We start from the raw sequence: 57,671 nt of genomic DNA on the forward strand, positions 1-57,671 counted from the left end.
CTTATGAGACATATTACTTAACAGAAAGGAAACTGTTCATCTAAAGATCGCTGATAATCAGATATCGTGAACCCACAAACTTTTTTGATCAAATGTATCAGACAAAACTCTTTAACTGGGCTTTATATCGGAATCAGGGTATCCAATTAAAGTGTCCTTATCCCTTGACAGGTGTGGGGGTTAAAATTAATTTCGCTGGCTTTGTATCAATTGCGATCAAAGCAGCAACGGAAGGAGCCTATGGCTAAAAAAGTTAAAAGGATCGGTGGAGACACAAATCGCAGCCTCAGTAAGTATCTTGAGGAAATTGGTCAATATGAACCGCTGGATCCAAAAGATGAGATTTCTCTGGCCCAGAGGGTCAAGCAGGGTGACCGTCTTGCACTAAAAAAATTAACTGAAGCGAACCTTCGTTTTGTGGTCTCTGTGGCCAAAGATTATCAGGGTCAGGGTTTGCCGCTGACTGACCTCATCAATGAGGGCAACCTTGGTTTGATCAAGGCTGCTGAGCGTTTTGATGAGACCCGTGGTTTTAAATTTATCTCCTATGCTGTCTGGTGGATTCGTCAATCCATTCTCCAGGCACTGGCAGAGCATTCACGTATTGTTCGTCTTCCCTTGAATCGTGTCGGTACCATTTCCAAGATTTCAAAAACTTCTGATCGTCTTGAGCAGAAACTGGAACGAACACCTACCGAGCGTGAAATTGCCAAGGAACTGGACATGGCCCCTGAAGAAGTGGCCGATGCCATTCGTATCTCCAAGCGCCACCATTCCCTGGATGCACCTTTCCAGGAAGAAGAAAAAAATTCACTCATGGATGTGATTGAGGATGAGCATCAGGATGCTCCTGATTTCGATCTCATGTCTGATTCATTAAAAAAAGAAATTCGATCTGCCCTGGACACTCTGAAAGATAGAGAGCGGGAAGTTATCCGCATGTACTTCGGCATTGATCGTGAATATGCATTAACCCTCAATGAAATTGGGGAAGAATTTAATCTGACACGGGAACGTGTACGTCAGATCAAGGAGAAGGCCATCAAGCGTCTCCAGCACAAATCCCGTAGTCGTAAACTGCAGACCTATCTAGGTTAATTTGAGAGGAGGTGAATTCGCACTATGTCAGTAATGGTAACTGTTAAACGAGATGAGCCGTTTGAAAAGGCACTGAGACGTTTTAAGAAAAAGTACGAGAAAGCTGGTATTCTGAAAGATGTTAAGAAGAACTCCTTCTACCTCAAGCCAACCGAAGAGCGACGTCTACGTCGCGCCAAGGCAGCCAAGCGTAGCCGTCAGACTCCTCGCTACTAAACTTTAGCGTGGATTAGAATTAGAACCCCGGGAAATTCCTGGGGTTTTTTTATTATAAAAGGATTCGTGCCTACACCGCTCATTTATTTTTTTAGTTTTCTCTAGAGTACTTCCACCCTGGTTTAGCATGTATATCCCATGTAGATTATTAGATCAACTAGAGCTAGTAGAAAAACCATATGACAGGTGTTGATATGTCCAAATCCCTTTATTTGCTCGGTGTAATTCTGGCGCTTTTCGTAGGGCTCGGAGCCTACACTTTTAACTATGGTGAAGGGTTGTCCTACTTTAGTAAGAATCCAGAAGCCTGTATGAATTGCCACATCATGCGAGCCCAATTTGACTCCTGGCAGAAGGCCAGTCATCATACTGCTGCAACCTGCGTCGATTGTCATTTACCTCATGCTTTTATTGGAAAATATATAGCCAAGGCTGAAAATGGCTACAACCATTCAAAAGCTTTTACACTCCAAAATTTTCATGAACCAATCATGATTACCTCCAAGAACAGCCAGATTCTTCAAGAGAATTGCGTCCAATGTCATGCTGCGATGGTGGCTGAAATCGCTGATGATCAACATTATAAAAATGAGAACATACAATGTGTGCACTGTCACTCCTCTGTGGGTCACGGTGATAGAGTGGGTCTTGGCGGACCCTTACTCAATAACGAATATGGGGAGCGAGAAGAATGAACAGGCTTGCAAAGTCCAAACCGACCCTGGCCATCTTGATTGTCGTGGTCATCGCAATGACTGCAACGATCACGGCCTTATTGGTGAACATGGTAGAGCGAAAAACAGAGGCCACTAAGAACTATGAGCGCCTGGTTGAGGTTGGCGAGAATGACACCGACCCTGAGACCTGGAAAGCGAACTGGCCACGCCAATATGATGGCTACATGAAAACCGCATTATCAACCAGAACCCGTTTTGGTGGTCATGGAGGCAGTGAAGCCCTGCCTGAACAAAAGATTGAAAGGGACCCCTGGTTGAAACGCATGTTTAAGGGCTATGCATTTTCCATTGATTACAGGGATCGCAGGGGACATGCCTATATGCTTCAAGATCAAGCGGAGACAGAGCGGCAGACCAAGCCACAATCTGGCTCCTGCCTGCATTGTCATGCCTCGCTCATGCCGCTTTATCGGGAGTTGGGTGATGGAGATGCCATGAAAGGATTTGAAGGAACAAACAAATACTCCTATCAGGAACTATACCAATTATTGGAGGAGAACGGCAACGCTCACCCTGTTTCCTGTGTGGATTGTCATTCACCCAAGACCATGGAAATCAGGGTAACCAGACCTGGATTTATCCTGGGCATACAAGCCTTGGCTGAGTCTGATGTTCCCGTTCCACACCTCCAATCCATTGAGCGGTGGCGTGCTGGGTCAAAAAACAAACCTTACGATCCAAATCTGGATGCCAGTCGAGGTGAATTGCGGTCCTATGTTTGCGGACAGTGTCATGTCGAGTATTATTGTGGTAGTAATATGACCCTTACTTTTCCCTGGGGAGAAGGTTTGAAGGTTGAACAGGTTGAAAGTTTTTGGGATAATCTGACCTTCCCAAATGGCGATCAGTTTTATGATTATACCCATGCTGAATCCGGTGCAAAAATCCTGAAAGCCCAGCACCCTGAATTTGAGCTTTGGAGTCAGGGTCTACATGCCAGAAGTGGGGTTGCCTGTGCTGATTGTCATATGCCCTATATGCGGGATGGTGCCAGTAAAATTTCTGATCACTGGGTTCGCAGTCCCCTCCTCAATGTAAATCGTGCCTGCCAGACCTGTCATCGCTTCTCTGAGGCCGAGTTACTGGAACGGGTGGACCATATTCAGGAACGAAACTTTGAACTTCTTCAAAGGGCTGGCGCTGCGCTCATGGGGCAGCTGGATGCCATTGCTGATGCCAAATCAAGAGGTGCAACAGAATCAGATCTTCAGCCAAGTTTAGATCTGCAAAGAAAGGCTCAGTGGCGTTTAGATTTTATCGCGGCTGAAAACTCCATGGGGTTTCATGCCCCACAGGAAGCAGCACGAATTCTCGGTGAAGCCATAGATTATGCCCACCGGGGAAGTCAGATAGCTACAGCCTGGTCCGAGTAATAATTTTCAGCAAATGAAACAAAAAACCCGGGGGCTTCTCCGGGTTTTTATTTTCCACAAAGACCAGTTGATTAAGAGTCAAATGGCTATGTTTCGTATGTCGCTATGGGTCAGTTAGTTACAGTTTAGTGAAACAGGCGGTATCCGATTGTGCATTTAGATCATCGCAAATACACCATCTTGATGGTCTTGCTATATGATCCTGTCTGCAATCGACAGAAATACACACCCGTACTTACTGGGTTAGCTGCCTGATCCACCCCGCCCCACTGAACTTCGTAGCCCCCTGGAGGTTTGTCAGCTTGGTCAAGAATGATTACTTCACGCCCGGTAATGTCAAAGATTGTCAGCGCTATTTCTGATTTTTCAGGCAAATCATAGCTGATGGTTGTGACAGGGTTGAAGGGGTTGGGAAAATTCTGTTTTAAATCATAGGCGATCGGAATTTGTTGGTCGTTTTCATCAATTCCAACATAGCCCAGCAAAACACCTGTGTCTTCCCAGAAGGGGACCCCTCCAGATTTTATGAGAACATTAAAATAAATAGGCGTCCCGTCCATTATATCCGCGGCAGTGCGCACACCGAGATAGGATAATGTCTGCCCCACACCTCCTGGGGGAATTTCCTCTACCATTGAAGTTGAATAGCCACCATTTATCACAGCATTTGTGTCAGCATCTTCTATCTCAACAGTTATATCTTCTGCTGTGGTCGATCCTAGATTCTGGACACTCAGATTAAAGTAGATACTGCTGTTTGCTGGGATAGCTCCATTTGCTGGATGGAGTTGCTCCGTGGATTCGAAAGACAAGGGTCCAATGTTCGTAAAATGGACAAGATCCTGAAAATTAAAATCCTGTTCAGTCTCCATATTTCTGATCTCAATACCTATTCTATATTTATCAATTGGCGCAGGCATCTCCACATAGTTCCCCCAAATACCATCTTGAGCTAGACTGTCACCATGTTGACCGTCATCATATAGCATGAAATCATCGATATGGTCAAAGCCCCAGTTCTCAACTCTTACGGTATGCTCAAATGAAAACTCGTGTGGGTTTATAATTGTAGAAATGAAGTGAAGTGAATCTTCATTTATATAGCTGACATAGCTTTCTGTGGGGTAGACTAATCTGCGAGATTGCTTTTTTAGCCATTCAAACAAGAAATAATTATCATAAGCATGTTTGACTATGATGTGATCCGCCCCAGCAAATTCTGAATAAATAACTCTCGCATTGTTGTTGATTGCATCAAGGAGTTGTGTGTTGGTTGAGTCTTCAGCATAAACCGTGGTTAGCCCAGTGCTCTCATAAAAAGCAATGCGGCCTAACGAATAACTAACGCCAGAATCTTCAGACCCATGAAACATCCAGGCAGGAACGTGTTTGGTCCCAGATTGATACCCGCTGACAGTACTCACAGTTACAGCCGCAGCAAAAAGATCCGGGGTATGGTTCAGCATCCGCCAGGTTCCGCCACCCCCCATTGACCATCCAGTGACCACAATACGTGTCGTGTCAACCGGGTATTCATCGATGACACTTCTGATGATTTCATGGACTGTGGCTATGTTATTCTCTCCCCAATCCTGAGTGGGAGCCTGAGGTACGATTGTGAATTCATTATATCCGTAGTGTTCGGCGTTTGCTCGCCATGGCAATCCCTCATACAGCTGCCATTCATTGTCTGAGCCCCACTGACCAGATCCATGCAAAACAACACTTAGTGGATAAAGCGAGTCACTATCAAAATCCAGGGGGAGGGCAAAGCGATAGTGCATATCTCCATGTACTTCATACTGAAAATTTTCTAGAATTAAATAGTCCTCTATGTCTACTTGCACGGTATCATTCCCACCATAAGCTCCCATATCGGCATTTAGGGTACCCATAGCTGGCCACAACGGTTGAGTCGGGTTGGCGGGGTCAAAACAATCATTATATCCAGGACCCGGATTACCAGCGTCAATGGCTGGACTTGCACTGCTCAGATGGAATATTTCATTTTCAAACAGTGGGTCAGTTTGGAGGTTTCCATCACCTGGAAATGTTTCCTGAGTAATGGAATAGCTGATATTGAGATTACCTCTGATATAGATACCCAGATCTGTAAGTGCCGTATTACCCCAAACTATATTGTTAACTGCCGTACAGTGCCCGTTGGTTAAAAATAGGCCACCACCCTTTCTGCTTGCGTGATTATTGGCAATGGTACTATTAATTAATCGGAAATTAAAGCCTACATGATTACCCCAAGCGGCTATTCCGCCACCATGGGGCGCTGCATTTTCAGTTATGAGATTATTGTATAAGATCGGACTGTTCGCGAAAATAAAGATGCCGCCACCGCCAGAAATACGATCTATATCATTAACTGCATTCACCGTATTTGAATTTATAGTATTGCCACTCAGGACTACATTCCGGGTAACAAATATAGAGATACCACCTCCGACTACTGTTGAATGTCCAATCACCGAGTTATGTGAAATCAGATTATTGCTTATCCTTATACTTCCCTCTCCCGAGAGAGAAACACCAGCCCCAAAAAGGAGTGATTCACCCACAAGACTATTGTTCGCAATTAGGTTATTGTTTACGACAACAGTTCCAATGTCCCACGTGGCCGATGATCCTGAATGAATAAAAATACCTGCACCATCTATCTCGCTACTGCGCAGTATGTGATTATCGATAATGTGGTTATTTGTGATTTTTGCTCCACCTAATACAAAGACACCTCCGCCCAATACAGGCGGACCGGCACCTGCAAGACCGGCCCAGCTTGAGACGTAGTTTCCACTCCCCCCAGTAATAGTAAAACCATTGAGGACGGCGGCTGTATCTGTGCGTGATGTGATGGTGACCACAGATGCGTTGGCTGAGCTTCCATCGATGATAGTACCACTAATATGTGATGTATCCTGATCCAGGGCAAAGTGACTTGAAAGAAATACTGCCTTCCCGTCAAAATTTATGTTCTCGAGATATTCTCCAGGTGCTACCAAAACCGTATCACCATCAGTGGCGTTATCAATACCCGACTGAATACTGGGTGAATCGGCCGGAACATTGATGATGGTTGCTAGAAGCCCTGAAGTAATCACCAGGTTTAAAAGTAATGCATTTTTCATAATATTCCCCTCTAACTAAGATTTCAATCAGCTCAACGAATCAGAAGGAATACATACAGATGGTGGATCAGCTTGGCATGCACAGAATATAATGGACTCATTGCTAACCAGCAAATTTTCCCAGGATTCTGCTCTAGTTTAAGGATTTTTCATGGGCTGGACTTGCACAGAGGGTGCAAATCCTATCACAAATGGAACATTTGGAGGGAATTTAGTGTTTTTAGAAAATCCGGTGGTAGAGCCACTGTGGCCTAACCCTTTACAGACTACTCTTTAACTTCGTCTTCCCAGGATAGTCCCAACCACTTCTCAAAAACCAGCTTTTGGGTATCACTGGGTTCCTCGATCTGTTTGAGTTCTGAGATTTCTGTCGGTTTAAAACCCACTGTGAGATGAATATCCACCAGAATGCCATTGCGGCTCACGGTGCAGATGATCCTGTCACCTGGGACCTTTTCTTTAAAGTAGTCTGGAGTTGCGCTTTTCACCCTGAAACCATCGATGGCCACCAGCTCATCATGGACATTGAGACCGGCATCCCAGGCGGGAGAATTTTCGACAACAGAGGTGATCATGATGCCACCGCTTCTGTCGCGCAGGGTTGCTCCATGATAGGAACTCTTTTCTGTGGTGGAATCCAAATCTAATCCCGCCAGAGCAAAAACCTCGTCATAGGGCAGGGGCTCTACACCAAATATAAAATCATCGAAAAAGGTGGTCAAATTCAACCCACTGACAGCCTCGCAGACTTTGCGAACATCATCACTGGTGTAGCCCTTCTGCTGCTGGGCAAAATCGCGATTCAACCTGAACATGACATCATCCAGGCTGGACTTACCCTCCATAGCAGCAATGATCTTGATATCCAGCAGCAGCCCCAGCAGATGACCCTTGTTATAATAGGATATGGTTGAATTGCTGGAGTGCTCGTTTGATCGATAATATTTTATCCAGGCATCAAAACTGGACTCAGCCACGGACTGGTGATGTTTCCCGGGCCGGGATTCCAGGGTGTTAATCTCATCTTTCAATACGTCCAGATAGGCTGCTTTGTCCACATGTCCAATGCGTTGCAAAATGAGTTCATCATAATAGCTGGTGAAGCCCTCAGCCATCCAGAGCTCATCCAGATAATTTTCCTGGTCATAGTCAAAACTGGCGACACCCTGGGGGGCGAGACGTTTTACGTTCCAGGTGTGGAAAAATTCGTGGGCCACCAGTGACAGAAAACTTTTATAGCGTTCATCATCATTGAAGGACCAGCGTCGGATAAAATTAACGGAGGAGTTGGCGTGTTCCAGACCCCCGCGACCTTCTTCTACATGAAAAATGAAGCTGTAATGATCATAAGGTAGACCACCGAATATTTTAGCCTCTGCTTCAATGATCTTTGTAAAATCACTGACCAAAACTGAATCAGCATAATTGCTGGCACCGTACAATGCCATGACATGGGGTTTTCCCAAAACCTCAAAGTTTACGATATGCTGGTTTCCCAACTCCAGGGGAGAGTCAACCAACTCATCATAATCCTTCGCAATGAAATCCACATTCCCGGGTTGATTGAAAGGTTCCAGGGCCGTGGTGATCTCTGACCATCTTTCCGGCATATTGATATGCAGATGATGTTTCCGCTGCAGGTTCTTCTCCCAGTACATGAGGACGCTGGCTGGGACGACCAGTGCATGGTCGGCATTGAGAAAACTGGTTCGAACACTATGTTCAAAGGCGTAGACGCGATAGGTCACAATGATATCCTGACTACCCTTGCCCTTCACCTGCCAGTGATTCTTGTCAATCTTTTTGATCTTTAACATGGTATCATCTGCACTGCGGGCACTGATATCCTGGACATTCCTGGCATATTCTCGCACCAGATAAGAGCCGGGTGTCCAGACTGGGAGAGCCACCACCTCAGTGCCTTTAGCTCCTTCAAGCCGCATCTCAACTTCAAAGAGATGGGTGTGGGGTTCTGACATTGAAAGGGTGTATTGGACACTTTTCCCAAACAAGCCGGACCAAATCAGAATCAAACCAAGTATTATCTTTGCAGTAAAACGCATGCGAAACCCCTTTAACAATATCGACCTCAAAATATGCACTGAAATGATATTCCAACAAGGTTTTGCTTGGACTTCTGGGACGAGTTGATATGAGATATCCAGCGATGATTATAATCCTCGCGTGGTAAAATGATTTCTTTATTCTCTTTTTAAATTATTTTTCACCCAACCCCCAAACAGAAAGTTTTTCCCATGCATCGTAATTCACGACGACGCCCTTATCGCCCATTTGGCTATTATTTTATTACCACCAACGTGTGTGAAGGGTTTGCTGTTCTTAACAGACTTGACTATGGACACCTTCTGGAGCATGTCTTGTATTTTTCCGCTCGAATCCACTCGAGCACAATCATTGCGTATAAAATCAATCCTGATCATGTCCACTTGATTGTCCAGATTGGCAAGAAGGGGACAATCTCGGATTTTATGGGATCGTGGAAACGGCAATTTTCCAGGCAGGTAAATCAACTCCTGTTCCAAGAGGCCCTGAGTAATACAGTATATCCGGGTAACGATGTACCACCAGGCGACGATTCGAATCGTCGCCTGGTGACAACCAACAATTTCCGTTGGCAAAAATCATATCACTCCCACCTGATCACAAGTCACCGGGATTTTGAGAATCACATCAATTATATCCTCAAACAGCAAAAACATCACGGTTTGGAGGACAATAAATATTGTTTTGTTGATCATGGACATGTTTTCAAATTTAAATGATTCATGGTGGGATTTGGGTATGGGGTAATCAAGGCCAGGATTCGAAACGCAGTAAGGCGAGGGAGTGTAACGACGCTCAGCCAATCCTGGCCCTGAGGATAAAAAAACATTTTGTTCACCCAGGGTGAACAAAAAAGGGCCGGCGAACCGACCCCTTGATCAAACTGTTAAACAGTTAACTATTTGGCAAATTGCTCTGCAACAAAATCCCAGTTGAAAATCTTCCAGATTTCTTCCAGGTATTTTGGACGGGCATTGCGATAGTCAACATAGTAGGCATGCTCCCAGACATCCACTGTAAGCAGGGCTGTCTGTCCGCTGGTCATGGGTGTTCCTGCGTTTGATGTTGAAGCGATGGCCAGTGAACCATCAGCATTCTTGACCAACCAGGTCCAACCTGATCCAAAATTGGTTGCAGCAGCTTTGGAGAACTCGGCCTTGAAGTTATCAAAGGAACCAAAGGCAGCATCCATAGCTGCGCCAAGATCGCCTGAAGGAGCGCCGCCACCATTTGGCGATAAGCAATTCCAGTAAAAAGTGTGATTCCAGACCTGGGCAGCATTGTTGAAAATACCCCCTGAGGCTTTCATAATAATTTCTTCCAGACTTGAGTTTTCGAACTCAGTTCCAGGAGTCAGATTATTCAGATTTGTGACATAGGCATTGTGGTGCTTGCCATAGTGATAATCCAGGGTCTCTGCTGAGATCACTGGAGCCAAAGCGTCTTGAGCAAATGGTAGGGCTGGTAATTCGTGTTTCATCATTTATCTCCTTAATTTTAAGGGCTTAACGTTACATATATTGTCATCATTACAGTATAATCGGAGAAACCCCCTTGTAAAGCGACATCTTCTCAGAAAAAGTCGCCCTAACTTAGCCAGTGAACCATGTCGCAAGAAGGGAAATTGCAAAGTGGCAGGCAGGTTAACCCTATTCCTAACCACTTAAATTTGTTAGATATTGTCAGTATCTATCCAGACAATAATTGCTTAATTTTCAGGCCTTGTGAACAGCATCAATCGACATCCTCTCATTCTGATTTTAGTTTCGCTTGTCCTGGCGCTAAGCGGGAAGGCTGAAGTAGTCTATGAGTCAGGAGATCTCATGGAATTTATTGGCGGGATATCTCCAGGGACGGCTTACGACAATTATGTCAGCCACGTCTCAGAAGGCATCGCTGATGAGGGATACAATGATTACGGCCCAGACTGGGTGGATGTTCAAAACAATGGTTTTGGCAACTATCGCATAATCCCGGATTTTACTTATACGCTGGTACACTGGCGCAACATCTTTACCGCCCTCTTGCGCAATGATGTGGACCTGGCAGACCAGATGCTCAGCGATTCCCTGGGAACCTTTCATTATGATCTGGTTCAATTTGAAGATGTGGTGTACAACCGTACCTTTTATCTCATCCGCGAACGTCTCGATATGTCTTATGAGGACAGAAACCTACTGGAGGTCCCCGGGGACGATGTTTTTGGAAGTTTTACCAACGGCTGGGGCTTGTTTATTATTAGTCCCGATGCTGGCAGACAGCATGTGATCGTGGAAGTGCCCCATCCCTGTGATGATTTCATTTCTCCCTATCTGGGAACGGAAATGTTTCTTCAGGCCGATGCCTTCGCCATGGCGATATCAGGTGCTGGAAGGGAGGTGAAATGGACAGAATCTGGGGGCTATAACAACAACAAATCACTTTCAGATCCCTCTCGGAATGGCAACACTGTTTTTCAGGTTTTCCATGAAGTACTTTGTGATTCATTAATACAGTTGGGTCCACACTCGCCCCTGGTACTTCATACACACAGTTTTGATGACAATAACGCACATGCAGATTTCCAGAGTATTGTGCTTTCTGGTGGCTGGGATGCTGCCAACGCCAATAAACCTATCAGGGATATATCTGATGATAATCTTGATCTGGTAAATTTTACACAGGAATACCCCGTTGAGGCAGCGCAGTTTGGTGATCATGGTGCTGAGCGGGTCGATGAATACTATCGAGTTCATTACAGCGGCAATTTCCTCTATCATGGTGCCAGCGATGATATAGAGGTACCACACACCGAAACCTTATTGGGTCCCAATACCGGTGTTCAGATGAACTATCTCAGACAGTTTTTCAATAATAATGAGGTGTATGAGCCCTGGGTACAGATTGAGTTTTTCGAGAAACCCATGCTTTTCCAGGATATGGATACGCCCCTCACGGAGCTGTATGCAGGAGAATACCCCAGTTCCTACCAGAATTACTCTATCCTGCTTGAGTACTACCAGCCCTTTATTGATGCGTTGGAAGCCTATCTGACCAATTGGATGGATGTAGCTGATGAAACACCCCCTCCAGCCATTCCCAACTGGCGGACAGAGTTCGATGGCCAAACCTATGTCAGCCTCAGGTGGGATCCCGTTTATGATACCAACCATAAAACCTATCGTATCATTTATGGTTTAGACAGCCTCACGTCTGAATCGCAATTCATGGATGCTTCAACTTCAATTCAATTTGCAGATCCCAATTTGAATCATGTCATGATGGAAAATCTTGACCCTGCCGGAGACTATGTCTTTAAAATCGAAGCCGAGGACCATTTTGGCAATTTCTCTCCAACAAGCAATACCATAAATGACAATATTCCAGGTCACGACCCCATCACCATCCTTGAAAATTTTGACTCTGGGATTATCAACCTGCAATCCTATGCAGACGAGGACCGACATCCTCTATCGTGGGTTTTGGACAATGGCAGAACCTTTATGAATTCGGAATACTCACTGGAAATCTGGGGCAACACCTGGAAATCTCAAAGTATCAATCCTCATCCTGTGGTTGATGGTTCGGTTTTTCAGGTGGCAGCTTATGTGGAATCCAGAGGAGAAATCCAGGGGGTTGGATTCCAGGATTCTCTCAACACACTATACTATGCTTTTGATGGAAGCGAACAGCTGGACATCGAGGAGTGGGTCACCGTGTATCAGGGATATTTTCCAGATGATACCTGGAACCTGTTTCGTTTACCTCTAGGGGATGATTGGTTCGCGCGCTTTGATTATTATCCCAACCTGACAAATATAATCTACATCAATGACCGTGATACAGATGATTCAGGTCGCATTTTTTTTGACGAGCTTTTTGACATCACCAACGCTATTGCTTTTGCACCTGAAGTAGAGATTCAACATTCCCAGAGTCCACACTACAGAAACAGCACAAATCAGCGCAGTGTGGATGTCACATTCATGGCTGAAGTCAATGACCCAGATAGCGAAAACCACAGCTATTTCTGGAGTTTTGGCGATGGAGAAACCAGTTACGACCCAAATCCCGCCCATACCTATCTGGTGGAAGATGACCACGATTACACCGTCCTTTTACAAGTCACAGACGAATCAGGTACCATGGGACAGGCCAGGGCTGAGATTGTCGTAGATCAAGGGAATGAGAGTAGTTTCCCGCTGAAATTGAATTTTGTTGGTGATATCATGATCGCCAGGAGATATGAAGATAGTGGTGGTATCCTGGAAACTCAGGGGATCAGTGGCATATTCGAGCCCACTTTCGGGCTCCTGGGAGATGCCGCCGATTTAACCATAGCTAATCTTGAATGTGTCATGACCTTGGATGGCGAGGAACATCCCACCAAATCTGTGACCTATAAAGGGCGTCCTGAATATGTCTCCGCTCTGGCCGATGCAGGGATTGATGTTGTTTCACTGGCCAATAACCACACCCTGGACTATGGATTGGTCGGGTTGCAGACCACCCAGCAAGCACTGGAAGCGAACAATATTTTATACTCAGGTTCAGGAGAAGATAGTGATGAGGCCTATGAACCCATTTTTACGAACAATCTAGGCGTATCCATTGCCTGGCTGGCCAATTGTGACCGCACCGGTCAATACAATAATTTTCAGCCCTATCTGAATGCCGGATACAACAAACCAGGCTTTGCTTATCTCACCCCGCACTACCTGTTACAACAAATCAGCGCGGTTCGGGATGTGGCGGATCTGGTTGTCATGGAGATGCATGCAGGTAGTGAGTATTCCTCCTCTCCAGGAGCCGGCTACGATGGCTATTTCGGTTCTGATATCGCAGCTGAAGACTGGATCGCTCCACGAGAACTAAACCAAAACATGAATTTGGAAGCAGATAGCGATGAGGATGAAAATTATTCACCCCTCCTGGATGTTCCCCATATGTGGGATCGTGAAATTCGGCATTTGGCCATTGATGGCGGTGTCGATCTGGTCGTTGTCCATCATCCCCATATCATTCAGGGTTTTGAGGCTTACAACGGCAAGCTGATAGCTCATTCCCTGGGAAATTTTATCTTTGATCTAAACTACCATGAAACCTTCCCCTCAGTCATTCTCAACGCTGAAGTGAATGCCAGTGGTTTTGCCGCTTATTCAGCCACACCAGTTTATCTGGATGACTATATCCCCGTTCCAGCCACAGGTGCTCTGGGTACTCACCTGTTAAACTACCTTGCCAGCAAGTCCAAAGACCTGGATACTTATCTTTTTGTTGATCAGGAAAATGTGAGTGCTTCCATCTGGCTTGACACCCTTTCCATGCCCCGAACATCCATTTATAACCGTCGTTCTTTTGATCTTCATCTTATTGGAACGACCTGGATGTCAGATCCCCTGGAAATACACGAGAGGGGGAGTCTCTCCTCTCTGGAATCACCTCCAGGAACAGGCTGGGAATATCGTCTGGGTCGTGAACTCCTCTGGTATGGCAACATGGAAGACGAGGGCGCCAGTGAATGGAATACAAACAGCAGTGATGAGTGGTTTGATCTAACAGAAGCACATTCCGGGGAACGTTCTATTGGTCAGCACCGCACAGCCAGTTCCGGGGATAATGTGATCACAAATCTTGAAAACCGCATTCGCCTTGATGCCACAAAAAAGCATCATATTTCTGCCTGGCTCAAGACCCAAAACGCCGGGAACGTTAAAATACAGGTGAGATATTATGCGGGTCGTACCACCTCCACCATCCTGGCTACCCATGATATGAATTCTGGTGTAAACGGTACGACGGAGTGGACCTATTTCCACCAGGAAACCATGCCCCCCTCCAATGCCACCTACTTTGATATTCGGTTGAACACTGATACACCATCAGCAGGTGATAGCTATGGCTGGTTTGACGATGTTCGTTTTATTGAATGGACTGATTGGCGAGATGCTCCAGAAGCAGACATCAAATCACCCAATGATTATTATTTTGTTCAATTAAAAAATGGAATTATCGCCAATAACATTTCCTTTGAATTTGTAGAAACTGTCTATACTGACCCCGAAGCGATGGTCCCTGACTTTGAGACCGATGTGACTATTGGACTCATCGATACAGAAATTCACTTTACTGACCTTTCAACAGGCCCAGTGGGATGGTGGGAGTGGGACTTTGGTGATGGCAATCAAAGTATTGAACAGCATCCCACTCATATTTATAGTGAGCCCGGTATTTATGGCGTCAGCTTATCTATTATGAATCACACCGGGACACTTCTAACTGAAATACAGCCAGATTTAATGCGGATCTTTTCTCAGTATTTTCCTGGAGATCTTAATTTTGATGGTCAAAATTCAATCAGTGATATCGTGATCCTCGTGAATATCATCATTGGTGAAATCATTCCCAACGAAGCCCAATACGAAACTGCCAATGTGAATGGAGATGCCCATATCAATGTTCAAGATCTGATTTCACTCATTAATCTCATTCTTGATAACTAAAAAAATCTTGATAAAAACGGATGATTCCGCTTATTTTATGGTTAACAATTAACCCTCCAAAACTATTTTCATCTTATGACCAATTGGCGTGTACTAGATATTATCAAGACAAGTACTGAATTCCTGGAAAAGAGGGGTGTCCCTGACGCTCGTCTTGATGCAGAAATCCTCCTGGGAAAAGTCCTGAACAAAAATCGCCTGGAGCTATATCTCTTCTTTGATCGACCCATGGGTAAGGACGAGATGGATCTTTACCGCGAACATGTCAGGCGCAGGGGAACCAGAGAGCCGCTGCAGCATATCGTGGGTGAAACCGGTTTTATGAATCTCATCCTCAAAACCACACCAGCAGCATTAATTCCTCGTCCAGAGACAGAGATTTTGGTTGAGAAGACCCTTGCGTTAAACGTCAAGCCTGAAGCCCGTATTCTGGATATTGGTACAGGCTCTGGATGTATTGCCATCGCATTGGCACAGTCTCTTGAGAACGCAAAAGTTCTGGGTATCGATATTTCAAAGGATGCTCTGGCTTTAGCCAAAGAAAATGCCACGTTGAACCAAACTCAGGTGGTTTTTCAGGAAGTTGATATCCTCCAAGCCCTTCCTCGTATGGATGGACGGTTTGACATAGTTGTCTCCAACCCACCCTATATCGCACCTGATGAAAAAGACCAACTGCAAGCTGAAGTAGCACAGTTTGATCCTGCAATGGCTCTGTTTGATAAGAGTGATGGCCTCAACTTTTATCATCGCTTTGCTGATATTTTACCCGATTTACTCATCCCGGGCGGCCATTTTCTATTTGAGTTTGGAGGCAGTCCTCAGGAAGCTGCAGTATTAAATATTTTTATGGAGAAGGGGTTCCATGACCTGGAAATCATTCAGGACTACAACGGAGACCCCCGAATCATTACGGGCAAATACATCCCGTGATTTGTTAAAAGGAATTGAAATTGAAATCTCGAATTATTGCCTATGTTTTTATGATCATTTTGCTAGCGGCTCATTTTTCTCGTGGGGAAAACGACATCCTGGCCGGTTTCACGCTACTCATTCCCTTCCTCTTCCTGGTTAAACGAAACTGGGTCATTATCAGTCTTGAGCTTTTCGCCTATCTTGCTGCTGTGGTCTGGTTGTATAGCGCCTATGCGTATATCCAGATTCGAATCGCAACAGGTGATGACTGGATCAGGCTTTTAGCCATCATGAGTGGCGTGGCTCTCTACACTGCCTGGGTCGGCTTTTTTCTACGATCACCTAGAATCAAAGAAGTCTATGGAATGAAGGAATGATACCTGCGGGGGACTCTCAGAAGCCATTCAAAACCTTCTGCAATGATCTGAATATAGATCTTCCCATTATCGGGGGAGCCATGTACCCCTGCTCCAATCCGGAATTGGTGGCAGCCATCTCAGAGGCCGGAGGTATGGGAGTCGTCCAACCTTTGAGCCTGACCTATGTCCATGGCTATGATTTCCGGGAGGGTTTACGCTACATTCGCAGTCTCACCACGAAACCAATTGGCCTCAATCTCCTCATAGAAAAAAGCTCTCAGCGTTATCTGGACAGAATTAATAGTTGGCTGGATATTGCTCTAGAGGAAGGGGTGCCATTCTTTGTCACTGCTCTTGGAAATCCGAAACATTACGCAGAGAAGATTCACGCCCATGGTGGGTTGGTTTTTCATAATACTACCAATCGAAAATGGGCTGAGAAGGCAATTCTGGGAGATGTAGATGGCCTCATTTGCGTGAATGATCGCGCCGGAGGGCATGCCGGAACCGAGTCAGCAGCCAGGCTTTATGAAGAATTGGCCGACTGCGGAAAGCCACTAATTTGTGCCGGGGGAATCAGTTCACCTCAAGATGTTGCCAGTATGCTGGATTTAGGTTATTCAGGTATCCAGATGGGAACCCGATTTATCGCCAGCAAGGAATGCAGTGCACACCCCGATTATAAAAAAGCCATCTTAGACGCTGATGAAAATCAGATTGTCCTGACGGATAAACTTTCAGGGGTGCCTGTTTCTGTTATTGAAACGGTCCACATTAAAAAAATGGGGGTGCAAGCAGGACCCTTGGCTCGATGGCTCCTGCGGGGATCCAAAACAAAAAAATATATGCGCATGTTCTACTCATTACGCTCATTCAGAACCCTCAAAAATGATAGCGGTAAAACTGGGGATTATCATCATTTTCTTCAGGCAGGTAAAAGTGTTGGGGGTATTAAAAAGATACAGACAGTCCAGGATATAATGGAGAGTTATCGTCTCGTCCTGTGACACTCATTAATCTATACTCCCTTTCTCACTTCTTTATCTGGTTTATAGCCGGCCGCTATATCAAGATGGGTTGGCTACTATTCTTGATCCTCTCTATTGGATGGGAGGGGCTGGAATTGATTTTACCTTTTGAGTTTGCTGAGGAATGGATAGGCAATAAACTGGCTGATGTTGCAGTCAATGTCATGGGATTCTACCTGGGTAATCGGCTTAAGACCTATTCTCTAAATCGAGGCAACTAAAGGCTCCCTGTCAGAAGCGTATTAAAATATGTCATGCAGATACATGCTGTGTGGAAACACAAAGATGTGAACGATGAGCCACAATAATGACACAGCTCTGGCAGGATTAACAAGAATAGGATATGATTTGGCAAGGTAGTATCCAAAAACGGTTACCAGGGGATCAAAGATGAGTCTATTGGCCCAGAACTCAACACCCTGGAGCCAGAATTCTACTGTTTCACCCAGGAGCCCGACCTCCAGATAGTGTTCAAAAACCTCCCAAATATAGGCCAGCAGTAAAACTGCGACGATGTCAAAGTGACTGGTCTTAATTTCATCACTATTAATCTGAAAATGTTTTAAGAATAACTTCGAATTGATACTCATCACCAGCATGCCGATGGAGATACCGCTTAGGAAATGTTCCAGGGTCCAGATATCAATTGCAGCTACAGTTTTAAAGCCCCATATCATGGAATACACCCCCTCATTTTATTCGTAAGTCATGCCTGTCCAATCAGGCGTTACAATATATTCAAGCCGCCATCATCAAGCTTCAATGGCCGTTTCCAGTAGTTGTACTGAGGGGTCCAATCGGCTTCACTCATGCCTGCCAGGCCTAACAAACCCCACATGGAACAGAAAATGTCGCCAGGCCCAAATTCACTGGAGTTTTTACGGAAGATATCATTTCCAACGCGTTCATAAACTACAGCCCCTGGAGAATTGATTTCACCTGGAGTGACGGTCTGTTCTCTGATGTAGTCCCCACCACCGTGTGATGCCAGTCTGAATCTCCATCCTCTTGAGTTGGCGTATTGACGTTGAAGCTCCGGCGAGTCCTTTGATACCAACGTGACTGAGATGGCTGATTCAAGATGAGGTAAAAAACCATTAAAGCCATCCGCCCAGAGCATACAATATCGACAACCCTGACCCATATTGTGAATCAGGAGCAGTTTATCGTTCTCCCCGAACATTTCCAGCAAAGTGGTCTCGCCCTCAAGCGTTTTGAATGTATAATTTGAGACTTTTTCAGGTGGGTTTGCTTTTCGAAGTTCCGTCAACTTTTCATTTAATTCATATATCTGTTGTTCTATTTGTTTGATTTCATCATTCATGAGTGTGGTCCTCTTGGTTTGATTGAAACCCCCAAATCAATATAGGGCATAGAACCCGCCCAGGAAAAAAATTGCTTCACAGGTATTCGAGGGACAATCATATTGAGATTGGTCTATCTGCGGGGAGAATAGTCTAAATAGTTATCCAATGGATTGGATGAGTCAGTATGCAGGGACAGGATATAATCTACTGTGGGTTGATTATAATTCATCTCGGTATAGTAGGGGACAGGATCGTAAAGCTGGAAATAATTGTCTTCCTGGATGTATAGATAATCTGTGGTTAATACAGAATAGACGCTGTCCCGATTGAAGGTTGTTCCATCACTATGCCGATATCCATCTGATGTCGTCATCCCAGCCACCACATGGTTCTGCAGACAGTCAATTACCTGTTGTCCTGTCAGATTGAGCTCCAGGATGTTGTTTTCAAACGGCAAGACTCCGACAATATCACCTTTGGTAATCTCCCCCGCCTCGATCGCCTGGCGAATACCCCCGGTGTTTGTGATGGCGATATCGGCATTGGGATAATTATATATCCAGGAATCTGTAACCAGATTGTGCATTTCAGGGGAAGATCTGGCTATCTGATTTTCGGTATAGCCGATGACCTCACCCAGAACTTCTGTGGTGGCTGTTTCCCAGCTATTCACAATGCTTTCAACCACTGGATCGGTGGTGCCGCCCTGATTATCAAAGGCTGCAGCCGCCAGGTGAGATACAACCATGGCCTCCCGGTTATACCAGATATCCAGTCGGGCATAGTGGTCCATCCTTGAGCCTCCCTCAATGAGAGCAACCGAGCCAGCCCCACGTATTTCGCTGACCAATGCGTGACAATGCCCTCCTCCAATCATACTGATACCGAGCTCTTTGGCCTGCAGCACCAGTCCCATCATTTCATTTTTACAAATGTGAGCAACACACAAGATGATCTCAACACCCTCAGCCCAGATTTGAGGTACATACTCCTGTAGGGCCTGGTTATAGGCAATAAAATTAAAATCTTCAACATAGGTTGGAAATGTTGTATAGCTGGCGCTTTGGGTGGTTAAACCAATGATTCCCACCAGAATATCATTCACTTCTATTACAACATATGGTTCAGCAAAATCAGGAATGCTATCATTTGATTTCAAACGAATATTTGCTGAAAGATAGGGGAAGTTTGCCTGTGCAACCCGTTTCTGTAATCCAGCCACTTGAAAATCGAATTCGTGATTGCCAATGGCTGCTGCACTATAGCCCATGGCGTTCATTGTTTCTACAGTAGATTCTCCCTGGAACCAGGTTGATATAGCGGGACCTGTCCAATTGTCTCCCCCACTGAGAATCAGAAAAGAACTATTTTCTGTATAGCCTTCCACATCCCTCCAGACACCCATTAATTTGGCGGCACCATCTGTATCATCCGTCTCAGATATCCAACCATGTTCATCATTTGTATAGAGGATGGTCAGGTCCGAGGGGCCCAGGTCTGGAGTATCCTCATCCTTTGCACAAGACTGAAGCAGAAAACAAAATATCAGCAGAATAAATTTGATGGGTCTCATTGGCATAAAACATCGTCCTTAATCACCCAAGGTTAACCTTTCACAATCGTCCCTCATACAAAAAACTGTACCGCTGAATTTCACGTCCTCAATCTGTAAAACCGGATTCTCTTTACTCGCTGGATAATGTTCTTACTTTGACCCACGATGACTGTATCACATAATACCTTGAAATTGTTGGCTGCACTGATCTGGTATATTGGTCCTATCATCCTTTTTACCAAGGGTGCTGATCTGGCGAACCAGGCTTTCGACATGGAGCCCAGGGGGTGGGGACGTCAATTCAGTTGGATAGCCGGTATAACAGTGGGGCTCATAAAAACCCGCTATATCTTTCTAAAAAGCTGTCGGAAAAATATGGCTCGAATTGATGCGCTGGATACCCCTAAACTATGGCAATTTTACCGCATCCAGTTTTTTTTCGCACTTGGTTTGATGATACTTCTCGGTGCTACGCTTTCAAGAGTTTCTGTAGGCAACCACACCTTTCTGGTTGCTGTGGCCACCCTGGATATCAGTATTGGAACCGCATTGCTGATAAGCAGCAAGGTGTTCTGGGAACAGGGAGTCTTTTCCTTTACTAAAAGCTCCTCCTGAAACACAAAGCGCGGATTCGAATCCGCGCCTCGTGGAAACCATCAGTACACTTTTATATCTATTATAGCTTGGGACCCGCCTCAAGAATCTCAGCAGGCATGCCTTCCATATATTTTTTGAAGTTCTCAACGAACAATCTTGCGAGTTGTTCATACTTCTCGGCATAGGCTTCCTTGCTGGGCCACGTCTGAGCTGGATCAAGAACCTTCTCAGGAACGCCCTTACCTGTCTTGGGGACTTCAAAGCCGAATACAGGATCCACTCTATATTCTACATCCTTGAGGTTGCCCTCCAATGCGGCATTCAGCAAGGCTCGTGTATGTTGAATACTCATACGCTTGCCAATTCCAAAAGGACCTCCCGTCCAACCCGTATTGACCAGCCAGCAATCTACATCATGTTTTTTGATGCGCTCTTTGAGCAGCTGGGCATAGTAATAGGGATGGTGAACCATAAAGGGTCCACCAAAACAGGCGCTAAAGGTTGTCTGCGGTTCAGAACCCAGGCCAACTTCAGTACCAGCCACTTTTGAGGTATATCCAGAGATAAAATGATACATAGCCTGATCAGGTGAAAGCCTGGCAATGGGCGGCAGAACACCATTGGCATCACAGGTCAGCATAAAGATGTTTTTAGCGTGACCGCCTTTGGCTTCAGCTACGGCATTATCGATAAAATGCAGGGGGTATGATGCCCGTGTATTTTCTGTACGAGTGCTGTCATCCAGATCCAGCTTTCTGGTGGTGGGATCATAAATCACATTTTCCAGGATGGTCCCGAATTTTTCCGTACAGGCGTATATCTGGGGTTCAGCATCTGGACTTAGCTGGATCACCTTGGCATAACAACCCCCTTCAAAATTGAAGACGCCATCATCACTCCAGCCATGTTCGTCATCGCCTATCAGTTGACGCTTTGGATCTGCAGACAAGGTGGTTTTTCCCGTTCCAGACAATCCAAAGAAAATGGCGGTGTCACCCTCATCACCCATGTTGGCTGAGCAATGCATGGAAAGCACTCCCTGTTTGGGTAGCAGGTAATTCATGACAGTAAAAACAGATTTTTTAATTTCACCAGCATATTGGGTTCCACCGATAATGGCAATCCGCTTGGCGAAGTTTAATGCAATAAAGGTGGGGCTGTTGGTTGCATCCATTTCCGGTGAGGCTGAAAAGTTGGGCACGCAAATCACCGTAAAATCCGGCACATGGTGTTTATACTCATCTTTCTTTTCAATGGGGATAAACATGTTCCGGGCAAACAGGCTATGCCATGCATATTCTGTGATGATCCGAATAGGAAGATTGTAGTGCTCATCTGCACCTACATGACAATCCTGAACAAAGACATCCTTGCCCTGGAGGTATGCCTGCACTCGAGAAAGGAGGACTGCAAACTTTGATTCTGGATAGGGCCGGTTGTACTCACCCCACCAGATATCAGCACTGGTAGAGTCTTCCTTGACCACCAATTTATCGTTGGCCGCCCGTGCTGTATGTTTCCCTGTATTCATGAGGATGGGCCCATTGCTCATGACTTTACCCTCGCCACGAAAAACAATTTCTTCATGGAGTGATGCGGTGTGGAGATTCCAATAGATGTTATTGAGGTTTTTTAAACCATGATTGTTCAATCCGTAGTCACTAGCAGTGGCATTTTTCTCTGCCGATGCTGGGCTTGCCAGACCTAAATGCAGATTCATGACCAGTCCCTCACCAGTTTCCGGTCACCAACAAAGATCTCATTGGGGGCATTGGGATCCAGAGCCCACTTAATACGCTCCACACCTTCCTTGATGTCCTTGATACTTCCGCAATAACTCAAGCGGAGGTGTCCATCCATGCCAAACTCGTTTCCTGGAACCGTAACCACTCGGACTTTATCCAGCAAGAGTTTACTCAACTTGGCGGCACTTTTCTCATAGGCACTGAAGTCAGGGAAACAATAGAACGTCCCGCCTGGTTTTTCCACACGAACCCCATCAATGGTTCGCAACTCATTGATCATGATATCGCGATTGTTCTGCAATGTGACTCGGAGACTCTCAACGCCACTTTGTATACCGTTCAGGGCTCCAACGGCGGCTACTTGTAACAGGGCAGAGGCACATGACGTTGTCTGGGCTTGAATATTATTCATGGCTTCAATAATCTTTGTATTGGCTATCGTCCATCCAATTCGAAAGCCGGTCATGGCATAGGCTTTGGAGACCCCATTCACCACGATCAATTTTGATTTAACCTCATTGGCCTTGGCAAATTGATAGGGAGAGGTCCACTCATATCCATCAAAGACCAGTTTATGGTAAATATCGTCCATGATGAGATAGATGTCTTTTTTCTCGCAGTATTTGACCAACTCAGCGATGAGTGCTTTGGAATAAACAGCGCCAGAGGGGTTGCTTGGGCTGTTTACAATAATAGCCTTTGTATACGACCCAACGGCCTGGGTGATGTCATCCATGGTGGGCTCCAGACGACCGTCCTCCGGTGTGACTACCACTGGTTTTCCATAAGCCATTTTGATCATTTCAGGATAGCTCACCCAATAGGGTGCTAAAACGATGACCTCATCCTGTGGGTCTACAATGGATTGCAGCAAAACTGACAGGGACTGCTTGGCGCCATTGGAAATGAGGATGTTCTTAGGGGTAGTGAGGTGGCCATAGTTCTCCTCAGTATAGCGGACAACCGCTTGACGCAGCGGTAAAATACCTTCTGTTGGTGTGTATTTAATCTCAGCTGAATTCAGTTTTGCAGATGCGGCTAAAATAGCGTCAATGGGAGCTTTGCTTTTTGGTTCACCGCCTCCAAGATGGATAACGGCTTCCCCCTTTTCCTTCAGGATACGGGCTGTATCATTCAGGGCCAGCGTGGGTGATGCTGGGATCGATTTTGCGAGTTGGCTGATGCTCATGGGTGGCCTTTTTAAAAAAACAATTTTTTATTATTTCCAGGTCGTCTTCGTGTACCTGAAACCAAATTGAGCAAACATAGATTCACAAAATCTATTATACCAACAAAAACGGAGCGATAGATTAATATTTTTAGGAAATATGACTAAAATGGTTAAGATTTTAATGTCGTGCGTGTAAATGAGGCAAATACGGTCCTGTATTGGGTCTAATAAAGGGCTTCAGCCCCTCCTCTTGAGTTTAAAAAAGAAACGGGATCAAATACCACGAATGTTTTTTGTAGTCTGCCCATGTTTCATAGCGTGACATGGACCGTTCTTTCATTATAATATTTACTGAAAAATACCCAAGCCAGACCCAGGCCAGGATAACCCAGGGAATCCAATGCCAGGTGATGATTGCAAAAGCCCCATAAATCATCATTTCTCCCAAATAATTAGGGTGCCTTATAAAACGAAAGAGGCCTGTAGTGATTAGCCCCTTTTTAAACTTGAGGGTATAGAATTTTTGGGCATCTGCAACCAGCATGAGGGTTAAACCCATGGCGTATATAAAAACTGCCAGGGCCGTCCAGAACATGTTCGCACCGTCATGTGCCTCCCCCAGGACTGGAGAAATCAATAGATAGGGTGCCACCCAGTAAGGCCCCAGAACGGCCACTATGGCTGTAACACCTCCACCAAAGGTGATTTTTATCTGCCACTTGTTGTCTGGAAAAATGAGGTCTTTAAGAATCCAGATTATGCCGTAACTGCCATGCAAAGCTAGATAGACCCAGGCCTGTGTGGAAAAATTATCGTAGAATAGCATCAATCCCAGCACCCAGAAAAGGGTCATCCCTTTTTGAAAATTAATAACCCAGTTAAACTTTAAAATTCTGGGTCCTCCAAACAGGTCGTGGCTTAAATAATTGGTTGCCCTGTGGATTGAAGAAATCATATTTGCCATAATTTTGCCTTCTTATTCCTTTTCCGCAATCAAGATGTAGCTAAGCGGAATATCTGGTCCGACCTCCTGGTTCTTGCCATGAAGCGTGGAAATATCATCTGGGTATTCTGAGAAATGTCTCACTTTCATCCCATTATCAATAATGCCCATAAGAATATCTGATAACGTCCAAACAAACCAGTACATGGTCTTAGAATCATAGGTTGTTTTGCCGACATAGTCGATGCCATCATTGTCGATGTAGGGATCCCTTTTAAAATAGGGTTCAATAATTTTCAGGGGATCCACGTTTTCCAGATCGTCTGAGGGTAGCATTTCAGAGAAGGGATGTGACTCATATATAAAGAGCTCTCCTGAATCGTTGAGAAGTGAAGCTACCTTGCCAAAAAAGCGCTGAATAGCAGGCATCCACCCCAAACAGCCGATACTGATATATACAATATCAAATTCACCCTGATACTGCTCTGGGATATCATAGATGTCCGCCTGAACAAACTCACAGGCAATTCCAAACCTCGCTGCCCGTTCGCTGGCCTCCTGAATCGCAGCGTCAGAAATGTCAAAGCCCACACATTCCCCGGCACCCATGTTTTTGAGGGACATAAGCTCTACCCCATTGTTGCAGCAGACGTGGGCAATCTTCTGTCCTTCTATATTCAGCGATTTTATCAATGATAATTCAGGTTCATTAATCACTGAGAAACCGGGAGCCGCAAAGGCTTTATCCCATTTGTCAGCATTGGCTTTTTGATGATGGGGCATGGCCTCATTCCAGGCTTCCCGATTGGCCTGTGTGAATTTTTTGGAATCACTCATTCTTAACCCCTGTCATTTTAGCAATATCACTTTTTGTGACTGTGAAAGACTCTGATTTGAAAGTTGCACAATAAAAATTCCCGATGGTAATTCGTTTTGATTTTGATCTCTGCCGTTCCATTTCAAGGTATGTACCCCGGCACCATTTGAAGAAACATCACTGGCCCAGACTTGCATTCCCTGAAGGTTAAAGATACTGATGCCGGCCTGATGCGAACCCACCAACTCATATTCAATACTGAGTTCTGAGTTAAATGGCGAGGGATACAATCGTTCCAGAGAAATGGAGGAGGGCGTTCTTGCCCCATCATTTTTGTCTATCCCTGCCGTTGGATCCAACAATTCCAGCATGGCTGAACCAGTGGCATCTTCAGTAATAAAGCCAAGCAGCTCCCCTATGGTTGGTGCGATATCAGGTATTGTCCTGGGAATCTCTGAAACCAGACCACTGTGTATATCAGGTCCAATGGCCAGAAGTTGTATGTGGCGACAGCCCATACGGTCATCCCCGTGCCCCTGAAAATTATAATCATGCCTACCATGATCATTGGTTACCAGCATGGTGGTCTTTCCGGCATAGGTGGTATCCACCTGGAGGGTGTTCCAAAGTTCACCCACAAGGCTGTCCGCAATTGAGATAGCATTGAGGTAATCTTCCCAATTACCTGAATGCCCCCTGGAATCCACATCTGCCAGATACATAAGCAGAAAATGAGGTGCCAGATCAGAGATCACCTGCTCAGTTTCATGCCATACATCAATATCGGTGGAGCCAACGCTATGATACAGCGGCCAGTAATCCATTCCATAATCAGGATCAAGACTGGCTTTCCATGGGCAGAGTGCTTTTAGTGTATAAACACAATCGTCTGCAGGTCTGGATAGTTGCTTGCGATAATACTCAAAGACAGTTGGAAGTTCGGTGGTGTTGTTGGAACTCCCATCGCAATCTGGATCGCTAAAGGTGTTAATATCTGTCCATGCTCCACACCAGATAGCCGGGATAGCCCTGCTGGTATAGGTGGCACCATCGTTTTGAAAATTGCCAACCAGAGCCCCCTGTTCAGCCAGAGAAGCCATTTGAGGTACTTGAGCATGGGTGACATCACCCAAACCCTCACTATAGCGCAGGCCATCAATGATGACCAAAACGACATGGTCAGTTACATATGCCTTTCCTGCGGCTGGCAATAGGACCAACAGCATGACAAAGAATAGAAGGACAAGGGGGGTGCTTCTCTGTGCAGCATTAGAATTTATCATTTAGAATGGTGCCTCCGGGATGCTGAATTCAGCCTTCGCTGAGCGTTTGAATTGCTCTTGTTTCTTCTGCTTAAGATACATGGCCTGTTTGAGTCCACGATCTCTCAATGCTCCTACACTAACGGTAGTGGAACTCCCCTTATAGATTCTTTTCCCAAAACGGCTTATTACATCCCAATCGATTTCAATCCCCAGACCAGGGCTATCCGGTATTTTAATTCTACCCTCAGTATCGCGAGGGAAGCCACCCTTAATAAAGCGCGCCCAGGCATCAGCTGTCCAGTTTCCTTCCAGTGGAAACTCCAGGATGCTACGTTCTGATTCAGGTATGACACCGACCAGTTGGAGAGCTATGGCAAAACCCAGGCCGGTGGTCCAGGTGTGGGGACAAAATTTAACCTTGTCATCAGGGCGTTCTTGATTGTGTTTTTCAATCTCCCTGATAAGCCAGTAAACATTGGAAATTCCACCTGCATAGGTGCCGCCAGCCATGACGGCATCAGGTTGATAAATGTCCAGGCTACCCAGGTCCAACATGGCCCTGAAGTCTCGCCAGGAAGAATTGAGCTCTCCCCCGGCGATAGGTGTGCTGGTGTTTTTCCGAAGCTCGGCCAGACCCTCAAAATTTCCGCGATTCAGAGGTTCTTCAAGCCAGTAAACTTGATGGGGTTCCAGACCCCGGGCAAATTTCAGCGCTAAATCCAAATCCCACTTGGGCGTTTCATCAATCAAATCCACGGGCCAGCCCTGATTGGCATCTACCATGATTTTCATGTCGGGACCCACCTGGTCACGGGCGGCTCCCACATAATCGATCATTTTATTCAGGTCCAGACCCTTCACCCTCAGCTTGATGCCTTTATACGCTTGACTTTGCGCCCAGACGCTGAGCTCCCTTGATTTATCTTGATCATGGTCATGATTTGCACCCGTGGACATATACGGATAGACAAACCCGCCACTGCCACCCAACACTTTCCAGAGGGGTTCATTTCTACTTTTACCAATAATGTCCCAAATAGCACCATCGATCCAGCCATTGCGCATACCGATATATGAGAATTCTTGAATCCGTTGATTCATCAGTCTTATATCTAAAGGATTGAGACCCATGAGATAATTACCAAGCATGTGTCCCAACCCATTCCGCTCTGTCCCCATTCCTACGGTGGCTGCTACCCCCTCAAGACCAGTATCTGTGCCAAGTTTTAAGAGATAAAACCTGACTTCTGATTGTCGGAATCCGGGAATCCAGCTGGGCTGGAAATAGGCAGGTTGGGCAAAAAAGCCGGGCTTCTTCTCCTCCAGGGGAATCTTGACATAATAGAGCTCTATGCGATCAATTTTCATCGTGTGCACCCCACTTGATTATCTATGATGCTTAAAACATTTGTATCTGTGTGTGAACTTATCTTACTGAATAACAATGACAAGTGGCATCTTATCTATCAACCCCCCAGTATTATAAATCACACATCAATTGCTGGTCTGGACACGGGTTCTACTCAGCCTTGCGGCCAAGGCGACCTTCTATTTCAGCTTCCAGGGTTCGGGGTTCATAGTCAAACAGTTCTAACAGTTTTTGGTGGTCCCGGGGTACTTCGTCTGCCAGATCTGCTGGAAAATTATTTAGCAGGAGCAGGCTTTGGTATAGATATCGGGGAAAGGGTGTTATGGGGTAGATCAGTGCCGAAATCACATTCACCACTGTCAGTGGAATGGCCATGTGTTGTATCGCACTCCCGGTTATCTCCGAGATCAGTGCAGCGACTTCAGGAAAATTGTAGGCTTGCGGACCGGTAAGTCTGATTCGTTGACCCCCCAGATCGTCTCTCAGAGCGGTCTGTGCCGTGATCTCACCAACGTCCTCAGCTGAGATGGTTGGGATGGCCTTGAGACCCCCTCCTGGAACTGTCATTTTATTACCTCTAAGAAAGGCAAAAAATAACTCGAAAGCAGGGGCATCCCCCAAAATGGTCCAGTTTAGATCTGAAGCTCGAAGTGCTGCTTCAATCTCAATCTTGATCGCTCCAAATTCAGGGATCTTCAGGTCATCCAGTAAGCTGGCCCGCATTTCATAACCAGACATATAGATCAAGCGGGAAATGTTCAGTTTTTTTGCTTCCAACATGATATTCAACACCGCATCACGTTCAATTGCTTGCATCTTACGAATCAGCTTGACGGACATGGCAGCCAGACAGATAACGATGACATCCATGCCCTGCAGAGCCCTGTTGATATCCCCAGGACGGGTCACATCGCCCTCAAAGATTTCTACCTCAGAACCGACAACAGCCCGAGCCCCTTCAGCATTCCTGCTAACGACCCTGACCAGCTGCCCCCGGGCAACCAGAGCAGCGACAACGGTGCGTCCATAGTATCCAGTTCCGCCAAAGACGATTATCTTTTTAGCCATTACTGCTCCCCCTCTTGTTCCCTGTAAATAGGTACTGTGCAAATATATACTCCGAAAACACACGGGAAAGCATCTATTAATGATTCTTCCAGCTGACTGGTGTACACCGTCTCACTAACAGATGGCACAGGTCTTGGCCTGGGAAAACTTCTACCTTCTAACTTCTAACTTTTGCCTTAGTTTGAGGCATGCACTGGTTGACCATTTTACGCCCCCTGAATCTACTTCAAGCGACCCTGGCGGTTGTCCTCACAACTGCTTTCCTGGGTGAAATGGCACAGGTCGATGTGCTCCTTCTGTTGATTCTATCGGTGACCACCATAAACGCCGGTGGAAATATCATCAATGACATCTATGATCTGGAAATTGACAGGATAAATCGTCCGGATCGGCCCTTGCCTTCAGGAGCCATGAGTGTTAAACAAGCTCGCATTTACCTCATCATTCTTTTTGCCGCCGGCAGCCTGTTTTCATGGTTTATATCAATGGAGGCTTTCATTATTGCCGGGCTCATTTCAATTCCAACCCTGATAGCGTATAGTGCCTGCTTTAAACGGCAGCCTCTGATTGGTAACCTGACGGTGTCATTTATGTTGGGGTTGGCGTTCATCTATGTCGGTTCTGCTTTTGGCAATATTCAGGCCACCCTGGTTATGGCTGCCCTGGCCTTTGGTTTCACACTGATCAGAGAGATAGTAAAGGATCTGGAAGACATGGCGGGCGATTCTCAAGATGAAGCTCGTACGCTCCCTCTGGTTTGGGGAGAAAGCAAAACGCTTGCATTGGTTCTCCTGCTCATGGTGGCCTTTGTGTTTGTGGATACCCTGCCATTTTTTCTGGGAGGCTACAACCATGTCTATCTATGGATCGTTATATTGGGTATAAATCTGCCCCTGCTGGTTTTCGCCTTATTGCTCTGGAAACAGCCGAACAAAAAAAATTACTCCAGGGCACAATTGTTTTTAAAACTCGATATTTTTGTGGGTCTCGCTGCTCTATATTTCGGCCAGACTTTTTAACTGCTTTTCCCCCAGGGGAATCATAATAAGGATACACCGTGGCTGAATTCGTTCACCTTCACAATCATTCCCACTACTCGCTGCTGGACGGCGCTGCCCGCATAGATCAAATTATTTCCAAGGTCTCCGAACTGGAGATGAAAAGCTTTGCTCTGACTGATCATGGCAACATGTTCGGCGCTGTTGAATTTTACAAGGCTGCCACCAAGGCTAAAATCAAACCTATTATTGGGATGGAGGCCTATGTAGCTCCGGGCATCCACACCGAAAAACGCCTGCCTACTGAAGGAAAAAGAGCCTATCATCTTGTCCTGCTGGCTAAAAATGAAATTGGATATCGCAATCTTCTCAAACTGACATCCATGGCCTACCAGGATGGCTTCTATTTTGTTCCCCGTGTTGATAAAGATTTGCTGAGACAGCACTCTGAGGGTCTCATCGCCACGACAGCTTGCCTCAGTGGACAGGTTACCTATCATGCTGCCCGAGGAGATTACGACCGGGCCAAGGAGCAGGCTATTGAATATGACGAGATATTTGGTCGGGGTAATTTCTTTTTAGAGATGCAACGTCACTTCACCCTTGAAGGTCGTGAGTTTGAGCTGGAGGCCATTGCACGTGAAGTGGTTCAGAAAGTCTCAAGGGATACTGGCATTCCACTGGTAGCAACCAATGATTCTCACTATGTCAGCTCAGATCATCACAAGGCTCACGATGCCTTGATATGTATTGGTCGTGGCAAATACATCAGCGATACCAATCGCATGAAATACGATACCAAAGACATTTACATCAAAAGTGCTGAGCAGATGGTCGAACTCTTCAAAGATGTTCCAGAAGCCATTGAGAACACACTACGTATTAATGAAATGTGCCAGTTCAAACTGGAAACCGGTGTAAACCACATGCCTGAATTCCCCATTCCAGAAGGTCGTTCTCTAAACGACCACCTAGATGCAATCACCTGGGAGGGCATGGAAGGTCGAGTCAAACAAATCGACACCCGCTACAAAGAGCGTCTGAATTATGAGCTTGATGTTATCAAAAAAATGGGCTTCCCCGGATACTTTCTCATTACCCATGATTTTGTGAATTATGCTAAAAAACAAGGCATTCCTGTGGGACCAGGTCGTGGGTCGGCAGCTGGAAGCCTGGTCGCCTATTCTCTTGGTATAACGGATCTTGATCCCCTTCAATACGATTTACTGTTCGAGCGTTTTCTGAATCCTGATCGTGTGAGTATGCCCGATATTGATATCGATTTTTGTTATGACCGACGGGAAGAGGTCATCGATTATATGCGGGACCGCTTTGGACACGATTCAGTTACTCAGATCATTACCTTTAATAAACTCAAAGCTCGTGCAGTTATTCGAGATGTGGGACGTGTCCTGGAAGTCCCCATCAAAGAAACGGATCGAATTGCCAAGCTGGTCCCTGAAGAGCTGGGCATCAAACTGCCTCAAGCTCTGAAGAAAAGTCCAGAGCTGAAACTGGCATCGGAACTTGACGAAGTTCATAAACAGTTATTCGACTATTCTGAAGTCCTGGAAGGCATGAACCGCAATGCCGGTAAGCATGCTGCTGGCCTGGTGATAGCTCCTGGAAAACTCACTGATTACATCCCCCTTTATAAATCCGCCAAAGATGGGACGGTTACCAGCCAGTACGATATGAAAGCCCTGGAGGATGTGGGCTTAATCAAGTTCGACTTCCTCGGCCTGAGAACGCTTACAGTCATTCAGGAGGCTATTGAACTCATCAAGAAGTTTAAAGGCGTGGAGATTGATATTGCAACCATCCCCATGGACGACCCGGCTGTCTATAAGTTATTTGCTGATGGCCTGACCATCGGTTTGTTCCAGTTTGAATCTACGGGCATGCGGGAGTATTTGAAGAAACTCAAGCCAACAGTCCTGGAAGATTTGTTTGCCATGAATGCCCTGTATCGACCAGGTCCCATGGGCAATATTAATGACTTTATCGCCCGAAAACATGGTGAACAGAAAGTGACCTCTTTGCATCCCTTGATGGAGGAGATTCTCAAAGAAACTTACGGTATTATCGTCTACCAGGAACAGGTCATGCAACTGGGATCGGTGATTGCTGGATTTTCTCTCTCAAAAGCCGATTTAATGCGCCGGGCCATGGGTAAAAAGATCAAATCCCTCATGGATGAGATGAAAGAAGAGTTTATAACCGGTGCTAAGAAAAATGACATCAATGAAAAACTCGCCAGCAAGATCTGGGATTTAATTGAGAAATTTGCTGAATATGGTTTTAACAAAAGTCACTCTGCTGCCTATTCGGTTATTGCCTATCAGACCGCTTATCTGAAGACCCACTATCCTGTCGAATTCCTGGCGGCTAACATGAGCTCAGAAAAGGATAACACGGAAAAAATTCAGATGCTTCTGGCCGAATGTCGCAAACTGGGCATTAACACGATTGCGCCTGATGTAAATGCCAGTATGGTTCACTTTGCCCCAGGCGAAGGTAAAAGTATTATTTACGGATTGAATGCCATCAAGAAGGTGGGCTCCAAGGCAGCTGAAGTCATCATGCAGGAACGTCTGGACAATGGCCCCTTTGAATCTATTTTTGATTTCTGTTCCAGAGTTGACTCACAAAGCACCAATAAGGGTGTGGTTGAAGCCCTGGTGGGCAGTGGCGCTATGGACACACTCCCGGGAACACGCTGGGAGAAATTCCTCAGTGTTGAAGATGCAGTTTATCATGGACAGCGGGTTCAAACCCTGAAGAACACCAACCAGACCGACCTCTTTGGTGGCGGTGGTGATTCAGCCATGATCCGAGAGCCCGAACTAAACGATGCCCCGGCCTGGAACAACATGGACATGCTCAATCGTGAGCGGGAATACATCGGGTTCTATCTCACCGGGCATCCCTTGCATGGTTTTGAGAGCGAAATCAATGCCTTCTCAAATCTTGACCTTATCGACCTGACTGCCAGCCGAGATGAGCAGGATGTGCGCATTGGTGGCATTATTTCAGGCATGAAAATCCACTATGATAAACGCAATAACCAAATGGCCTTTTTCACCTTAAATGGTCTTGATGGCTCTATTGAGGCGTTGGCATTCTCGGATGCCTTTACCAAGTACAAGGAATACATCGCCAATGATTCCAGGGTCTATATGGAAGGTCGAATTTCAAAAAGAAGTGACGATGATCTCAAGGTCCTGGTGACTAAGGTGATCCCCCTGGAAGAGGGACAAAACGAATATGCCCGTGAAGTCCACATCGCTTTTGATCCTGCCCTTCTGGCTGGAAACGTATTGGATGAGACTCAAATTCTTGCCAGGCGATATTCTGGTGCCTGCACACTGATTTTCCACCTCAGAGAAGGTGATACGCGTGAAAGAATTATGATGGCCAGAAGCGCCAGGGTTTCTGCAAACCGAGGGTTTATCCGAACCCTCCGTGATTCCTTTGGTGAAGAAAATGTCTGGCTGGCCTAGCTACCTATTTTTACAACGAAACAGATCAAAGCATATATCGTTTTAACCCTCACAGTTTGGGCTAAAGTTCATTTATGGTTGACACAAACCCTGGGCTGAAGTCCAAAGTAACTACCTCAAGGCAACTCATCACCATTCACTCTAATGCTGGATCAGGTGCAGCAAATAAAAATATTTCCTTTCATCCTGAGGTCAGTTTGTCTATCGTTCACCCCAGAATTGTGTCATAAGGATATAGATATGATCGCCGTCGTACAAAGAGTCAGCAGTGGCGAAGTCAAAATTTCCGGTCGATCCAGAGGCAAGATTGGCATGGGCTATGTCATTCTGTTAGGTGTGGCTGAAGATGATTCTCAGGAGGATGCTGACTGGTTGGCTGAAAAGATTGTTGGCTTAAGAATCTTTGAAGATAAAAACGAGAAGATGAATTTATCCATCAAGGACGTGGAGGGGAAAGCCCTGGTGATTTCCCAATTTACCCTGCTTGCAGACTATAAACGAGGACGCAGACCCGGCTTTACCCGGGCAGCCCGACCTGAAAAAGCCATCCCGCTTTATGAATATTTTATGGACCAGCTCTGGCACCAGGGAATTGAAGTTGAAAAGGGTGAATTCGGAACCGAAATGCAAGTTCATATCATGAATGAAGGTCCTGTTACACTGGTTATGGACAGCACGGTAAAGTTTCCTCGTTAATAATCTTGGACATTGAGTTCATCGAAATGTCCAGTCCTTGTCAGAAAATCAACCTTAAGCTACAAGCAGTCCTATGACAAACATCAATTACACCGGCCTTTAGGCCGGGGTTCAACGGACAGAAAAGAAGGGTTTTAACCCTGACAGTTTGGGCTAAAGCCCCATCTTGAATCTTTCTCTCTACCCCCGCGCTGAAGCACGGGGTAATTGTCTGCCTGGAGCGCGATGTCCTCTCCATACCACGAGAACCACCTCAGACTTCGACCCTTCGATAAACTCAGGACAGACAGGCCCAGCCGCCGGTGGACAACCTGCGTCTTCGCGAAGGAGTGAAACGACTGACGCGATCTCGGGCCATCCGCTTTCCAGGAATTCGGAGATTGCCGCGCTCATTGCATTCGCTCGCAATGACACAAGGGGCTTGATCCTGCATGTCTTCGCGAAGGAGTGAAACGACTGACGCGATCTCGAGCCAACGAAATGTCCAATCCTTGTCAGAAAACCAGCCTAAGGCTTCAAGTCGTCCGGAAAACAAACATCAATTACCCTGGCCTTTAGGCCGGGGTTCAACGGACAGTAAAGAAGGGTTTTAACCCTGACTGTTTGGGCTAAAGCCCTATCTTGAATCTTTCTCTCTACCCCCGCGCTGAAGCACGGGGCAATTGTCTGCCGTTGTGCTGTGTGACAGATTGGTTCTGGAAAAATCGCCCCACCATCTTTCCAGTTTCATCCCATTTCCCCATCCTTAACTTCAGCCACAAATTTATAAGGGGTCCTATGTCTCAAATTGGAAGAATGAATACGCTCCATGTCATGCGGGAAGTGGACTTTGGGGTCTATCTGGATGGCGAAGAACTGGGTGATATTCTATTACCCAAACGCGAAGTTCCAGAAGGCACAAAAGTTGACGATATGCTCGAGGTATTTGTATACTTTGATTCCACAGACACCATCATTGCATCAACCCTAAAGCCTAAAACCATGGTGGGTGAATTTGCCAGCCTCAAGGTTATCGACAATAATGAGATGGGCGCTTTTCTGGATTGGGGGCTGCCCAAAGATCTGTTGGTTCCCTTTCGTGAACAAAGCCACAAACTTGTCGAGGGTCGACACTATGTGGTCCACACTTATCTGGACATCGTCAGCAACCGCATTGCAGCCAGCACCAAACTCGACAAGTTTTTAAGTGATGAGAACCCACGCTTCACTCCTGGTGAAAAAGTTGATCTGTTTATCGTAAATCGCACAGATCTGGGATATAAAGCCATTATTGAGAACGGATATTGGGGTCTGCTTTTCAAAGACGAAGTTTTCCAGCCCCTGCAACAGGGGCAACAACTTGAAGGCTACATCAAAAACATCCGCGAGGATGGCAAGATTGATCTCACTCTTCAGGAGCCTGGCGTACAACACATGGATGCCGCCAGTCAAAAGATTCTGGATTTGCTCGAGGAGCATCAGGGATTCCTGCCCTTCAATGACAAAACACCACCTGATGTCGTTTATCGTGAATTTGGGTTGAGCAAGAAGGTGTTTAAGCGTTCTATTGGTTCTCTCTATAAAAAACGCCTGATCAAGCTTGAACCGCATGGGATTCAACTCATAGACGACAACTGAATTCAAGAATGAGGCAGACCTTATGATCCAGGTAACTGATCTTCACTTTGCTTATGGTTCCAATTCTCAGGACACACTCAGAGGTTTAAATTTTCAGGTTGACACCGGTGAAATTTTCGGATTTCTTGGTCCAAGTGGTGCTGGAAAGAGCACAACTCAAAAAATCCTCATCGGCATTCTGAATAACTACAGGGGTGCAGTCTCAGTCAATGGTCTTGATCTTCAAAAGCTGAACTCTGAATTCTATGAGTCCATAGGTGTGGCCTTTGAGACCCCCAATTTATACACCAAATTCACTGCCCTGGAAAACCTGGAATTCTTTGCCCGGTTTTATGCCAGTAAAACCCGGAATCCTGTGGAGCTTCTGGCTGCTGTTGGACTGGAGGATTCGGCCAAGACCCGTGTCAGTGATTTTTCCAAAGGGATGAAGGTTCGATTGAACTTTTGCCGCAGTCTATTGAACAACCCGACCCTGATCTTTCTGGACGAACCTACAGCAGGGCTGGATCCTGTCAATCTGCGCAAGCTGGAAGCTCTAATTCTCGCCGAGAAAGATAAAGGCAATACCATCTGTATCACCACCCATGACATGCATGTTGCCGACACACTTTGTGATCGGGTTGCCTTTATTGTGGATGGTGAGGTTAGTCTGATTGACTCACCCAGAGAGCTCAAATTGCAGCATGGTGAAAGATTCCTGGAAATTGAATATCGTGACGCAGATTCATTACAAACCCAATCTATTCCCATGGACACACTGGGCACAAATGACACGTTTCAGAATATCTTGAAGAATCATTATATCGAAACCATTCACAGCAGGGAAGCCAGCCTGGAGGATGTTTTTGTAAAGACGACTGGGAGAACGCTGCAGTGAGACTTCTGGCTGCACTCCGTCAAGACATTCGCTTTCAGTTCCGGCATGGATTCTATTATGTTTATGCAATCCTGACTGTTCTATACATCATTACCTTAAAGTTATTGCCCGAAACGCTGATATATCCGACCCTGACAATCATTCTCTTTACCGATATCTGCACGCTGGGATTTACCTTTATTGGCGCTATCGTTTTGCTTGAACGGGGACAAAACTTGACTGAAAGTCTATTTGTTACCCCCCTGCGACTTCATGAATACCTGCTGGCTAAAATATTGTCCTTTCTGCTCCTGTCTTGTACCTCTGCTCTCATCATTATACTGGGGGCATCAGTTGGGGGGCAAAATTTGAGTTGGTTCATTATTGGCGTGGTTATTAGCGCTCTAATTTATACGCTCTTTGGGCTTGTTTTCGCAGCTAGAGCCCGCCATGTGAATGACTACTTTGTCAAATCCCTGGGAATTGGTCTGCTTATCAGTCTACCTATTCTAGCGTATCTCCAGCTTTTTGATACACCTCTTTTCTATCTTTTCCCCACACGAGCCACCTTGATATTGCTGGATGTCCTGGCCCATGATTACTCTCTCGCAATAAAACTGTTTTCAGTTGCCAGTCTGTTAATCTGGTTTTCCATCCTCAGTGTTTGGGTTCATCGGCGTTTCGATAGATATGTCAGGCACCCCAGCTAACATGAAAGTGCCAACTATAGTCCTGGCTCAGGGTGATTTGAAGCTCATCATCCGTGATACCACCCTTGTGATGGCTCTTTTTGGACCGCTGGCTATAACCATTCTGCTCTTTTTTCTGCCTACCATTGAACTATTTCTTCAGGCCCGGTTTGAAATTGACCCCACACCCTACCGCTTATTTGTGGTAAGCTTTCTTAACCTGATCCCCGGGATGCTTTTTGCCATGATATATGGCTTTATTATTCTGGATGAACGAGATGAAGATGTGATTGATTTTATCAGTGTCACACCCTTGAGAAAGCAGGGCTATCTAACTTATAAGCTCATGATGCCCATGTTGCTCAGCGCACTGTTCTTTTTATTAATTTTCTATGCAACTGCTCTGGTTCCGCTCAAGCCTCTGCATGGGTTAGGCATTGCAATAATGATTGCTCTTGAAGCAGCTATTGGGACGCTTTTTCTGGTGACATTTTCAGAGAATAAGGTGGAAGGTTTAGCCTTTAGCAAATTACTGGGAATTATGTATCTGGCCATACCCCTTGTTTTTTTCTGGAACTCCGGCTGGCACTGGTTGTCAGCATTTTTACCACCCTTTTGGATAGCCAAAGCCTTTATCCATAGTCAGGAATCATCAGCCTGGATCTGGAGTGATCTATTTTTGGGGATCCTTGTACATCTCGTCGTATTGAAAATATTTCTCGGAAATTTTCTAAGAAAACAGTAATTAGTGTCTGTCTTTAAATTCTTCCTTCACAACGAATTTATCTGCACCCTGTTTAAAACTAACTTTATAGACAGAGACTAATCAGGTGAGCTTTTGATTAATCTCTATAATCTCTTCCAGAATGGATTTCAAGACTTCTATTTCACCAATCACTGATTCTGGTTGAGTATCAGTGCCCTCACCTTGATTTCCTCGATAAGCCTTTACCTTTGCTCGCAACACCGCATGTAGGGATTCAAATTCCACGATCCCTTCCAGTTTACCCTCATGTCCACCAGCCTGAGCTCCCTGACCAGCAGTTTGAATAAACAGGGTCCCAATATCCAACCATCTTTCGTAGAGGGAGCGACTCAGGGTAAAATCGGTTACCGCCGAATATGGAATACTAACATTCTTTTTAGTAATAATGCCTTTTTGAATCATGACACGTTCATCATCAACTGAATACTTCAAATTGATTATCCAGAGGTACTGAAACCAGGGTGTTACAACCCAAAGCACGATGAGGAAGCCAGCTACCCAGGACCAGACATATTTAACAAACTCAGCATTGGTCACCTCGGGGTCAAGAATGACAACCAGAGCTTGTATAATGAAGGTGCAGATAATGATGACGGCTGTGATTGTTAAAAACGTGTAAATCTCACGCCGCATCAATTTGCCAAGATCAGGTTTAATTTCCATGATCATCCTCCCTTTAAATCATTTTTAGTTACTCAGTGGTTTGGGTTGAATATCCAGATACTGTTGAACATTCACCTCATCTATATATTTGGCATCAAGAAATTGATCGGCATATTCCTGAAAGACACCTTCACTGAGAAAAACATCAAACAAATCTGCATCAATATGCTGATCTGCCTTAAAAAAGCCCATAATACGCATGGCTTCAGAAAGGGTCTTGCCTTTTTTGTAGGGACGATCGCTGGCAGTTAAAGCTTCAAAAATATCAGCAATACCCATGATACGAGCCTGAACAGACATATCTGCCTTGGTTAATCCCTTGGGGTATCCTGTACCAATCATGGTTTCATGGTGGCCGCCGGCAAATTCTGGAACCCGTTTGAGATGTTTGGGGAAGGGTAGTTTTTCCAGCATGTCAATGGTGACCACAATATGATCATTAATTTTATCTCTCTCTGCATTGTTCAGGGTTCCGCGTGAGATGTTCAAATTCATGACCCAGTCGTCTGAAAGTAGATTTTGCTTTTCACCATTGAGTACAATCTGACGTTTTGAAATAGTGATGACCCTTTCCTTTTTGTCATCGGCCATGAATTCACCACCAGTATTACACTCATTCAGAAAAGCCTGATCATCATCGAGTAGAGCCAGTTTTTCCTGTAATTCTGTCTCCAGAAGTGTTTGCTTCTGAGCGGTTACTCCATTGGCAATGGTTCTTAAATAATCGATCTCAGCATCCCGTTTTAGCACTTCAAATCTGGTATTCATTTCATGAACACGATCATAGATGGTTTCCAGCTTGGTGGCCTTGTCAACCACATATTCTGGCGTGGTAATTTTTCCAACATCATGGAGCCAAGCCGCAATCCTTAGCTCATCCATATCCTCCCGGGAGAATTGGACATCACCAAAGGGGCCCTCCTTGGTCTGGTTAACTTTCTCGGCCAACATGATAGCCAGGGCGGGAACACGTGAACAGTGTCCACCTGTATAGGGTGACTTTTCATCAATGGCGTCTGCAATCAATTGGATAAATGATTCCAACAAGGTTTCCAGGCCTTCAATAAGGCGTACCGTTGTAATGGCCACAGCAGCCTGGCTCGCTAAAGACTCAATCAGCTTCTGCATATCCTCGGAAAATGGAATAATCTCACCAGTAACCGGGTCGGCTGCATTGATGAGCTGGAGGACGCCAATGATGTCGCTCTCATGGTTTTTCATGGCAATACAGAGAAAAGACTGGGAGCGATAATTGTTTTTCGAATCAAACGCTTTGGTGCCTGAGAAATCATAGACATCATTCTCATAGGCATCTGGGATATTCAGTGTCTCTCCTGATAATCCCACATGAGCAGAAATCATATGATCATTGGGTTCTCCATTCTCCATGTAAAGTTTCACGGGGTATATAAACTCGGGGATGGCAGTTTCACTGATACCGCCCCAGTTTGTACCCAGCGTTATGGTCTTCATAATTTCAAAGGCGAGACGATCATCTTCAGTTCGTAAATATAAGGTTCCACCATCTGAATTGGTGATGCGCATACCTTCTTCAATAATAAGATTGAGCAGGGTAGGAAGGTCGCGCTCTGCAGAGAGTTGAAATCCAATTTCAGCCAGCTTATCAATTTGAACTTCACATTGCTCTATGTAATTCAATACGGTAGGATCAGCGGTAGCGAGATAGTTTTTCACTTCAGAACGATTTATATAGGCTTTCTTATTCATACAGGAATCTCCGGGTTTTTATCACTTCTAGAGTGCTAAAATAACCGAAGTGATGTTAAATAGGTCTCTTTTTTCAATTGGATGCCAACAATTCACAGGTCTGATTTATTCCACTTTTACCATCACCCGATGGAGCCCCTGCTCTTAGCACTTCGACAGGTCTTCTGTTCACAAGCTTGGGAAGTCGGATAAAAAACGTACCTGTATTACTCCTTTCTAAATATTAGATTATTTCCAATCAATTTCGAAGGGAGCACTCATGAAAAAGACGCTCGTTCTGGATACCAATGTCATTCTCCATGACAGTGACTGCATCTACCATTTTGAAGACAACGATATTGTGTTACCCATGGCAGTATTGGAAGAGCTGGATCATTTCAAGAAGGGCAATGACGTTCTGAATTATCATGCCCGGGCCTTTGTGCGTGCCATTGATAAACTGTCCACTGAAAATATGTTTGAAAAAGGGGTCAAGCTGGGAGCCAAACAGGGGGTTTTCAGGGTGGAAATAAATTCAACCAGTGAAGATTTGGCTGGTGTTTTTGCCGAAGATATTACTGACCATCGGATTCTTTATACTGCCTATGAGCTGGCCAAGGCTCAAAAACAAAGGGTGGTCCTGGTGAGTAAGGATGTAAACCTGCGCATGAAAGCCAAAGCCTTGGGAATGGAGGCCCAGGACTACTTTACAGACAAGGTGGCCAGTGTTGATGAACTCTATACCGGGAAATCAATCCAGGAGCATGTGGACTCTGAAGTAATCGATACGCTTTATAAGACTCCCTTTGAGATGCCCTTTGACCAGACGGGAATTGAAGAAACACCAGCCCCATGGCATCATTATATCCTAAAAAATGATCAAAAGTCAGCGCTGGCTGTTTACAATCCCAATCAGGATCTCCTGCAACGCCTGGATAAACGTGCTGCCCATGGCATCATCCCTCGCAACGCCGAGCAGTTATTTGCCCTGGATGTGTTGACCAATGATGAGATTCCCCTGGTATCCATTACGGGGAAGGCTGGTACAGGTAAAACACTGCTGGCCCTGGCCGCCGCCATGGAAAAAAAGCGCTCGTATCGCCAGATTTATATCGCCCGACCTATTGTTCCTCTGAGTAACAAGGATATTGGCTTTTTACCTGGTGATATTAAGTCAAAAATTGATCCTTACCTGCAACCGCTCTGGGACAATCTGAAGGTCATTCAGAATCAGTATCTAAATGACAATTCTGAGTTTGAGAAAATCAACAAGCTGGTAGAGGATGAGAAGATCGTTATTGCTCCACTTACGTATATCCGGGGGCGTAGCTTACAGAAAATTTTCTTTATCGTCGATGAAGCTCAGAACCTCACACCCCACGAAATAAAGACCATCATCACCCGTGCTGGCGAAGGAACAAAAGTTGTTTTCACCGGCGATATTTTTCAGATTGACCACCCCTTCCTGGATAGTCAATCCAATGGCCTCTCCTATCTCATTGACCGTTTCAAGGGGCAGCGTTTGTATGCCCACATGAATCTTGAGAAGGGAGAACGTTCTGCACTTGCCGAGTTGGCATCGAATTTATTATGATGAGCAATCAGGCAAATCAAAGGGCTGAATATACCGCCCGCATCAATCGCGTTATGGATCATATTGATCGCAATCTGGATCAGGAATTGACGCTTGAGGAATTGGCAAGGGTTGCCAACTTTTCCAGGTTTCATTTCCACCGAATTTTTAAGGCTATGGTGGGAGAATCCTTAAATCAGTTTATTCAACGTATTCGTCTTGAAAAGGCAGCGTCTCAACTCACTGAGACTAACCAGAAACCTATCACTAACATTGCTTTGGATTGTGGATTTTCAAGTTCCGCAGCTTTTGCCAGAGCCTTTAAACTGCGATTTGACATGAGTGCCAGCGAATGGCGCGATGGTGAACATGCCCATCGTAGCAAGAATGGTAAAACGAATCGCAAAGAACGTCAACTACTTGGCAATCATTGGAAATCTTTAACCTCCCAATCAGAGTACTCTAGGGGTGATTGGTTGATGGAGATGGATCCATCAGCTCGAACCCTAAAATGGAGTAAAATAATGATTGAGATGAAAGACGTCACAGTTGAAGTCAAAACTTTTCCTGAAATGCATGTTGCTTATGTGCGCCACATAGGGCCCTATGCAGGAGATTCAGCTCTTTTTCAAAGTCTATTCGGAAAATTGATGCACTGGGCGGGTCCTCGTGGATTGATGAGCAACCCGAAAACAAAAGTGCTTACTGTTTACCATGATGATCCAAATGTCACCGATGAGGACAAGCTGCGGACCAGTGCTTGCATCACCGTTCCGGCAGACATGGCGGTAGACGGTGAAATCGGAAAGATGAGGCTCGATCCCGGCGACTATGCTGTTGGACATTTTGAGATCAATGAGGATGAGTATAGTGAAGCCTGGAATCACCTCATGGGTGGCTGGCTACCCCAAAGCGGTTATCAACCGGATGATCGAACCTGTTTTGAGATCAATCTTAATGATCCTGACAAGCACCCGGAGAACAAGCATATCGTAGATATCTGTATCCCTGTAAAACCACTTTAGGACTTTTCCTATAACCTTACGAAGGTTTGAAACCTTCGTAAGGTTCAGTTTTAACTATCTCAAGTATAATTGAATCGTCACACTGAGCGGAGTCGAAGTGCAAGAACCACTGAACATGTTGCACCAGCCTGTCTCTCGACTCCGCTCAAGTTGACGGCTTTTAATTCATTTGACACACAATTCAAAACAAGGTCGGTGTGTACTTCTGTTGCTCCAGATCCAGGAGCTTCCTTTTGATCCCCAATCCACCCGTGTATCCACCCAATGACCCATCTGATGCAATAACCCGGTGACAGGGGATGATGATGGGAATTGGATTCTGACCATTGGCTGCCCCTACAGCCCGCATGCTGCCTGGTGAATTAAGAGAGGTGGCAAGAGCTCCATATGAGATGGTTTTACCGTAGGGAATCTCCATGAGACTCTTCCAAACCTGCTTTTGGAATTCTGTCCCAGACAAAAACAGCTTCATGTCAAAATCGGTACGCACCCCTGAGAAATACTCAGAGAGTTGCTGAATTGTTTCTTTTAGTATCGGTTTGGAGGTTTTGAGTTCTGCAGTGGGGAAGACTTTTTTAATATAGGAAAAGAGTTTTTCTTTAGCTCCCACACCCAGGCTCAAACAACACAGTTCGTTTTCGTGTTGGGCCAGAAAGAAACGTCCCAAGGGGGAATCTACTGGAGCATAGTGAATAATCATTTGAAGGTCTTATATCTGGCTTGACAAAAAACCCTGAATCCGTTGTTTCAAGTCATCTCTGGTATTGCGGTAATCAGGAAGTTTGGATTCATCCACATCCCAACCATGAAAAGGATCTATAAGACTCCAATGTATCCGCTCCACATCTCCTGGAAAAGAGGGACAGGTCTGGGCCGCGTGGTCACAAACTGAAATGACAATGTCTATTCCGGACTTCAGATAATCATTCACATCATCCGAGCTCTGCTGACTGATATCTATACCGATTTCATTCATGACCAGAATTGACATGGGATGGAGGCGGCTTGGTTCCACACCAGCCGAAAAGACATCATATTTATCACCGGCCATGTGGCGCATCAATCCTTCACCAATTTGTGAACGACAGGAATTTCCTGTACATAAAAAGAGAATTTTTTTCTTCATGTATTTTGTATTTCAACCTCTGTTTAAATAGACAACCTGCCAGTCATCACTGACTTTGCCTGCCAGATATCCAATACCATATGAAACTCCGCCCCACAGCACAATGCTTATCACTTGCTGCATGGGCTCAATATCAACTACATTTCCATCCAGATCAGTGGTTGTGCCACCTGATGCCAACCAGGAACCGAGACTAAAACCAACACATGCTCCTGCACAATTTTGTCCAAACCTTTTAGCCTTACCGGATTTAGCCATAACCTGGACCACGTCAGCAAGCGGAAATACTTGATCCTGTCCCTGAATATCAAGGGTAACTGATTCCATGGTCATACGTAATTCCTTGCCCTCCAGGGTCATGCCATTGGCCAGAAAAACCTTACCCATGGCATATTCTTGAGTGACCCCTTGCGCACTCATTAAGGAAACCATCAAACCCCACACAACGAGCATACTGATTGAACGATACTTACTAAACATTTTATCCCCTTAATATTCGAATTCTTGAACGGCAATTTAGCCAATATTTCAGCAGAATAAAGAGCAAGCTCTCGACTTGCTGGATCATTTCCTACTGTCCCTTAACATCCAAATATTGAACACTAACAGATCATAACAATTGTAAATAAAGTAGAATACATTATCTTCCGCATATTATTTGATAAATAACATAACTATTATTAGGTGATTATGGGTTTAGATAAAATTGACAGACAAATTTTGGACATTTTACAGGAAAATGGTCGCATCTCCAATGCCGAGTTAGCACGACAGATAAACATGTCCCCGCCACCCACTCTGGAACGTGTGAAAAAATTAGAACGCAATGGGATTATACAAAACTATGTAGCACTGACCAATCCTGCCAAGCTAGGACTGAATTGCTTCACTTATGTTGAAGTCACTCTGGTACGTCATGGTCGCGAAGGGGTTGAACGATTCATGAAATCCATCACCGCTCTGGATGAAGTCATGGAATGTCACCACATTACCGGTGGCGCTGACTTTCTGCTCAAAGTGGCCAGTCGGGACATCCCTGATTATGAAAATTTTGTTCTCCATAAGCTGACCGCCCTGCCAGAGGTCCAGCATCTAAAAACCATGGTGGTTCTCTCCACCCTGAAACTTGAGACAAAAATACCAACTGATATAAAAGACCCCCGGTCTGAATAGCATGCTATCTAACACGGGATCTGCCCGGAAACACCTGATCGCCCTGGTGGGTTTTGGAACCGTGGCTCAGGGGCTGTGTAAGATTCTGCTTGAGAAACGTGATCTCCTGAAGCGAGAGCATCAATTCGAGTTTGAGGTTGTCGCTGTAAGTACCCGTAGCCGTGGAACCATGTTCCACCCGGCAGGCCTATCACTTTCCTATCTCAATTATCTCAGTCAGAACGACACACCCTTTGTCGAAAATGTTAGAGATTGGGATGCTGAAGACATGATACGTGAGTCCAACGCCACCGTGGTAATAGAGCTCTCCCACACCAATCTGGTTGATGCTGAACCTGCTCTGACCCATTGTCGAACCGCATTCAAAACAGGCAAACACATCATCTCTGGAAATAAGGGACCTGCGGCACTGGCCTACCCGGAAATGAAAGGCCTGGCCAGAAAACGTGGCTGTGCTTTTCTCAATGAAGCCACAGTTCTTAGCGGAACACCAGCCTTCAGTTTTTTCCACAACACGCTTAAAGGAAACCAGGTTCGTGGTATGAGGGGGATTTTAAACGGAACCACAAACTTTATGCTGCATGAGATGGAGGGCGGATCCAGTTATGATGACGCACTTCAACAGGCTGATAAGCTGGGATATCTTGAAGCAGACCCCTCGGCTGATATAGAGGGTTATGATGCCCAGGCTAAGCTGGCTATTCTGGCCAGCGAACTTTTTGATCTAACCATTGATCTGGGAGATATAAAGCGGGAAGGAATTTCTGCAATCACTCAGGTCCACATTGAAGAAGCTCGTCGTCATGGCAAGCGTTGGAAACTGGTTGCCACCCTTTCAGTGGGAGATGACAAAATCGTTGCTCAAGTTAGGCCGGAGAAACTGGCGATTTCAGACCCCCTCGCCCAGGTGAATGGTTTGCTGAATGCCATTACTTTTTCCACAGATCTTCTTGGAGATGTAACTATTACGGGGCCCGGAGCTGGTGGTGTAGAAACCGGTTATGCCGTGCTATCCGACCTTCTAACATTAAACGCAGGAGCGTTCTCATGAGTCTTACCCTAAAGAACAAAGGCATCAATACCCAGGTTACCCATGCCGGTGAAAATCCTGATACTACTCATGGTAGTGTTGGAATACCAATCTATCAGACTTCAACTTTCAAATTCCGGGATGCTGACCATGGTGCTCGCCTGTTTGGTGGCGAAGAGAAGGGTTACATCTATACCCGTATTGGTAATCCTACAACCAACGCCTTTGAGGAGGCTGTAGCCTTACTTGAGCACGGGGTTGGCGGTATCGCAACCGCATCGGGTATGGCAGCAGTCTGTGGTATTTATATGACCTATCTGGGGGCCGGTGCCCATATGGTAGGAACAGATGCCATGTATGGTTCTTCCAGAATGGTTGTGGAAAATGACTTCAGCCGCTTTGGTGTGGAGGGCGATTTTGTGGATACGTCAGACCTGGAAATAGTTCGACGCGCCATGAAATCAAATACATCTCTGCTATATATTGAAACACCTGCCAATCCAACCATAAAACTAACAGATATTGAAGCCTGCGCTGACATTGCTCATGAACACGGAGCCCTGCTGGTTGTTGATAACACCTTTATGAGTCCCATCCTTCAGAACCCACTAGATCTGGGGGCTGATGTGGTTCTACATAGCATCACCAAATATATAAATGGGCATACAGATGTTGTGGGTGGGGTGATTATTACTAAAACTCAGGAAAATTTTGATCGTATAAAATCTGTGATCAATGCTACTGGCGGAACCATGGATCCCCATCAGAGCTGGCTGGTGCTGCGGGGCATGAGAACCCTCTCACTGCGAGTTCAGAGAGGTGAAGAAAATGCCCAGAAACTGGCTGATTATCTGGAAGCCCATCCCAAGATCGAATGGGTGCGTTACCCCGGCTTGAAATCTCACCCCCAGCATGATCTCGCCAAGCGACAAATGAAGGGTTTTGGATCCATGATCAGCTTCGAGGTTAAAGGTGGTGTTGAAGCGGGAAAAACCGTTTTAAACGGCGTGACCATCCCTCAGCTGGCTGTGTCTCTGGGTGGTTATGAATCACTCATCCAGCACCCCGCTTCCATGACGCATGCAAATATCCCAGAGAAGGAACGCGTGGCCGCCGGAATTACAGATGGATTGGTTCGCTTTGCCATCGGAACTGAAGATATAGAGGATTTACAAGCCGATCTGGAGCAAGCCCTGGCACTAATCTAAGCCATAGTCCCGGCTTCAATTTATGTGTCCCCGTTGATTATTCAGCGGGGATTTTCTTTTATAGGCTTTCTGTTTCATGACCATATTATAGGCCTATGACAAACACTTCCGTCATGCATGAATAACGAGGTCATTATGCGCCAAAATATTACTCTTATCACCCTTGCCTTGCTTGTGCTCTCAGCATGTACCGGTCCGCAGTATATGGTTTTGGAAGATCAACCCCTGGCAGGCATCAACATCACTATTGATCCCGGTCATGGAGATACGCAGGCCTATGATTCCTTTCGAATTGGTCAAACTGGAGAGCGTGAAGAGTGGATTAACCTCAGAGTTGCCAAAATGCTTAGCAGAAAACTCTCTCTGGCTGGCGCCAATGTGCTCATGACCCGCACCAAAGATCGGGATGTGAGCCTGGGTGGCAGGGCCGCCATGGCCAGGGAGCATGGAAGTGATCTGTTTGTTTCCATCCACCACAATGGATCACAAAATGACCCCTCCATCGACCTGCCCATTGTCTACTTTTTTGGATCAGCTGATTTGAATCCAGCGTCAGTTGATTTTGCAAAAATTCTCATTGATAGCATGCGCGCTGAAATGACCTTCCATCAACAGCAGGATGGCGCAGTATACAGTGATCATCTTATCTACAGCTCTGGAACATCGGTGTTGAGAAACACCATTAATGATATGCCTGGTGTCATTGGGGAGGCTGGCTTTTTTACCAATCCCGCCGGGGAAGGACGACTTAAATCAAAGGCCTACAATAAACTGGAAGCTGAGATTTATTACAAGGCTATCCTGGAGTATTTTAATCGAGGGACACCCTTCGCCACCTGTCTACTGCCTGATTCGATCAAATTTATTGACTTGAGCCGACCCATTGAATTCGAACTTGATGATGGCTTTGGCAACACCTTTTTTGAAGAAAACAGCTTCAAGGTTTTACAGGAGGGGGTACAAATTCAATCCAACTGGGATTCCAATTCAAGTATTCTCACGGCAACACCAGAAGCCTCTCCTGAAAAGAGTGTTTCCTTCCAGGTTTTTGCCCGAAATCTGCAGGGGAATGCCATGCATCCCATCCCTTTTACCTTTTTGACTGCAGCAGGATATGAGTGGTATTCCCTTGAAAAATGGTTTGAAGCATTTGAGAGTGCTGAGATACTTAAACGTCAGATTGATGCGCAAAACATGGAAAAACCTGAAAGTCAAATGGCCCAAATTGATGAAGCGCTGCATCTCTATCAATTAAGCCTGGAACTTCAACCGGTTCATCCTCGAGCCCGGATTGCCGAAGAGAAAATCCTCTGGCTCCTCCAAAAAAAGCAAGACTTGTCCAATGATGACTTGAGTGAAGCGATTGAAGCTCAACAGAATAGATTGAAGAATTATTACCCGGAGTAAAGTGTGACAAACTCGCTCAGGTCTGAGTGGAGCAGTCTTTCCAATTCAGAAACATCACTTGCTGGAACCTGGCACATGAGAAAGCCAAACAAGGGGAATTTGCTAAAGTCTGTCTTGCGCAGTTCCAATGGATTCTGGACTTTTTCTAGCAACCCCTCATAATCAAAACTGGCAATCTCCTTGCCCGGTACCCCCGTACTATTGTTTAGCACAACAAGCGCAAACACCTCTGATGGATCTCGCTGGATCAGCTGGGTCCAATCGGGTAATGTTTTGGTGATCAAAGCCTCGTAGATATTCATGCCCCAGGCATACTGAGCCAGATCCGCAGTAGAACACCACCCTCCAAAACGCAGTGGGTTTATCTCGATGGCTGCGATTTCGTCGTGGTCAATTCTAATTTCAATATGTGCCTGGAAATTCATCAGGTTAAATAGCGATCCCAGCTTATTCAGATAAATCTGAATGGGAGACAGATATTGCTCTACAATGGCTGATGATGTGATATATACTCGATCATTCACATCGTCACCAGAGGCAAACAGGTGTTTCATCATATTCAAAATGACAACCTGACCCTGGTCATCGAAATAGCAGTCAACTGCAAATTCATCCCCGGGTATTACTGCTTCCATAATAAAAATAGTGTTGTCCAGAACCCCTGTGGGGTAAATACCCTCATAGCTGTTGGTCAGCGAATCCAGTGTAGCCAGCGTATTCATCCACTCTGTCTTATCATCTACTCTTTGAACGCCTAAACTAAAAAAGCCAATCGATGGTTTCAGGATGACAGGAAATGGAATTGATTCTGGATCAATTTGCTCCAGCTCTGAATATGGGCACCCCTTATAATAATAGCTTGGATGAATCTCTGACAAAACATCCCGGAAGCGCACCTTATCCTTCACCTGTGCCACAGTCCGTGCAAGTCCACTTGATGGAAATTGAGTAAGAATCCAATCCAAAGCGTTTTCAGAATTGGTATAAAACTCAATCTTCCTATTCCTATCATAAGCCTGGATTGCCTCAAGCTCAGAGATAAAATTTATTGTATAACCCTCCAGCGCCTTTGCTGCATAAGCCGTTTGAATAACTGGGATTTTGATATTCTGAAGCGTCTGTTTCAGATAATCAGAAACGAAGGGTGCATCGATTAAAAACATATGGAGATGGTCTTGATGATAAACTTCAGAGATGTTGACAATACCTACTCGTCAGGACTTAATAGACTTGTTCAAGAATCTCTATTTTAACATTGCCCAGAACTGGAATGAGATTGGTCAGATTCTCAAAATCGCCTTCAACCAGAGCGATGTGCGTGGCGTCAGCAGGAAATTGATTCAGACTGGGGTCTACATCTACCCACTCACCATCAATGGCGACTACGGGCCAGGCATGGAACAGGAAGCGACCCTGGAGGTACACCAGTCCAATATGAATTTTGGTGGGGACACCTGCTGCTCGACTAAGGGCCGTATAGAGCGTGGTATGTTCTGTACAATCCCCAACTCCAGTATTTAGAATGTCCACCGCACCAGAAATGCTGGCAACTGGTTTTTTCTCCAGATAATTATAGACCCACTTGGTCAGGGTATGACTAATGGCAATGGCTTTACTCTCGCCCCCTAAAATCTGAATCGCCTTCTCACGTATTTGCTCATGATCACTCTGGACCATATCTGAGGCTTTCAGGTTAACCTCCAGTTCATCCGGGTTTATGGGCGTCGCAGCTTGACTCAAGCTAACGATAAATGGATCCTCGCTCTCAATTTTCTGTCGCTCCGATGACAGACCGGCCAGAACATCTGGCGTGATGCCAGAGAGACCAATTTTTAACTCTTTTAGCCTCTTTGTATTGGAGATGGGGTAGCTGGGGATAACAGCAAAACCATTTAATAAATCAACTTGACCCCCCTCAGATTTAGCCAGGGCTAACTCCGGAGTGGTTCTCTCCATCATCATGCCCATAATGGTTTCTTCCTTGTAGGTAATACCATTGTCATCCAACCACATGATGGAGGGTATGCTCTTAAACTCGATACGGAGTTTGTTCAGAAAGTGTTTCTCACCAGCAACGCTAACGATTTCTTTGCCTTCGTGGGTGATCATCACATCAGCCATTTCATTGGACATAGCATCATATGCTGGCACCCGGATGGTTTGCCCCTCTAAAATTCCCTTGCTGGCAATCATGGGTTGAATGGCAGTGTAGGTGTAGAGGTCCTGGGGTACCGTTATTTCTGATCGGGTAGTGTCCTGACCCTGAATGAATTCCAACGCCATTGTCGTGCCGTACTTCTGCCCTTGTACGTGGGTTGAATATTGATCGGATACCATCCAGAAACTGAAGGCTTCAAGTCTGAAGGATGTGTCCATAATGGCAGAATTTTCCAGATGAATTTCTGACTCCAGGCCGCCAAAGACAACATTCAGGTTGCTTGAGCTTTTTATGGTGTACCCATTGGCGCCCTGGTTTTCAATAGAGTATACGGTATGTCCCATTTTTTTGCCATCAAGATAAATATTCATCCATTCTGATTCGCTGGGGAGTTCGCGCATACCCGAGGCCAGTGATAGATACGATCCAGACCCTCCATGCAAGTAAGTCATATAGAGCAAGCGCCCAGACAGAAAAAGCCAGACCAGAACAAGTGAGATGAGGTAAATTCTTTTCTTCATAGGAAACTTCCAGCGTGACCTTTCATACGATATGTTTCAATCCTGTTCTGATCGAGAAATTTTTGTTTTCTCCTGCGGTATCGGGCACAAATTTAGGCGCGATTCCAAATATTGGAAGCAAGATTAATCTTTAACCTTTCGAAGGTTTAGAACCTTCGAAAGGTTTCTCAAGTCAAGAGGTGTCAAAAATGCAATCACAAGCTACAACCATAGAAGCGTATATAAGCGGCTTGCCAGAAGACAGGGTAGCACAAATAGTTCAAGTTAGGAAGGTCATCCTTGACAACCTGCCTGAGGGTTATGAGGAAACCATGAATTGGGGCATGATCACCTATCAGGTGCCAACAAGTGTTTATCCAGACACCTACAACAAACAGCCTCTTTTATACGCGGCACTTGCTTCACAAAAAAACCACATGGCCGTATATTTATCCGGTATTTACATGTTTGACGATAGAGCTAAAAGCTTTCACGAGGCTTACAGGGAAACTGGAAAACGAATGGATATGGGGAAGTCTTGTGTCCGTTTTAAAAAACTGGATGATCTGCCACTGGAGCTCATTGGCAAAACAATTGCCTCCCTACCCATGGCAGATTTTGTAGCATCTGTGAAGAAAGTTCATTCGCCCAGGAAAAACCGGGCAAAGTAGTCCTTTGGTAAGTCTTACTCCACCAGTGGACAGGCGACAAAATGATCTTTGGCCTGTTCCTTAAACTCTGGTTGGGATTCAGCACATGAGGGTTGAGCAATGGGACAGCGAGTTCGGAACCCACAACCAGATGGTTTTGCAAGTGGGGAGGGTACATCTCCCTTTAGAATGATTCTGGTCTTATTTCTATTGGCCGGGTCTGGTTTGGGAACAGCCGACAGAAGTGCCTGACTATAGGGGTGTCTGGGATGATAATAGACATCCTCAGCATTTCCATACTCCACAACATTTCCTAAATACATGACCAAGATTTTATCTGATATATGCTCAACAACGGATAAATCGTGGGCGATAAAAATATTGGTCAGATTGAATTCTTGACGAAGATCCATCATCAGATTGATAACCTGGGCCTGTATGGAAACATCGAGAGCTGAAACGGGTTCATCAGAAATAATAATTTTGGGATTGGTCGCCAGGGCTCGGGCGATCCCGATTCGCTGGCGTTGACCACCGGAAAACTCGTGGGGATAGCGTGTAGCCTGCTCAGCAGAGAGGCCGACTTTTTCCAGAAGCCAGGCGACTTTTTCTTTCTTTTCTACACTGGAGAGCTTTGTGTGTAAGTCCAGGGGTTCCTGGATAATATCCCCAACCAGCATACGTGGATTCAAAGAGGAGAAGGGGTCCTGAAAAATCATTTGAATAGCGGGACGATAGGCCTTCATTTCTCTTTTGGATAATGTGAGCAGGTTGGTATACTTTCCATCCTGATCCAGCAAAACCTCTCCCGTCACCTCTACATCAGGAGCCGTAAGCTTCAATACATTAATCAAGGCTTTTCCAAGTGTTGACTTGCCACATCCGGATTCTCCGACGACTCCGATTGTTTCACCGGGGAAAACGTCAAATGACACACCATCAACCGCTTTTACCTCGGCGACCTTATGCTGAAATACACCGCCAAAAAGGGGGAATTTTACTTTTACATCGCGTACTTTCAGGATGGGTCTATCGCTCATAACGCTTCGGTCTCATTTTCATACAAATGGCATCTGACTGCATGCCCTGGTTCAGTTTCAATCAGTTCTGGTTCTACTGTGTGACATTTTTCCATAACGTCATCACAACGTGTACAGAATTTACAGCCCTCAGGCATGGCCATAATAGGGGGTACCATACCCTTGATCGCTAATAACCGTCCCTTTTTTTTCGACGATTCCTCCGGGTGAGGAATCGAAGTCATGAGCCCCTTGGTATAGGGATGAAACGGATTGGCAAACAGTTCTTCCACACTGGCTATTTCCTGGATCTTGCCACCATACATCACAATAACCCGCTCACAGGTTTCTGCGATAACAGCCAAATCATGGGTAATTAAAAGTACGGCGGCATCCGCCCGCTTTTTCTTTAAAGTCACCATGAGATCCAATATTTGAGCTTGAATCGTTACATCCAGTGCCGTGGTTGGCTCATCAGCAATGAGCAATGCCGGTTCACACAGCAAGGCCATGGCAATCATGATGCGTTGCCGCATCCCGCCTGAAAGTTGGTGAGGATAATCCTTCAACCGCTTTACTGGATCTGGCATCCCCACAGATTCCAACATTTCTATACTGCGCAGATTCGCTTCATCCCAGGACAATTTTTCATGTTTCATCAGGACTTCGTTCATCTGTACATCAATCTTGAAAACGGGATTCAGGGAGGTCATGGGTTCTTGAAAAATCATGGCAATATCCTTACCACGATACTCCCGCATTTCCTCATAACTGAGATCAAGCAGATTGATGTCGTTGTACAGGATTTCCCCACCTACGATTTCTCCCGGGGGTGTGGGGATTAATCGATTGATGGAAAGAGAGGAGACCGATTTTCCTGATCCAGACTCGCCAACGATGCCTAAGACCTCACCTTTATAGATATCAAAAGACACCCCATCTACGGCTTTGGCTATTCCAGCTTCTGTGTGGAAATAGGTTTTTAAGTTTTTTATCTGAATCAGTTTATCATTCATTTTCTATCACAGTTTCCCTGGAAATCATCTTAGTCTTGAATACACTTTTGGATCAAAGGCTTCACGAACGCCTTCGCCAATAAAAGTAATCAGAAGCAGGGTAAAGAAGCTGGCTCCCATGGGAGAAACGATCAGCCACCAGTACCGAATATCTGAAACACCTTGATTTACCAATTCACCCCAGCTTGGTGTTGGCGGTGCCAATCCAAAACCCAGAAAATCCAGAGCCACGAGAGAACTGATATACCCAATAACGGCAAAGGGTGAAAAGGTGATTATGGGTGTTAAAGCGTTGGGCAGGATATGTTTAAACATTGTTCGGAAATTTGAAGCGCCCATGGAAACGGCTGCAGAAACATAATCCTTTGCCTTTTCCCGATAAAACTCTCCTCTTACATAATAGGTCATACCGATCCAGCCAAAGCTGGTCATAACCAGAACCAAAAGGAAAAAATTGGGTTGGAGTAATGAACTCACGATAATCATCGTATAAAGAAATGGAATAGCAGCAAAGATTTCAATAAAGCGCTGTCCAAAGATATCTATCTTTCCCCCAAAATAACCAAGCACCGCACCTATGCTGATGCCAACGATATAGGCGAAAAATACCACGATAAGCGCAAATGAGATGGAGATATTAAAACCATAAAGCAGTCGCGCAAAAACATCCCGTCCTCGATTATCCGTACCCAACCAGTGGTTCTGGGATGGGGGGTGTGGTGGCTTCCCATCAATTTCGGCCAGCAGGGATTCATTTGGATGATAGGGATATAATGGCATGATTGCCCAATTGCCATCTTCGTCGGCAAAGCGTTCGTTTAGTATTCTGTACTGAGTCTCACCGTAAGAGTCCTGATTGAATGTTTCTGCCGAATAATATTTCAATAAGGGGAAATAGAAATCGCCTTCATAACGAACAACGAGTGCTTTGTTGTTGATGAAAAGAGGATTGAGAAAAGAAAACAGATATAACGTTACCAGGATGAGGAAGGAGTAGTAGCCCCGCTTCATGGACTTGAATTTTTTGATCCGCTTTTGCAGAATGGAATGGGAAAGCGTATCTTTTTTGGTTCTCTTAAAGATCATGTGTTTCCTATGGTATCCTAAACGATTGAAGCCGTAAACTGAATTGATTGATGCATGTTCATCCGCGTATTATTTAAATCGAATGCGAGGGTCAATAGCGGCATATGCCATATCCGATACCAGATTTCCCAGCAACCTGATTACGGTTCCAACAACAAGAAACCCCATAACAATGGGATAGTCTCTTTGAATAACCGCCATATAACTCAACATGCCAATACCATTAATGTTGAATACTCTTTCGATGAGGTAGGAGCCTGCTAACCAGACACCCAGCAATCCACCGATGCCTGTCGCCAGCGGAATAAGTGAATTTCTAACCGTATGAAAGAAGACCACGCGACGCTCTGATAATCCTTTGGCAAAGGCAGTTCGCACATAATCCTGACTTAAATTTTCTAACAACGAGTTTTTCATCAATACCGTGAGTGTGGCAAAAGCTGCAACCATATAGGATATCACAGGCAAAATCGTGTGATGCAGCTGATCTTTAACCTGCTCCCAGAAAGTGAAATACTCGAAATCTTCAGAACGGAATTCACCTAGGGGAAAAACATCCCAAAAACTGCCACCTCCGAAATATACCAAAAGCACGGCTCCCAGAATAAAACCAGGTGTGGAGTATCCGACAAAAACGATGACACTGGTTATGGCATCATATTTTGAACCATGTTTTAGAGCTTTACTGATGCCCAGAGGAATGCAGACCATGTAAGAAAGAAAGAAGCTGATGAGTCCGAAATATGCAGATACGTGAAGCCTGTCTTTAATGAGTTGCCACACAGGTTCTGCATAATTATAGGATGTCCCAAGATTTCCAGTCAAAATTCCCTGAAAGGCTGTCTGGTAGATTTTGACGGTTATCTCACCAGAATTTTCATCGGTGAGGGTAACCTCGGCTTTCCATTTTTCCGTTTTACCCTCACGAGCCTGAACGGTTGGTATGCCATTCTCCAGCTTAACTTGCAGATAGTTCTTGCTGGAAAGACGGTGGCTTTCATCTGTATTATCACCAGCGAATTTCACATGATATTGATTGATTTCTTTAGGCCAGACCCCTAGCCAGACCAGGTACCTGATAGGTCCGGGTCTGTCCAACCCATAGAAGGCCTTTAGGCGAGCCACAGATTCTTCGGGTAACTCAATGGATCCAGATTGTGACGTACTGCCACCAGCGCCACCCTCGCCTCCCGCCATAAGGGATGCCTGGGCTTTCAGAAGCTCCTGCTCAAGCGGACCTCCTGGGACCAACTGGAGAATCGTAAATACCAGGATGGTGATTCCCAGAAAGGTAGGAATCATCAGCAGAAGACGTCTAAGGATGTATTGGGTCATAAGCCTGAATTATTTGTCCGATTTTTCGTATTTATATTCAGTAGCCGCATAAGGAAAAGTCATGGATTTATCCTCTTTGGCCTTTTCCACTTTAGCTGCCTGGGCGGGTTCATACCACCAGGAGGACATCACTGTATACCAGTCACCTGAATACCCAATAACATCCTTGGGCATACCAAATTTATTCCAATAGGCGCAACGTAATGTATAAGGCGCTCCCCAACCATGGGCGTAGGGAATTATCTCATTCAGAATACCATCAATCCTTTGAAGATATTTTGCGCGAACCTGTCCATCGAACTCCTCGTTGTAAGCTGCAGCGATGGCATCGATCTCGTCATTTTTTACACCGGTAATATTGGTGGTCATTGGCTGATCAGCCATATCGGATCCATAATGCTTGTCTGGACCAGGGAATAAGGGCATGGTCCAGTTTTGATAATGAATATCGAAATCACGTTCATTCATGACATTTTTAAACATGGTCTGGCTGGTGACATATTTCAGATTCAATTTGATCCCAACCTTGGCCAGATCTTCCTGGAAAGGGGTAAAAATGCGTTCGTAAGACTGTGCAATCCCAAAATCCAGCTCGAATATTTTACCATCTTTAACCAGCCAGCC

The 57,671-nt window shown here is 45.4% G+C and carries 50 protein-coding genes (1 of these 50 running past the window's edge); 25 read left to right on the forward strand and 25 right to left on the reverse strand.

Going from position 1 to position 57,671, the window contains the following annotated elements:
• Window positions 1–240 precede the first annotated feature (240 nt).
• The 4 genes from ISR87_03615 to ISR87_03630 all read left to right on the forward strand — a co-directional run bounded on the left by ISR87_03615 (window position 241) and on the right by ISR87_03630 (window position 3,424).
• Window positions 241–1,098: a sigma-70 family RNA polymerase sigma factor gene (locus ISR87_03615; protein ID MBL7024519.1), complete on the forward strand. Its 858-nt coding sequence runs from the start codon at window positions 241–243 to the stop codon at window positions 1,096–1,098.
• Between the two features lie 33 nt (window positions 1,099–1,131).
• The gene (gene rpsU / locus ISR87_03620; GenBank protein ID MBL7024520.1) at window positions 1,132–1,314 is read left to right on the forward strand and encodes a 30S ribosomal protein S21; all 183 of its coding nucleotides are present in this window, start codon (window positions 1,132–1,134) and stop codon (window positions 1,312–1,314) included.
• A gap of 179 nt (window positions 1,315–1,493) precedes the next feature.
• The gene (nrfH, locus tag ISR87_03625; protein ID MBL7024521.1) at window positions 1,494–2,009 is read left to right on the forward strand and encodes a cytochrome c nitrite reductase small subunit; all 516 of its coding nucleotides are present in this window, start codon (window positions 1,494–1,496) and stop codon (window positions 2,007–2,009) included.
• Window positions 2,006–3,424, forward strand: coding sequence for an ammonia-forming cytochrome c nitrite reductase subunit c552 (locus ISR87_03630; protein MBL7024522.1), 1,419 nt, complete (start codon window positions 2,006–2,008; stop codon window positions 3,422–3,424). Before nrfH ends, ISR87_03630 begins: the two co-directional genes overlap by 4 nt.
• A gap of 161 nt (window positions 3,425–3,585) precedes the next feature.
• On the opposite strand, the gene ISR87_03635 is transcribed toward ISR87_03630, so the two are convergent.
• Both ISR87_03635 and ISR87_03640 read right to left on the reverse strand, forming a co-directional pair.
• Window positions 3,586–6,561, reverse strand: a complete 2,976-nt coding sequence (locus ISR87_03635) for a prolyl oligopeptidase family serine peptidase (protein ID MBL7024523.1) — start codon at window positions 6,559–6,561, stop codon at window positions 3,586–3,588.
• Between the two features lie 266 nt (window positions 6,562–6,827).
• Window positions 6,828–8,624: a M61 family metallopeptidase gene (locus ISR87_03640; GenBank protein MBL7024524.1), complete on the reverse strand. Its 1,797-nt coding sequence runs from the start codon at window positions 8,622–8,624 to the stop codon at window positions 6,828–6,830.
• 192 nt (window positions 8,625–8,816) lie between these two features.
• Here ISR87_03640 and ISR87_03645 point away from each other — a divergent pair, with 192 nt between their 5' ends.
• Window positions 8,817–9,344 (forward strand): transposase, encoded by a 528-nt coding sequence (locus ISR87_03645; protein MBL7024525.1) that lies wholly within the window; start codon window positions 8,817–8,819, stop codon window positions 9,342–9,344.
• A 179-nt stretch (window positions 9,345–9,523) separates the two neighbouring features.
• On the opposite strand, the gene ISR87_03650 is transcribed toward ISR87_03645, so the two are convergent.
• Window positions 9,524–10,105 carry a superoxide dismutase [Fe] gene (locus ISR87_03650; GenBank protein MBL7024526.1) on the reverse strand — a complete coding sequence of 194 codons (582 nt, stop codon included), beginning with the start codon at window positions 10,103–10,105 and terminating at the stop codon, window positions 9,524–9,526.
• A 343-nt stretch (window positions 10,106–10,448) separates the two neighbouring features.
• Here ISR87_03650 and ISR87_03655 point away from each other — a divergent pair, with 343 nt between their 5' ends.
• The 5 genes from ISR87_03655 (at window position 10,449) to ISR87_03675 (ending at window position 17,630) form a co-directional block, all read left to right on the forward strand.
• Window positions 10,449–15,107, forward strand: a complete 4,659-nt coding sequence (locus ISR87_03655) for a CapA family protein (GenBank protein MBL7024527.1) — start codon at window positions 10,449–10,451, stop codon at window positions 15,105–15,107.
• Window positions 15,108–15,182: 75 nt separating this feature from the next.
• Window positions 15,183–16,040 carry a peptide chain release factor N(5)-glutamine methyltransferase gene (gene prmC / locus ISR87_03660; protein MBL7024528.1) on the forward strand — a complete coding sequence of 286 codons (858 nt, stop codon included), beginning with the start codon at window positions 15,183–15,185 and terminating at the stop codon, window positions 16,038–16,040.
• Between the two features lie 20 nt (window positions 16,041–16,060).
• Window positions 16,061–16,399: a hypothetical protein gene (locus ISR87_03665; GenBank protein MBL7024529.1), complete on the forward strand. Its 339-nt coding sequence runs from the start codon at window positions 16,061–16,063 to the stop codon at window positions 16,397–16,399.
• Window positions 16,396–17,388, forward strand: a complete 993-nt coding sequence (locus ISR87_03670; protein MBL7024530.1) for a nitronate monooxygenase — start codon at window positions 16,396–16,398, stop codon at window positions 17,386–17,388. The genes ISR87_03665 and ISR87_03670 overlap by 4 nt, the downstream gene beginning before the upstream one ends.
• Window positions 17,385–17,630 carry a hypothetical protein gene (locus ISR87_03675; GenBank protein ID MBL7024531.1) on the forward strand — a complete coding sequence of 82 codons (246 nt, stop codon included), beginning with the start codon at window positions 17,385–17,387 and terminating at the stop codon, window positions 17,628–17,630. Before ISR87_03670 ends, ISR87_03675 begins: the two co-directional genes overlap by 4 nt.
• Window positions 17,631–17,651: 21 nt before the next feature.
• On the opposite strand, the gene ISR87_03680 is transcribed toward ISR87_03675, so the two are convergent.
• From ISR87_03680 to ISR87_03690, 3 genes are all read right to left on the reverse strand, one after another.
• The gene (locus tag ISR87_03680) at window positions 17,652–18,086 is read right to left on the reverse strand and encodes a hypothetical protein (GenBank protein ID MBL7024532.1); all 435 of its coding nucleotides are present in this window, start codon (window positions 18,084–18,086) and stop codon (window positions 17,652–17,654) included.
• Window positions 18,087–18,136: 50 nt separating this feature from the next.
• Window positions 18,137–18,733 (reverse strand): DUF899 family protein, encoded by a 597-nt coding sequence (locus ISR87_03685; protein ID MBL7024533.1) that lies wholly within the window; start codon window positions 18,731–18,733, stop codon window positions 18,137–18,139.
• A 113-nt stretch (window positions 18,734–18,846) separates the two neighbouring features.
• The gene (locus ISR87_03690) at window positions 18,847–20,289 is read right to left on the reverse strand and encodes a bifunctional metallophosphatase/5'-nucleotidase (protein ID MBL7024534.1); all 1,443 of its coding nucleotides are present in this window, start codon (window positions 20,287–20,289) and stop codon (window positions 18,847–18,849) included.
• Between the two features lie 147 nt (window positions 20,290–20,436).
• Here ISR87_03690 and ISR87_03695 point away from each other — a divergent pair, with 147 nt between their 5' ends.
• The gene (locus ISR87_03695) at window positions 20,437–20,886 is read left to right on the forward strand and encodes a hypothetical protein (protein ID MBL7024535.1); all 450 of its coding nucleotides are present in this window, start codon (window positions 20,437–20,439) and stop codon (window positions 20,884–20,886) included.
• A 61-nt stretch (window positions 20,887–20,947) separates the two neighbouring features.
• Here the strand turns inward: ISR87_03695 and pckA are convergent, their stop codons facing one another.
• The 7 genes from pckA to ISR87_03730 form a co-directional block, all read right to left on the reverse strand.
• Complete coding sequence (gene pckA, locus ISR87_03700; GenBank protein ID MBL7024536.1) at window positions 20,948–22,588, reverse strand: phosphoenolpyruvate carboxykinase (ATP); 1,641 nt, start codon at window positions 22,586–22,588, stop codon at window positions 20,948–20,950.
• A complete protein-coding gene (locus ISR87_03705; GenBank protein ID MBL7024537.1) occupies window positions 22,585–23,802 on the reverse strand; it encodes a pyridoxal phosphate-dependent aminotransferase in 1,218 nt (405 codons plus the stop codon). Before ISR87_03705 ends, pckA begins: the two co-directional genes overlap by 4 nt.
• Before the next feature lie 238 nt (window positions 23,803–24,040).
• Window positions 24,041–24,748 (reverse strand): DUF1295 domain-containing protein, encoded by a 708-nt coding sequence (locus ISR87_03710; GenBank protein ID MBL7024538.1) that lies wholly within the window; start codon window positions 24,746–24,748, stop codon window positions 24,041–24,043.
• Between the two features lie 12 nt (window positions 24,749–24,760).
• Window positions 24,761–25,564, reverse strand: a complete 804-nt coding sequence (locus tag ISR87_03715; protein ID MBL7024539.1) for a class I SAM-dependent methyltransferase — start codon at window positions 25,562–25,564, stop codon at window positions 24,761–24,763.
• 12 nt (window positions 25,565–25,576) lie between these two features.
• The gene (locus ISR87_03720; GenBank protein ID MBL7024540.1) at window positions 25,577–26,827 is read right to left on the reverse strand and encodes a T9SS type A sorting domain-containing protein; all 1,251 of its coding nucleotides are present in this window, start codon (window positions 26,825–26,827) and stop codon (window positions 25,577–25,579) included.
• Window positions 26,828–28,177: a mandelate racemase/muconate lactonizing enzyme family protein gene (locus tag ISR87_03725; GenBank protein ID MBL7024541.1), complete on the reverse strand. Its 1,350-nt coding sequence runs from the start codon at window positions 28,175–28,177 to the stop codon at window positions 26,828–26,830.
• A 151-nt stretch (window positions 28,178–28,328) separates the two neighbouring features.
• Window positions 28,329–29,246: an NAD(P)H-binding protein gene (locus ISR87_03730; GenBank protein ID MBL7024542.1), complete on the reverse strand. Its 918-nt coding sequence runs from the start codon at window positions 29,244–29,246 to the stop codon at window positions 28,329–28,331.
• A 197-nt stretch (window positions 29,247–29,443) separates the two neighbouring features.
• Here ISR87_03730 and ISR87_03735 point away from each other — a divergent pair, with 197 nt between their 5' ends.
• From ISR87_03735 to ISR87_03765, 7 genes are all read left to right on the forward strand, one after another.
• Entirely contained in the window at window positions 29,444–30,265 is an 822-nt protein-coding gene (locus tag ISR87_03735; protein ID MBL7024543.1) for a geranylgeranylglycerol-phosphate geranylgeranyltransferase, read from the forward strand.
• A gap of 38 nt (window positions 30,266–30,303) precedes the next feature.
• Window positions 30,304–33,747 (forward strand): DNA polymerase III subunit alpha, encoded by a 3,444-nt coding sequence (gene dnaE, locus ISR87_03740; protein MBL7024544.1) that lies wholly within the window; start codon window positions 30,304–30,306, stop codon window positions 33,745–33,747.
• A 240-nt stretch (window positions 33,748–33,987) separates the two neighbouring features.
• Window positions 33,988–34,443 (forward strand): D-tyrosyl-tRNA(Tyr) deacylase, encoded by a 456-nt coding sequence (locus tag ISR87_03745; GenBank protein ID MBL7024545.1) that lies wholly within the window; start codon window positions 33,988–33,990, stop codon window positions 34,441–34,443.
• 777 nt (window positions 34,444–35,220) lie between these two features.
• Window positions 35,221–36,060, forward strand: coding sequence for a GntR family transcriptional regulator (locus tag ISR87_03750; protein MBL7024546.1), 840 nt, complete (start codon window positions 35,221–35,223; stop codon window positions 36,058–36,060).
• 22 nt (window positions 36,061–36,082) lie between these two features.
• Window positions 36,083–36,937, forward strand: a complete 855-nt coding sequence (locus ISR87_03755; GenBank protein MBL7024547.1) for an ABC transporter ATP-binding protein — start codon at window positions 36,083–36,085, stop codon at window positions 36,935–36,937.
• Complete coding sequence (locus tag ISR87_03760) at window positions 36,934–37,626, forward strand: hypothetical protein (protein ID MBL7024548.1); 693 nt, start codon at window positions 36,934–36,936, stop codon at window positions 37,624–37,626. Before ISR87_03755 ends, ISR87_03760 begins: the two co-directional genes overlap by 4 nt.
• A gap of 1 nt (window position 37,627) precedes the next feature.
• Window positions 37,628–38,350, forward strand: coding sequence for a hypothetical protein (locus tag ISR87_03765; protein ID MBL7024549.1), 723 nt, complete (start codon window positions 37,628–37,630; stop codon window positions 38,348–38,350).
• Window positions 38,351–38,431: 81 nt separating this feature from the next.
• On the opposite strand, the gene ISR87_03770 is transcribed toward ISR87_03765, so the two are convergent.
• Both ISR87_03770 and ISR87_03775 read right to left on the reverse strand, forming a co-directional pair.
• Window positions 38,432–39,034, reverse strand: a complete 603-nt coding sequence (locus ISR87_03770; protein ID MBL7024550.1) for a PH domain-containing protein — start codon at window positions 39,032–39,034, stop codon at window positions 38,432–38,434.
• Between the two features lie 24 nt (window positions 39,035–39,058).
• The gene (locus ISR87_03775) at window positions 39,059–40,762 is read right to left on the reverse strand and encodes a GAF domain-containing protein (protein MBL7024551.1); all 1,704 of its coding nucleotides are present in this window, start codon (window positions 40,760–40,762) and stop codon (window positions 39,059–39,061) included.
• 259 nt (window positions 40,763–41,021) lie between these two features.
• On the opposite strand from ISR87_03775, the gene ISR87_03780 reads away from it, so the two are divergent.
• Both ISR87_03780 and ISR87_03785 read left to right on the forward strand, forming a co-directional pair.
• Complete coding sequence (locus tag ISR87_03780) at window positions 41,022–42,335, forward strand: PhoH family protein (protein ID MBL7024552.1); 1,314 nt, start codon at window positions 41,022–41,024, stop codon at window positions 42,333–42,335.
• Window positions 42,332–43,339 (forward strand): AraC family transcriptional regulator, encoded by a 1,008-nt coding sequence (locus tag ISR87_03785; GenBank protein ID MBL7024553.1) that lies wholly within the window; start codon window positions 42,332–42,334, stop codon window positions 43,337–43,339. Before ISR87_03780 ends, ISR87_03785 begins: the two co-directional genes overlap by 4 nt.
• A 181-nt stretch (window positions 43,340–43,520) precedes the next feature.
• Here ISR87_03785 and ISR87_03790 read toward each other — a convergent pair whose 3' ends face one another.
• Genes ISR87_03790 through ISR87_03800 form a run of 3 tightly spaced genes read right to left on the reverse strand, consistent with a single transcriptional unit; the run spans window position 43,521 to window position 44,945 of the window.
• Window positions 43,521–44,039 carry a methylated-DNA--[protein]-cysteine S-methyltransferase gene (locus tag ISR87_03790; protein ID MBL7024554.1) on the reverse strand — a complete coding sequence of 173 codons (519 nt, stop codon included), beginning with the start codon at window positions 44,037–44,039 and terminating at the stop codon, window positions 43,521–43,523.
• 9 nt (window positions 44,040–44,048) lie between these two features.
• Entirely contained in the window at window positions 44,049–44,465 is a 417-nt protein-coding gene (locus tag ISR87_03795) for an arsenate reductase ArsC (protein MBL7024555.1), read from the reverse strand.
• A 12-nt stretch (window positions 44,466–44,477) separates the two neighbouring features.
• Window positions 44,478–44,945, reverse strand: a complete 468-nt coding sequence (locus ISR87_03800; GenBank protein MBL7024556.1) for a hypothetical protein — start codon at window positions 44,943–44,945, stop codon at window positions 44,478–44,480.
• Window positions 44,946–45,155: 210 nt separating this feature from the next.
• Between ISR87_03800 and ISR87_03805 the strand changes: the two genes are divergently transcribed.
• The 4 genes from ISR87_03805 to ISR87_03820 all read left to right on the forward strand — a co-directional run bounded on the left by ISR87_03805 (window position 45,156) and on the right by ISR87_03820 (window position 49,283).
• A complete protein-coding gene (locus ISR87_03805) occupies window positions 45,156–45,638 on the forward strand; it encodes an Lrp/AsnC family transcriptional regulator (protein ID MBL7024557.1) in 483 nt (160 codons plus the stop codon).
• A 1-nt stretch (window position 45,639) separates the two neighbouring features.
• Window positions 45,640–46,689 (forward strand): homoserine dehydrogenase, encoded by a 1,050-nt coding sequence (locus ISR87_03810; GenBank protein MBL7024558.1) that lies wholly within the window; start codon window positions 45,640–45,642, stop codon window positions 46,687–46,689.
• Window positions 46,686–47,876, forward strand: a complete 1,191-nt coding sequence (locus ISR87_03815; GenBank protein MBL7024559.1) for a PLP-dependent transferase — start codon at window positions 46,686–46,688, stop codon at window positions 47,874–47,876. Before ISR87_03810 ends, ISR87_03815 begins: the two co-directional genes overlap by 4 nt.
• Before the next feature lie 135 nt (window positions 47,877–48,011).
• Complete coding sequence (locus tag ISR87_03820) at window positions 48,012–49,283, forward strand: N-acetylmuramoyl-L-alanine amidase (protein MBL7024560.1); 1,272 nt, start codon at window positions 48,012–48,014, stop codon at window positions 49,281–49,283.
• On the opposite strand, the gene ISR87_03825 is transcribed toward ISR87_03820, so the two are convergent.
• Both ISR87_03825 and ISR87_03830 read right to left on the reverse strand, forming a co-directional pair.
• Complete coding sequence (locus ISR87_03825) at window positions 49,271–50,446, reverse strand: ATP-grasp domain-containing protein (protein ID MBL7024561.1); 1,176 nt, start codon at window positions 50,444–50,446, stop codon at window positions 49,271–49,273. The two genes, ISR87_03820 and ISR87_03825, sit on opposite strands and share 13 nt — an antisense overlap.
• Before the next feature lie 58 nt (window positions 50,447–50,504).
• Window positions 50,505–51,962 (reverse strand): transglutaminase domain-containing protein, encoded by a 1,458-nt coding sequence (locus ISR87_03830; GenBank protein ID MBL7024562.1) that lies wholly within the window; start codon window positions 51,960–51,962, stop codon window positions 50,505–50,507.
• 188 nt (window positions 51,963–52,150) lie between these two features.
• Between ISR87_03830 and ISR87_03835 the strand changes: the two genes are divergently transcribed.
• The gene (locus ISR87_03835) at window positions 52,151–52,612 is read left to right on the forward strand and encodes a DUF1801 domain-containing protein (GenBank protein ID MBL7024563.1); all 462 of its coding nucleotides are present in this window, start codon (window positions 52,151–52,153) and stop codon (window positions 52,610–52,612) included.
• A 14-nt stretch (window positions 52,613–52,626) separates the two neighbouring features.
• On the opposite strand, the gene ISR87_03840 is transcribed toward ISR87_03835, so the two are convergent.
• From ISR87_03840 to ISR87_03860, 5 genes are all read right to left on the reverse strand, one after another.
• Complete coding sequence (locus ISR87_03840; GenBank protein MBL7024564.1) at window positions 52,627–53,631, reverse strand: ATP-binding cassette domain-containing protein; 1,005 nt, start codon at window positions 53,629–53,631, stop codon at window positions 52,627–52,629.
• Window positions 53,628–54,626 carry an ABC transporter ATP-binding protein gene (locus ISR87_03845; GenBank protein MBL7024565.1) on the reverse strand — a complete coding sequence of 333 codons (999 nt, stop codon included), beginning with the start codon at window positions 54,624–54,626 and terminating at the stop codon, window positions 53,628–53,630. The genes ISR87_03840 and ISR87_03845 overlap by 4 nt, the downstream gene beginning before the upstream one ends.
• 24 nt (window positions 54,627–54,650) lie before the next feature.
• The gene (locus ISR87_03850; GenBank protein MBL7024566.1) at window positions 54,651–55,712 is read right to left on the reverse strand and encodes an ABC transporter permease subunit; all 1,062 of its coding nucleotides are present in this window, start codon (window positions 55,710–55,712) and stop codon (window positions 54,651–54,653) included.
• A gap of 69 nt (window positions 55,713–55,781) precedes the next feature.
• Window positions 55,782–57,047 carry an ABC transporter permease subunit gene (locus ISR87_03855; protein ID MBL7024567.1) on the reverse strand — a complete coding sequence of 422 codons (1,266 nt, stop codon included), beginning with the start codon at window positions 57,045–57,047 and terminating at the stop codon, window positions 55,782–55,784.
• 9 nt (window positions 57,048–57,056) lie between these two features.
• Window positions 57,057–57,671: the 3' end of a hypothetical protein gene (locus tag ISR87_03860; GenBank protein MBL7024568.1), read on the reverse strand. The gene runs 1,317 nt beyond the window's last position; only the last 615 of its 1,932 coding nucleotides appear in the window; its start codon lies off the right edge, out of view; its stop codon occupies window positions 57,057–57,059.

The sequence above is a fragment of the Candidatus Neomarinimicrobiota bacterium genome, from assembly GCA_016784545.1.
GTDB lineage: Bacteria > Fidelibacterota > UBA8477 > UBA8477 > JABMPR01 > JABMPR01.

Coding starts and splice junctions, on each gene's coding strand:
- ISR87_03615 (MBL7024519.1), top strand. CDS start 241: ATGGCTAAAAAAGTTAAAAGGATCGGTGGAGACACAAATCGCAGCCTC.
- rpsU (MBL7024520.1), top strand. CDS start 1,132: ATGGTAACTGTTAAACGAGATGAGCCGTTTGAAAAGGCACTGAGACGT.
- nrfH (MBL7024521.1), top strand. CDS start 1,494: ATGACAGGTGTTGATATGTCCAAATCCCTTTATTTGCTCGGTGTAATT.
- ISR87_03630 (MBL7024522.1), top strand. CDS start 2,006: ATGAACAGGCTTGCAAAGTCCAAACCGACCCTGGCCATCTTGATTGTC.
- ISR87_03635 (MBL7024523.1), bottom strand. CDS start 6,561: ATGAAAAATGCATTACTTTTAAACCTGGTGATTACTTCAGGGCTTCTA.
- ISR87_03640 (MBL7024524.1), bottom strand. CDS start 8,624: ATGCGTTTTACTGCAAAGATAATACTTGGTTTGATTCTGATTTGGTCC.
- ISR87_03645 (MBL7024525.1), top strand. CDS start 8,817: ATGCATCGTAATTCACGACGACGCCCTTATCGCCCATTTGGCTATTAT.
- ISR87_03650 (MBL7024526.1), bottom strand. CDS start 10,105: ATGAAACACGAATTACCAGCCCTACCATTTGCTCAAGACGCTTTGGCT.
- ISR87_03655 (MBL7024527.1), top strand. CDS start 10,449: ATGGAATTTATTGGCGGGATATCTCCAGGGACGGCTTACGACAATTAT.
- prmC (MBL7024528.1), top strand. CDS start 15,183: ATGACCAATTGGCGTGTACTAGATATTATCAAGACAAGTACTGAATTC.
- ISR87_03670 (MBL7024530.1), top strand. CDS start 16,396: ATGATACCTGCGGGGGACTCTCAGAAGCCATTCAAAACCTTCTGCAAT.
- ISR87_03680 (MBL7024532.1), bottom strand. CDS start 18,086: ATGATATGGGGCTTTAAAACTGTAGCTGCAATTGATATCTGGACCCTG.
- ISR87_03685 (MBL7024533.1), bottom strand. CDS start 18,733: ATGAATGATGAAATCAAACAAATAGAACAACAGATATATGAATTAAAT.
- ISR87_03690 (MBL7024534.1), bottom strand. CDS start 20,289: ATGAGACCCATCAAATTTATTCTGCTGATATTTTGTTTTCTGCTTCAG.
- ISR87_03695 (MBL7024535.1), top strand. CDS start 20,437: ATGACTGTATCACATAATACCTTGAAATTGTTGGCTGCACTGATCTGG.
- pckA (MBL7024536.1), bottom strand. CDS start 22,588: ATGAATCTGCATTTAGGTCTGGCAAGCCCAGCATCGGCAGAGAAAAAT.
- ISR87_03705 (MBL7024537.1), bottom strand. CDS start 23,802: ATGAGCATCAGCCAACTCGCAAAATCGATCCCAGCATCACCCACGCTG.
- ISR87_03710 (MBL7024538.1), bottom strand. CDS start 24,748: ATGGCAAATATGATTTCTTCAATCCACAGGGCAACCAATTATTTAAGC.
- ISR87_03715 (MBL7024539.1), bottom strand. CDS start 25,564: ATGAGTGATTCCAAAAAATTCACACAGGCCAATCGGGAAGCCTGGAAT.
- ISR87_03720 (MBL7024540.1), bottom strand. CDS start 26,827: ATGATAAATTCTAATGCTGCACAGAGAAGCACCCCCCTTGTCCTTCTA.
- ISR87_03725 (MBL7024541.1), bottom strand. CDS start 28,177: ATGAAAATTGATCGCATAGAGCTCTATTATGTCAAGATTCCCCTGGAG.
- ISR87_03730 (MBL7024542.1), bottom strand. CDS start 29,246: ATGGCTAAAAAGATAATCGTCTTTGGCGGAACTGGATACTATGGACGC.
- ISR87_03745 (MBL7024545.1), top strand. CDS start 33,988: ATGATCGCCGTCGTACAAAGAGTCAGCAGTGGCGAAGTCAAAATTTCC.
- ISR87_03750 (MBL7024546.1), top strand. CDS start 35,221: ATGTCTCAAATTGGAAGAATGAATACGCTCCATGTCATGCGGGAAGTG.
- ISR87_03755 (MBL7024547.1), top strand. CDS start 36,083: ATGATCCAGGTAACTGATCTTCACTTTGCTTATGGTTCCAATTCTCAG.
- ISR87_03765 (MBL7024549.1), top strand. CDS start 37,628: ATGAAAGTGCCAACTATAGTCCTGGCTCAGGGTGATTTGAAGCTCATC.
- ISR87_03770 (MBL7024550.1), bottom strand. CDS start 39,034: ATGGAAATTAAACCTGATCTTGGCAAATTGATGCGGCGTGAGATTTAC.
- ISR87_03775 (MBL7024551.1), bottom strand. CDS start 40,762: ATGAATAAGAAAGCCTATATAAATCGTTCTGAAGTGAAAAACTATCTC.
- ISR87_03780 (MBL7024552.1), top strand. CDS start 41,022: ATGAAAAAGACGCTCGTTCTGGATACCAATGTCATTCTCCATGACAGT.
- ISR87_03785 (MBL7024553.1), top strand. CDS start 42,332: ATGATGAGCAATCAGGCAAATCAAAGGGCTGAATATACCGCCCGCATC.
- ISR87_03790 (MBL7024554.1), bottom strand. CDS start 44,039: ATGATTATTCACTATGCTCCAGTAGATTCCCCCTTGGGACGTTTCTTT.
- ISR87_03795 (MBL7024555.1), bottom strand. CDS start 44,465: ATGAAGAAAAAAATTCTCTTTTTATGTACAGGAAATTCCTGTCGTTCA.
- ISR87_03800 (MBL7024556.1), bottom strand. CDS start 44,945: ATGTTTAGTAAGTATCGTTCAATCAGTATGCTCGTTGTGTGGGGTTTG.
- ISR87_03805 (MBL7024557.1), top strand. CDS start 45,156: ATGGGTTTAGATAAAATTGACAGACAAATTTTGGACATTTTACAGGAA.
- ISR87_03810 (MBL7024558.1), top strand. CDS start 45,640: ATGCTATCTAACACGGGATCTGCCCGGAAACACCTGATCGCCCTGGTG.
- ISR87_03815 (MBL7024559.1), top strand. CDS start 46,686: ATGAGTCTTACCCTAAAGAACAAAGGCATCAATACCCAGGTTACCCAT.
- ISR87_03820 (MBL7024560.1), top strand. CDS start 48,012: ATGCGCCAAAATATTACTCTTATCACCCTTGCCTTGCTTGTGCTCTCA.
- ISR87_03825 (MBL7024561.1), bottom strand. CDS start 50,446: ATGTTTTTAATCGATGCACCCTTCGTTTCTGATTATCTGAAACAGACG.
- ISR87_03830 (MBL7024562.1), bottom strand. CDS start 51,962: ATGAAGAAAAGAATTTACCTCATCTCACTTGTTCTGGTCTGGCTTTTT.
- ISR87_03835 (MBL7024563.1), top strand. CDS start 52,151: ATGCAATCACAAGCTACAACCATAGAAGCGTATATAAGCGGCTTGCCA.
- ISR87_03840 (MBL7024564.1), bottom strand. CDS start 53,631: ATGAGCGATAGACCCATCCTGAAAGTACGCGATGTAAAAGTAAAATTC.
- ISR87_03845 (MBL7024565.1), bottom strand. CDS start 54,626: ATGAATGATAAACTGATTCAGATAAAAAACTTAAAAACCTATTTCCAC.
- ISR87_03850 (MBL7024566.1), bottom strand. CDS start 55,712: ATGATCTTTAAGAGAACCAAAAAAGATACGCTTTCCCATTCCATTCTG.
- ISR87_03855 (MBL7024567.1), bottom strand. CDS start 57,047: ATGACCCAATACATCCTTAGACGTCTTCTGCTGATGATTCCTACCTTT.